The 57,671-nt window shown below is 60.9% G+C and carries 44 protein-coding genes, 1 tRNA gene and 1 pseudogene (1 of these 46 running past the window's edge); 27 read left to right on the top strand and 19 right to left on the bottom strand.

What is annotated here, in order from left to right:
* Positions 1-9: the 5' portion of a winged helix-turn-helix transcriptional regulator gene (locus AC07FD_RS13260; RefSeq protein ID WP_478350243.1), read on the bottom strand. Its footprint begins 411 nt before the window's first position; the window shows 9 of its 420 coding nt (coding positions 1-9); its start codon is at positions 7-9; its stop codon lies beyond the left edge, outside the window.
* Between the two features lie 89 nt (positions 10-98).
* On the opposite strand from AC07FD_RS13260, the gene AC07FD_RS13255 reads away from it, so the two are divergent.
* The gene (locus AC07FD_RS13255) at positions 99-1,025 is read left to right on the top strand and encodes an NADP-dependent oxidoreductase (RefSeq protein WP_478350242.1); all 927 of its coding nucleotides are present in this window, start codon (positions 99-101) and stop codon (positions 1,023-1,025) included.
* 135 nt (positions 1,026-1,160) lie between these two features.
* Here the strand turns inward: AC07FD_RS13255 and sciP are convergent, their stop codons facing one another.
* Positions 1,161-1,436, bottom strand: a complete 276-nt coding sequence (sciP, locus tag AC07FD_RS13250) for a CtrA inhibitor SciP (protein ID WP_006203587.1) — start codon at positions 1,434-1,436, stop codon at positions 1,161-1,163.
* Between the two features lie 290 nt (positions 1,437-1,726).
* Here sciP and mnmA point away from each other — a divergent pair, with 290 nt between their 5' ends.
* A complete protein-coding gene (mnmA, locus tag AC07FD_RS13245; protein ID WP_477228265.1) occupies positions 1,727-2,917 on the top strand; it encodes a tRNA 2-thiouridine(34) synthase MnmA in 1,191 nt (396 codons plus the stop codon).
* Between the two features lie 65 nt (positions 2,918-2,982).
* On the opposite strand, the gene AC07FD_RS13240 is transcribed toward mnmA, so the two are convergent.
* Positions 2,983-3,948, bottom strand: a complete 966-nt coding sequence (locus AC07FD_RS13240) for a Gfo/Idh/MocA family protein (RefSeq protein WP_095081773.1) — start codon at positions 3,946-3,948, stop codon at positions 2,983-2,985.
* A gap of 239 nt (positions 3,949-4,187) precedes the next feature.
* Here AC07FD_RS13240 and AC07FD_RS13235 point away from each other — a divergent pair.
* Positions 4,188-4,264 (top strand) — tRNA-Met (locus tag AC07FD_RS13235).
* Between the two features lie 405 nt (positions 4,265-4,669).
* Here AC07FD_RS13235 and AC07FD_RS13230 read toward each other — a convergent pair.
* Positions 4,670-5,119 (bottom strand): hypothetical protein, encoded by a 450-nt coding sequence (locus tag AC07FD_RS13230; RefSeq protein WP_478350241.1) that lies wholly within the window; start codon positions 5,117-5,119, stop codon positions 4,670-4,672.
* Between AC07FD_RS13230 and AC07FD_RS13225 the strand changes: the two genes are divergently transcribed.
* Both AC07FD_RS13225 and AC07FD_RS13220 read left to right on the top strand, forming a co-directional pair.
* Positions 5,091-5,480, top strand: a complete 390-nt coding sequence (locus tag AC07FD_RS13225) for a hypothetical protein (RefSeq protein WP_478350240.1) — start codon at positions 5,091-5,093, stop codon at positions 5,478-5,480. The genes AC07FD_RS13230 and AC07FD_RS13225 overlap by 29 nt on opposite strands.
* Positions 5,481-5,546: 66 nt before the next feature.
* Positions 5,547-7,238, top strand: coding sequence for an ABC transporter ATP-binding protein/permease (locus AC07FD_RS13220; protein WP_478350239.1), 1,692 nt, complete (start codon positions 5,547-5,549; stop codon positions 7,236-7,238).
* 60 nt (positions 7,239-7,298) lie between these two features.
* Here the strand turns inward: AC07FD_RS13220 and AC07FD_RS13215 are convergent, their stop codons facing one another.
* The 3 genes and pseudogenes from AC07FD_RS13215 to AC07FD_RS13205 all read right to left on the bottom strand — a co-directional run bounded on the left by AC07FD_RS13215 (position 7,299) and on the right by AC07FD_RS13205 (position 13,072).
* Positions 7,299-11,168 (bottom strand): GH36-type glycosyl hydrolase domain-containing protein, encoded by a 3,870-nt coding sequence (locus AC07FD_RS13215; RefSeq protein WP_478350238.1) that lies wholly within the window; start codon positions 11,166-11,168, stop codon positions 7,299-7,301.
* A gap of 206 nt (positions 11,169-11,374) precedes the next feature.
* Positions 11,375-11,943: pseudogene (locus tag AC07FD_RS13210) on the bottom strand (histidine phosphatase family protein).
* A 112-nt stretch (positions 11,944-12,055) separates the two neighbouring features.
* A complete protein-coding gene (locus AC07FD_RS13205) occupies positions 12,056-13,072 on the bottom strand; it encodes a class I fructose-bisphosphate aldolase (RefSeq protein ID WP_478350237.1) in 1,017 nt (338 codons plus the stop codon).
* 530 nt (positions 13,073-13,602) lie between these two features.
* Between AC07FD_RS13205 and gltS the strand changes: the two genes are divergently transcribed.
* The 4 genes from gltS to AC07FD_RS13185 all read left to right on the top strand — a co-directional run bounded on the left by gltS (position 13,603) and on the right by AC07FD_RS13185 (position 17,281).
* A complete protein-coding gene (gene gltS, locus AC07FD_RS13200; protein WP_478350236.1) occupies positions 13,603-14,817 on the top strand; it encodes a sodium/glutamate symporter in 1,215 nt (404 codons plus the stop codon).
* A 297-nt stretch (positions 14,818-15,114) separates the two neighbouring features.
* On the top strand, positions 15,115-15,438 hold the full coding sequence (locus tag AC07FD_RS13195; protein ID WP_478350235.1) for a hypothetical protein: 324 nt from the start codon (positions 15,115-15,117) through the stop codon (positions 15,436-15,438).
* Between the two features lie 54 nt (positions 15,439-15,492).
* Positions 15,493-16,515 (top strand): alcohol dehydrogenase AdhP, encoded by a 1,023-nt coding sequence (gene adhP / locus AC07FD_RS13190; RefSeq protein ID WP_478350234.1) that lies wholly within the window; start codon positions 15,493-15,495, stop codon positions 16,513-16,515.
* A gap of 103 nt (positions 16,516-16,618) precedes the next feature.
* On the top strand, positions 16,619-17,281 hold the full coding sequence (locus AC07FD_RS13185; RefSeq protein ID WP_478350305.1) for a CBS domain-containing protein: 663 nt from the start codon (positions 16,619-16,621) through the stop codon (positions 17,279-17,281).
* A gap of 145 nt (positions 17,282-17,426) precedes the next feature.
* On the opposite strand, the gene fabI is transcribed toward AC07FD_RS13185, so the two are convergent.
* The 3 genes from fabI to AC07FD_RS13170 are packed head-to-tail and all read right to left on the bottom strand — an operon-like array spanning position 17,427 to position 20,392.
* Positions 17,427-18,209 (bottom strand): enoyl-ACP reductase FabI, encoded by a 783-nt coding sequence (gene fabI / locus AC07FD_RS13180; protein WP_478350233.1) that lies wholly within the window; start codon positions 18,207-18,209, stop codon positions 17,427-17,429.
* A 39-nt stretch (positions 18,210-18,248) separates the two neighbouring features.
* Positions 18,249-19,433: an acetate/propionate family kinase gene (locus AC07FD_RS13175; protein WP_478350232.1), complete on the bottom strand. Its 1,185-nt coding sequence runs from the start codon at positions 19,431-19,433 to the stop codon at positions 18,249-18,251.
* A gap of 5 nt (positions 19,434-19,438) precedes the next feature.
* On the bottom strand, positions 19,439-20,392 hold the full coding sequence (locus AC07FD_RS13170) for a phosphate acetyltransferase (RefSeq protein WP_478350231.1): 954 nt from the start codon (positions 20,390-20,392) through the stop codon (positions 19,439-19,441).
* A gap of 585 nt (positions 20,393-20,977) precedes the next feature.
* On the opposite strand from AC07FD_RS13170, the gene AC07FD_RS13165 reads away from it, so the two are divergent.
* Together AC07FD_RS13165 and AC07FD_RS13160 are read left to right on the top strand one after the other, a co-directional pair.
* Entirely contained in the window at positions 20,978-23,443 is a 2,466-nt protein-coding gene (locus AC07FD_RS13165) for a phosphoketolase family protein (protein ID WP_478350230.1), read from the top strand.
* Between the two features lie 54 nt (positions 23,444-23,497).
* Positions 23,498-24,817 carry a glucoamylase family protein gene (locus tag AC07FD_RS13160; RefSeq protein WP_478350229.1) on the top strand — a complete coding sequence of 440 codons (1,320 nt, stop codon included), beginning with the start codon at positions 23,498-23,500 and terminating at the stop codon, positions 24,815-24,817.
* Positions 24,818-25,400: 583 nt separating this feature from the next.
* Here the strand turns inward: AC07FD_RS13160 and AC07FD_RS13155 are convergent.
* On the bottom strand, positions 25,401-25,544 hold the full coding sequence (locus AC07FD_RS13155; RefSeq protein WP_478350228.1) for a hypothetical protein: 144 nt from the start codon (positions 25,542-25,544) through the stop codon (positions 25,401-25,403).
* 144 nt (positions 25,545-25,688) lie between these two features.
* On the opposite strand from AC07FD_RS13155, the gene AC07FD_RS13150 reads away from it, so the two are divergent.
* The 8 genes from AC07FD_RS13150 (at position 25,689) to AC07FD_RS13115 (ending at position 40,526) form a co-directional block, all read left to right on the top strand.
* Positions 25,689-26,836, top strand: a protein-coding gene (locus AC07FD_RS13150; RefSeq protein WP_478350227.1) for an IS3 family transposase whose coding sequence is annotated in 2 segments (ribosomal slippage) — positions 25,689-25,938 and positions 25,938-26,836 — 1,149 coding nt in all. Because the reading frame shifts where the segments join, the coding sequence is not laid out codon by codon here.
* A 533-nt stretch (positions 26,837-27,369) separates the two neighbouring features.
* Complete coding sequence (locus tag AC07FD_RS13145; RefSeq protein WP_478350226.1) at positions 27,370-30,699, top strand: AAA family ATPase; 3,330 nt, start codon at positions 27,370-27,372, stop codon at positions 30,697-30,699.
* 396 nt (positions 30,700-31,095) lie between these two features.
* Complete coding sequence (locus tag AC07FD_RS13140) at positions 31,096-31,731, top strand: recombinase family protein (RefSeq protein ID WP_478350225.1); 636 nt, start codon at positions 31,096-31,098, stop codon at positions 31,729-31,731.
* A gap of 564 nt (positions 31,732-32,295) precedes the next feature.
* On the top strand, positions 32,296-32,508 hold the full coding sequence (locus AC07FD_RS13135; RefSeq protein ID WP_478350224.1) for a hypothetical protein: 213 nt from the start codon (positions 32,296-32,298) through the stop codon (positions 32,506-32,508).
* Positions 32,509-32,731: 223 nt separating this feature from the next.
* Positions 32,732-33,349, top strand: coding sequence for a WD40 repeat domain-containing protein (locus tag AC07FD_RS13130; protein ID WP_478350223.1), 618 nt, complete (start codon positions 32,732-32,734; stop codon positions 33,347-33,349).
* Between the two features lie 357 nt (positions 33,350-33,706).
* Complete coding sequence (locus AC07FD_RS13125) at positions 33,707-38,890, top strand: GAF domain-containing protein (RefSeq protein ID WP_478350222.1); 5,184 nt, start codon at positions 33,707-33,709, stop codon at positions 38,888-38,890.
* A complete protein-coding gene (locus AC07FD_RS13120) occupies positions 38,887-39,276 on the top strand; it encodes a response regulator (protein WP_478350221.1) in 390 nt (129 codons plus the stop codon). Before AC07FD_RS13125 ends, AC07FD_RS13120 begins: the two co-directional genes overlap by 4 nt.
* Positions 39,273-40,526, top strand: coding sequence for an adenylate/guanylate cyclase domain-containing protein (locus AC07FD_RS13115; protein ID WP_478350220.1), 1,254 nt, complete (start codon positions 39,273-39,275; stop codon positions 40,524-40,526). The genes AC07FD_RS13120 and AC07FD_RS13115 overlap by 4 nt, the downstream gene beginning before the upstream one ends.
* Positions 40,527-41,171: 645 nt before the next feature.
* On the opposite strand, the gene AC07FD_RS13110 is transcribed toward AC07FD_RS13115, so the two are convergent.
* A complete protein-coding gene (locus AC07FD_RS13110) occupies positions 41,172-42,488 on the bottom strand; it encodes an adenylate/guanylate cyclase domain-containing protein (RefSeq protein ID WP_478350219.1) in 1,317 nt (438 codons plus the stop codon).
* Positions 42,489-44,007: 1,519 nt separating this feature from the next.
* Here AC07FD_RS13110 and AC07FD_RS13105 point away from each other — a divergent pair.
* The 3 genes from AC07FD_RS13105 to AC07FD_RS13095 all read left to right on the top strand — a co-directional run bounded on the left by AC07FD_RS13105 (position 44,008) and on the right by AC07FD_RS13095 (position 46,293).
* Positions 44,008-44,904: an SAM-dependent methyltransferase gene (locus AC07FD_RS13105; RefSeq protein ID WP_478350218.1), complete on the top strand. Its 897-nt coding sequence runs from the start codon at positions 44,008-44,010 to the stop codon at positions 44,902-44,904.
* Positions 44,905-45,026: 122 nt separating this feature from the next.
* On the top strand, positions 45,027-45,173 hold the full coding sequence (locus AC07FD_RS13100) for a hypothetical protein (RefSeq protein ID WP_478350217.1): 147 nt from the start codon (positions 45,027-45,029) through the stop codon (positions 45,171-45,173).
* Positions 45,174-45,240: 67 nt separating this feature from the next.
* Positions 45,241-46,293 carry an AraC family transcriptional regulator gene (locus tag AC07FD_RS13095; RefSeq protein ID WP_478350216.1) on the top strand — a complete coding sequence of 351 codons (1,053 nt, stop codon included), beginning with the start codon at positions 45,241-45,243 and terminating at the stop codon, positions 46,291-46,293.
* A 46-nt stretch (positions 46,294-46,339) separates the two neighbouring features.
* Here AC07FD_RS13095 and AC07FD_RS13090 read toward each other — a convergent pair whose 3' ends face one another.
* From AC07FD_RS13090 to AC07FD_RS13060, 7 genes are all read right to left on the bottom strand, one after another.
* Positions 46,340-47,830, bottom strand: coding sequence for a calcium-binding protein (locus AC07FD_RS13090; RefSeq protein WP_478350215.1), 1,491 nt, complete (start codon positions 47,828-47,830; stop codon positions 46,340-46,342).
* A gap of 437 nt (positions 47,831-48,267) precedes the next feature.
* Positions 48,268-48,486, bottom strand: a complete 219-nt coding sequence (locus AC07FD_RS13085) for a hypothetical protein (protein WP_478350214.1) — start codon at positions 48,484-48,486, stop codon at positions 48,268-48,270.
* A 78-nt stretch (positions 48,487-48,564) separates the two neighbouring features.
* Positions 48,565-49,878, bottom strand: a complete 1,314-nt coding sequence (locus AC07FD_RS13080) for an HlyD family type I secretion periplasmic adaptor subunit (protein ID WP_478350213.1) — start codon at positions 49,876-49,878, stop codon at positions 48,565-48,567.
* Positions 49,878-51,659: a type I secretion system permease/ATPase gene (locus AC07FD_RS13075; protein ID WP_478350212.1), complete on the bottom strand. Its 1,782-nt coding sequence runs from the start codon at positions 51,657-51,659 to the stop codon at positions 49,878-49,880. Before AC07FD_RS13075 ends, AC07FD_RS13080 begins: the two co-directional genes overlap by 1 nt.
* Positions 51,660-52,251: 592 nt before the next feature.
* Positions 52,252-52,668, bottom strand: a complete 417-nt coding sequence (locus AC07FD_RS13070) for a hypothetical protein (RefSeq protein ID WP_478350211.1) — start codon at positions 52,666-52,668, stop codon at positions 52,252-52,254.
* Complete coding sequence (locus AC07FD_RS13065; protein ID WP_478350210.1) at positions 52,668-53,828, bottom strand: recombinase family protein; 1,161 nt, start codon at positions 53,826-53,828, stop codon at positions 52,668-52,670. The genes AC07FD_RS13070 and AC07FD_RS13065 overlap by 1 nt, the downstream gene beginning before the upstream one ends.
* Before the next feature lie 171 nt (positions 53,829-53,999).
* Complete coding sequence (locus AC07FD_RS13060; RefSeq protein WP_478350209.1) at positions 54,000-54,437, bottom strand: DUF2924 domain-containing protein; 438 nt, start codon at positions 54,435-54,437, stop codon at positions 54,000-54,002.
* Positions 54,438-54,860: 423 nt separating this feature from the next.
* On the opposite strand from AC07FD_RS13060, the gene AC07FD_RS13055 reads away from it, so the two are divergent.
* The 5 genes from AC07FD_RS13055 to AC07FD_RS13035 form a co-directional block, all read left to right on the top strand.
* Complete coding sequence (locus AC07FD_RS13055) at positions 54,861-56,000, top strand: hypothetical protein (RefSeq protein ID WP_478350208.1); 1,140 nt, start codon at positions 54,861-54,863, stop codon at positions 55,998-56,000.
* On the top strand, positions 55,993-56,919 hold the full coding sequence (locus AC07FD_RS13050; RefSeq protein ID WP_478350207.1) for a hypothetical protein: 927 nt from the start codon (positions 55,993-55,995) through the stop codon (positions 56,917-56,919). The genes AC07FD_RS13055 and AC07FD_RS13050 overlap by 8 nt, the downstream gene beginning before the upstream one ends.
* A 114-nt stretch (positions 56,920-57,033) precedes the next feature.
* Positions 57,034-57,240 (top strand): DNA-binding protein, encoded by a 207-nt coding sequence (locus AC07FD_RS13045; RefSeq protein ID WP_478350206.1) that lies wholly within the window; start codon positions 57,034-57,036, stop codon positions 57,238-57,240.
* Positions 57,241-57,243: 3 nt separating this feature from the next.
* Entirely contained in the window at positions 57,244-57,450 is a 207-nt protein-coding gene (locus AC07FD_RS13040) for a hypothetical protein (RefSeq protein WP_478350205.1), read from the top strand.
* Positions 57,447-57,671, top strand: a 225-nt coding sequence (locus AC07FD_RS13035; protein ID WP_478350204.1) for a hypothetical protein, incomplete at its 3' end; no start/stop codon positions are given. The genes AC07FD_RS13040 and AC07FD_RS13035, both read left to right, overlap by 4 nt.

The following is a 57,671-nucleotide window of genomic DNA, read 5'->3' as shown; positions in this document are numbered from 1 at the left end:
ACTATCCATGGGGTACCTATATATCACGAAGGTACATACTGGACAAGAGACTATTACTATCCAAATGATAGTGTCACCCACCAAGCAGGAGACATCCCATGCGTGCCGTTATCCAGAATTCCGTCGGCGGACCCGACGTCCTTGTCATTGCCGATCGGCCCGACCCTACGCCAAAAGCGGGCGAGGTGCTGGTCCGTGTCAAGGCAGCCGGCATCAATCCGGTCGATGGCGCCGTTCGCGCCGGCCATTATCCCCTGCTCGGCGAGCCGCCCTTCATCCTGGGCTGGGATATCTCGGGAACCGTCGAGGCGCTGGGCGCCAGCGCCACCGGTTTCAAGGTCGGCGACGAGGTGTTCGGCATGCCGCGCTTCCCCAAGCAGGCCGCCGCTTACGCCGAACTGGCGGCTGTGCCAGACGATGAGATCGCGCTGAAGCCGAAGGGCGCCGACCACATCGAGGCTGGCGCATTGCCGCTGGCCGGCCTCACCGCCTGGCAAGGCCTGGTCCGCCATGGCGGGCTGAAATCAGGCCAGCGCGTGCTGATCCACGCGGCAGCCGGCGGCGTTGGCCATCTGGCGGTGCAGATCGCCAAGGCGCGAGGCGCCTACGTCATCGCCACCGCCAGCCCGCAAAAGCTCGATTTCGTCCGCTCGCTCGGCGCCGATGAGGTTCTCGATTATACCAAGGGCGATTTCGCCGACACGGTTGGCGACATTGATCTCGTGCTGGAGCCGATTGGCGGCGACCATGCCGATCGTTCGCTGAAGGTGGTCAGGAACGGCGGCGTGCTGGTGTCTTTGCTGAACGTGAATGACGCCACCAGGGCGCAGGCCAGCGCGCGCGACATAAGGGTCGAGCGCATGTCGGTGGTGCCTGACCGCCAAGGCCTGCTGGAACTTGCCCGGTTGATCGATGCCAAAAAGCTCGCCGTCCATGTGGCGAAAAGCTTCCCGCTCGAGCAGGCAGGTGCGGCGCACGCCTTTCTTGCCACCAAGCCGATCGGCAAAGTGGTGCTGACGGCCTGAGCGCCAAAAAGACTCGCTTTAAAACAAAAGGGCGCGGAGTGCCGCGCCCTTTGATCTTTTGTTCTGACCGGCTCGATCTCAGTGTTTGAGCAGGATCTTTTCCGAAAACCGGATTCCACTTTTCGGGATGATGCCCTAATGCCGGTATTGCTGGATGCGCGTGGTGCGCAGACCGGCAAGGCCATATTCGTCGATCGACGCCTGCCAGGACAGGAATTCCTCGGTGGTGAGCTTGTAGCGCTGGCATGCCTCTTCAAGGCTCAAAAGCCCGCCGCGCACCGCCGCAACCACTTCCGCCTTACGCCGGATAACCCAGCGACGTGTATTCGTCGGCGGCAGATCGGCAATCGTAAGAGGGCTGCCGTCAGGCCCGATAACATACTTGACTCTCGGTCTAACCAGATCGGTCATCGTACTCTCTACAAAAAACTCAAAGACCCAATCCCCGCCACGTTACCGCCACAGCTTTAAAAATTGCCTAAGCAGACCCTAATGACTAGGTAAGGATCATGAACGCCGCGTTAGTCTTTTCGCCGGCATTTGAAACATCAGCAGGGAAGCGCAGCAGCGGCGCGGAAAAATCTCTCAATTCGCCGGAACCGGTCGCTGCCTGTCGATCGGCCCTGCAAGCTGGCGTAGCCGGAAAGCTTGACCTATATTCGCGTCATTGGCATTCAGGCGCCGCGCAGAACGAAAGAACCATGAACAGCCTCGATCTTCCCGGACGTCCCGAAAACACCCGCATCGTCGTCGCCATGTCGGGCGGTGTTGATTCATCGGTCGTCGCCGGCCTGTTGAAGCGGGAGGGCTATGACGTCGTCGGCGTCACCTTGCAGCTCTACGACCATGGCGCGGCAACCCACCGGGCCGGTTCATGCTGCGCCGGGCAGGACATCGACGATGCGCGCCGAGTGTCGGAGACTCTCGGCATTCCCCACTATGTGCTCGACTACGAGGAACGCTTCCGCAAGGCGGTCATCGATCCCTTTGCTGAAAGCTACGTCGCCGGCGAGACGCCGATCCCTTGCGTTTCCTGCAACCAGACGGTGAAGTTCGCCGATCTTCTGGCCACCGCCAAGGAGCTTGGCGCCGACGCGCTGGCCACCGGCCATTATATCCGCTCCGGCGCCAATGGCGCCCACCGCGCGCTTTTCCGGCCGGTCGACGCCGACCGCGACCAGAGCTATTTCCTGTTCGCCACCACACAGGCGCAGATCGACTATCTGCGCTTCCCGCTCGGTGGCCTGTCGAAGCCGCAGGTTCGCGCCATCGCCGAGGAGATGGGGCTGACGGTTGCCGCCAAGCAGGACAGCCAGGACATCTGCTTCGTGCCGCAGGGCAAATATTCCGACATCATCGCCAAGCTGAAGCCGGCTGCTGCCAATCCGGGCGACATCGTCCACATCGACGGCCGCGTGCTCGGCCGCCACGAGGGCATCCTGCGCTACACGATCGGCCAGCGCCGCGGCATCGGCATCGCTTCCGGCGAGCCGCTTTACGTCGTCCATCTCGACGCCGACCGCGCCCGCGTCGTGGTCGGCCCGCGCGAGGCGCTTGAGACGCACAAGATCTATCTGCGCAACATGAACTGGCTGGGCGACGGGCCGCTGGCCGATGTCCCCGCCGGTGGCCTGGAGCTGTTCGCCAAGGTCCGTTCGACCCGCCCGCCCCGCCCTGCCGTGCTGCATCACCGCGCTGGCGCCACATGGGTGGAACTGGTCGACGGCGAGTCCGGCATCGCGCCCGGACAGGCCTGTGTGCTCTATTCCGATGACGGCAACGAGGCGCGTGTGTTCGGCGGCGGCTTCATCGAGCGTTCGGAGCGTGGCGCCGAGGCCGAGGCCATGCTGACGCGGCTTTCCGCCAGGCCGGCGCAGATCCCCGCCGAGTAATCCGCTACCCGCTCAGAGACTGTTTCGAAATTCGCGCCGGCGAGTGACAGAGTCCAAACGGTCTCTCAGGAATTGGGCGTGGTATGCGTGACCGTCCCCGCGGTCAGGATGCGCAGCACCCTGATCGCTTCCTCGCCGCTGGTGCGCGGCTCGGCCCGTGTTTCGATGCACTGGATGAAATGCTCCAGCTCACGCGTCAGCGGCATGCCCTGGGCAACCGCGACATAGGACGGCTCATTGGTGGTGAAGGCCCATTGGCCGCTGTCCTGCCACACAGCGTGGCGGTAGACGGCAAGCTTGCGTTCCCATGGTTCGACGTCGTCGAACACCGCCATCGCCTTGGTGCCGACCACGGTCAGCCGCCGCTCGCGGTAGGGATTGAGCCGCGAGGTGAAGAGATGGCTGCGCAGGCCGTTGGGAAAGCGCATGTGCAGATGCGCGAAGTCGCTGAGATTGTCGAGCAGTGCGGCGCCCTCGCCGCGCACCTCGATCGGCTCGGTGCCGGTGATCGCCAGGATCATCGACAAATCGTGCGGCGCCAGGTCCCACAGCGCGTCGTTCTCGGTGTGGAACTTGCCGAGGCCGAGCCGATGCGAATGGATGTAGCGGACTTCGCCGAGTTCGCCCTTGTCGATCAGCCCCTTCAGCGTCTCGAAGGCGGGATGAAAACGCAAGACATGGCCGACCATGAAGACGCGGCCATTGTCCTTGGCCGCCTGCACCGCGCGCTCGGCGTCCGGCACCGTCAGCGCGATCGGCTTCTCCACCAGCACGTCCTTGCCGCTCTCGGAGGCGCGCACCGCGAGGTCGGCATGGAATTGCGGCGGCAACGCCATGACGATGGCGTCGATATCGTCACGGACGAACAGCTGGTCGGGCTCGATCGCCAGGCAATCCTGCTCGCTGGCGAAGCCTTCGGCGCGAGCCCGGTTGGCGTCGGACACCGCGTGCAACGCGCCGAGCGCCTTGAGGGTGCGGATGTGGTTGCTGCCCCAGTATCCGCAACCGAGGACTGCAATGCGCGGTTTCATCTGTTTCAACTCTTAAAACTCGTGGCCGAGACATAGCGACGTGCCCCTACGAACTCAACCCCGGCGGCAGCAACCAAATGTCTGCGCGGCAAAGCTTTTCGACAATGACAATAAGCCGGCGCGCCGGTTGCTTCGAAGCTTGACAGGCTCGCCCTCCCAACCTTATATCCGCGCGACCTTGGCGAACGCCCCCGACATGCCTTTCGATTTAAGGCGGATTTCGGGCCTTTCGCCGCCCTGGCGGGGTAGCTCAGTTGGTTAGAGCACGGGAATCATAATCCTGGGGTCGGGGGTTCAAGTCCCTCTCCCGCTACCATCACTTTCAATAGCGAAATCAAAAGCTTGATCTTGGCCGGCTTGGCCATATGCCGGTTGTTTATGTCGCGCCATGTTGCAAACCGCTACCGTTGATTTCCAAGGGTTTCCTGCGACTATCGGCAGGTCCACGCGACATGAACGCGACATGCGGGTAGGAACAGCAATGGAGCGGACCTCGAGCCATCGACCGGCGCCGAGGGTTGGCGCACGTGGCCCGACCGGCTGAAAAGGCTAGTCACTGCAACCGCAGTCGCTCGCACCAGGGCATCAGGATCATCGGCGGGACGTCTGCGCCGGATCCGCTTCAATGTCTGCGCCGCCCACATCCGACGAGGCGATGTAGCGGTGCAATGGCAGCCAGAAAACCCGGTTTGGCCGAGCGGCTAAGGCACCGGTCATGAAATTAGAATCGGTCTGCCCTTAACTGCTTGATGCTAAGCGAAATGTTCGTAGGAAAGGCTGCTTTTTCGGCATTATTTCGGCATTGGCCGTGGAAATCATGCCTAACGTAAGGATGGGCGGCCGAGTGGTTTAAGGCTCTGGTCTTGAAAACGTATGCCTGTTGGCGATTAATGCCTTGCGACACAAGGGTCATCGCTGAAAATGAGGACGAAATCTGCGCCAAATCTGCGCCCGTTCGGCAAGCGCTGGCGCAGATAACGGTGGAAGGGTGGCCGAGCGGTTTAAGGCAATGGTCTTGAAAACCATCGAAGGCGAAGTCTTTGGTGACAGCCAAGTCCTGGCCTGGTCCTGCGCTCGGGCGGGTGCGGTCCCGATTGCCGCGTTCGGCGCACAGGTTGGCGCGCCGATCACCGAAGCCGTGCGTGCGCAGATCGACGATCCAGACGCGCAACGCAGCCTATCGGATCATCGAAGGAAAGGGTTCCACCTATTACGGCATCGCGGCAGGCCTCGCTCGCGTTGTCGGCGCGATCAGGCAAAATGAGCAGGCCGTGTTGACGGTGTCGATGGTGACCGCCGAGGTGGAGGGCGTGAAGAACGTGGCGCTTTCCCTGCCACGCGTCGTTGGACGCGAGGGCGTCACCGCCGAGCTGTTCCCTGACCTCGACTACCCAAGCGAGCACGCTGCGCTCGAGCGAAGCGCCTCACACTTGCGGGGCTGTTCGATTCGGTGTCCTTCTGACCCATGCGAGGGATCGGCCATGCCGGGTGGCGCGGCGGAATTGCTCAATTCAGAAAAAGGTCCAAGCTAGTCCTTCATTATGCGGGCTGTGGTTCATTTGCCAACTGGAACTCGCTAAGCTGCGAAAGGGACTGACATGGATCAGCAGCAACTTCCGCTCAAGGAAACTGCGCTTCGCTTCGTTCGCGCCGTCAGTATCTTTGCTGGGTCCGAGGTCGGCAGCAGGGCCAAATTCCTGTTCGTCGGCCTTATCGCGCTGTTATGTGGCCTAAGCGGCCTCAATGTCCTCAACAACTACGTCGGTCGAAACTTCATGACCGCGATTGCCGAGCGTCAGTCCGCCGAATTCATCCGGCAGGCCGTCCTCTACATCGGCGTCTTTGCTGCACTCACCGTCGTTGGTGTCATTGCACGATTTGCCGAAGAAAGAGTGGCGCTGCTTTGGCGCGAATTTCTAACCCGCCGCTCAGTCGACCTCTATCTCGATGAGGGGACCTATTACCGCCTGAACGCCTCTGGGCAGCTCACCCACCCGGACCAGCGCATAGCGGATGATATCCGGGAGTTCACCGTAACCACGCTCTCCTTCGTTATCATGCTGTTCAGCAGCAGCCTCACCGTGGTGACCTTTTCCGGCGTGTTATGGTCAATCAATCCATACCTTTTCGGCGTGGCGGTGCTCTACGCCGCCTGCGGCTCCTATTTCACGTTTGCTTTTGGGCGACCCCTCATCACTCTGAATTACGACCGGCTCGATAGGGAGGCCAGCTTCCGGTCGAGCCTCATCCACGTTCGCGAAAACGCGGAGTCGGTCTTGTTGACCCGTAATGAAGAACGCCAAAAGGCGCGGCTGCTGCACAGGATTGACGATCTGGTCGCGAATTTGAGCCGGATTGTTGCTGTCAATCGCAACCTGGGCTTCTTTACCAGCGGCTACAACTGGATGATCCAGATTGTTCCGGATCTGATCATTGCTCCGGCCTTCATCAGAGGCGATATCGAATTCGGGGTCGTCACCCAGTCCGGCGCCGCCTTCGCCATGCTTGTGGGTGCGTTCTCGCTGGTTGTGAGACAATTCAACTCGATCTCGAATTTTGCAGTAGTGGTCTCCCGCCTGAGCTCGTTGCAGGAGGCCATTGAAAAGGCGCACGCTATCAAATCCCCCATTGAAATAGTCGACCAGGAAGGGCCTTTGACCTACGACAGGGTGTCGCTTACAGCGTCAAATAGCGCGCCGCTCCTTACGGATTTGTCGGTATCAATCCCGTTTGGGACCAGGGTCCTGGTCGCTGGACACGCTCACGCCGCGGGGGCGGCCTTGTTCAGGGCGACAGCCGGCATCCCGACTCCTGGCAGTGGTCGCATCGTCCGCCCCTCCAACATCCTGTTTCTGCCCCAGCGGCCTTATCTGCCGTCAGGTCCGCTTCGGCAACTGCTGGTTGGTCCAGGGCAGGAAAGCGAAACCCCGGACGACCGAATCCTCGTTGTGTTGCGTGAACTCGGCCTCGAAAAGGTCGTCGGTCAGATCGGTGGGCTAGACGGTGAGGCAGACTGGGAGAAGGCCTTGTCGCTCAGTGAGCAGCAACTCGTGGCCATTGCGAGTGTACTTCTCGCCGCGCCGAGATGTGTACTCCTCGACTGGGTTGAAATGACGTTGGACTCGGAGCAGATCAAAAAGGTGCTAGAGCTGCTGACCGCGCGTTCTATCACCGGCATCAACTTCGGCAAGGCTGAGAACGAACGCGAATTTTATCAGGCAGTGCTCGAGACTGGCGAGGGCGGCAGTTGGACTTGGACCGTCAATCCTCAGCCTTTGTCGTCACAATGAAATTGCAGCGACACTTGTGCCGGCGCTTAGATGGCCTGACGCCGACCGGTACATCCATGATCACGCGCCTATCGCCACCAGGACCTCGTGTGCCAGGCCGTCGTCGCTAAGGAGAACTCTGCGATCGGGTTGCACATTGCCGTCGAGGACGACTGAACTCACGCCTCGCCCGGCTCGTTTTGCATTGTCGAAGCTGATCCGGTAGACCGAGTTCCCAAACCTGTAGGTCACTGTGAAGCCGGGCCAAGTCGCTGGAATACAGGGCTCAAATTGAAGCAACGAACCACGGCGCTGAAAGCCGAGGATCGCTTCCAGCGCGGCCCGATAGAGCCAGCTGGCCGAGCCGGTGTACCATGTCCAACCGCCGCGACCAGTATGCGGCGGAGCACCATAAACGTCGGCCGTCACGACATACGGCTCCACCTTATAGCGCTCGATCTCCTCCTTCGTCGCGCCATGGGAGATCGGGTTGATCAGGTTCCACAACTCGAAGGCTCGGTCCCCGTCGCCCAGCAAAGCGGTCGCCCAGACAACCCAACTGGCCGCATGCGTATACTGCCCTCCATTTTCGCGAATGCCCGGGACGTAGCCCTTGATGTAGCCAGGTTGCAGCACGCCTTTGTCAAAGGGTGGGTCGAAGAGCTTGATCAGTCCGTCCTGCGGCCGCACAAGCTGCTCGTAGACAGATTGCATCGCCCTCGCTGCCCGTTTCTTGTCGGCCCTGCCGGAGATCACGGCCCAGGCTTGGGGAATGGCGTCGATCCGGCATTCGTCATTCAGCGAAGAGCCGAGTGGCGTGCCATCATCGAAGTACGCCCGCCGATACCAGGCGCCATCCCAGGCATTCGCCTCCAGAGCCTGGCGAAGTTTTTCGGCTCTTTGCCGGCACCATTCGGCATGCCCTTCATTGCCGCGCAACTCCGAGATGTTTGCAAACAACTCTAGCACCGTGAGGAAGAACCAGCCGTTCCAGACGCTTTCTCCCTTTCCTCCGGCGCCGACCTTGTTCATGCCGTCGTTCCAGTCGCCCGTTCCCATGAGCGGCAGGCCGTGGCGACCCAGCCGAAATCCATGCTCGAGCGCGCGCGCACAATGCTCATAGATGGTCGCCGTGTCCTGGGTGGTGTCAGGCTTGTTAAAGGCTTCGTCCTGTCCCTCGCTCAAGACGGGCGACCGGACGAACGGCACCTGCTCATCGAGCAAGTGGAAATCGCCGGTCGTCGCCACATAGTGATGAACGACGAACGGCAGGAAATACAGGTCGTCGGTCATGCGCGTGCGCACGCCGACCCCTGATGGCGGATGCCACCAGTGTTGCACATCGCCTTCCTCGAACTGGCGCGCCGCGGCTCGCAGGATTTGGGCGCGCACCTCACCCGGCGCGCAGTGGACCAGCGCCATCACATCCTGCAGCTGGTCCCTGAACCCATACGCCCCTCCCGATTGATAGTTGGACGTGCGCGCCCATACGCGACAGGAGAGGACCTGGTATGGCAGCCAGCGGTTCAGCATGAGGTTCAAGGGCTCATCAGGCGTTGCGACCTGAATTGTGGTCAGCAGGTCCTCCCAATGCCGAGTTACGGCGGCTAGGTCTTCGGACGTGCGCTCGCGGTTGGTGTGTCCGCGAACCAGCCGTCGGGCCTCGTCCAGACTGGTCGCCTCCCCAAGCACGAAGAGAACCTCCTGGCTCTCGCCGGGCGCCAGGGAGAGGTTCACCATCAGCGCAGCGCATGGGTCAAGCGACGAGCCGAAGCCCCCGGGCAAACGTTTTCTCTTAAGAGCTGCCGGCCGTGAGACCGATCGGTGCCGGCCCAGAAAGGAGGTGCGATCGGAAGTGGCTGAGCTTGCCGCCGGACTGGATGCCGCGAACACCACCCTTGCGCCAAAATCGTCGGTCCACTTTTTCCGTGCCAGGATAGCCCCGGACTCGGCGTCGCGTGCACAGACGAGCTGCATCGGCGCTTCGTCCCGGTGAGATCCGAGCACAAGCTCTGCGAAATATGTCGCAGACAGGTGCCGTGTGTGCGTCCCTTCGTTGGTGAGTCGAAGCCGCATGATTTTGACTGGGCTTTCAAGCGGCACAAACACCGTCAATGCCTGAGCCAATTGCCGGCTATGACTCTCGTAAACGCTATAGCCTTGGCCGTGTCGGATGGTCACAGCACCGTCCCCTCCAAGGGGCAACGGTGTTGGCGTCCAGACTTCCCCGGTTTCGTCGTCCCGTAGGTAAATGACCTCACTGGGGGTATCTGAAACAGGGTCGTTCGACCAAGGCGTCAGCCGATTCATCTGGCTGTTGCCAGACCAGGTGTAACCCAGACCGGATTCGGTGGTCAGGCAGCCGAAACCTGGATTTGCGATCACGTTGGTCCAAGGGGCGGGAGGCAGGGCAGGCGCATGAGGGCCGGCTCCGTCCACCTCCACGATATATTCGCGTCCGTCGGGAGAAAATCCGCCAAATCCATTCCAGTAGAGCAGAGGTCTGTTTGCAACTTGCGCCTGGCGCACCACGTGTTCGCGCTTTTTGTAGGCCGATAATGGCATAGGCGCGGATTGGTGCCCGAGCACAAGCTGATCTGAGATGGCCCTCGCTCTTGCCGAGAGGACGACGCGCGCGGCAGCCGAGATCGCGGAGATACTGCCTTTCGAGGCGGTCTCAGGAGACAGGAGGTGGATCCTTCCCGGTCTCCCCAGCCGGTCGGGGCCAAGGTCCGCCTTCAGCCTCTGTGTCAGGCTCTTTGTGCTCTTGGCTCCCCGCTCGTCGAGGAGAACCAGGTCAAACTGCAAACCGCGGCGAAAACAGAACTCGTGCGCCCTTGTGAGCTCGCGAATGAATCGTTCAGGCCGATTGTCATCCAAGCGAGCCAGCAAAATCGGGATGTCACCGGAAATACCGTGGGACCAAAGCGCCGAACGATCGAATTGCCGGCTTCTCGGAGTATTCCCCTTCCGCAGTGTTCGGCCCGCGAACACAAGGCTTCCAGCGAGGCGGTACAGATCCGACACCTCGCCGTCCGCAATCTTCAGGTCCTCGCGCTCCGATCGATCGTAGGAGGACGCTCGAGATAGGGCTTCATCGATAGCATTGATGTCAGAGAACCGTTCGGCGATTGCCTGAACAGCCGCCCGGCTGTCGCCCGCACCCGTCGCAAAGGCCAGCCGAGCTTTCTCACCGGGTTTGAGGACGAGCCTGCGTCTGAGCGCGAAGATCGGATCGAGCACCGCGCCGATGGTCCCGGAAAGCGGAGTGTGGGCCTCGAGCACAACGGGATTCTCTACAGTACGGCCACGTCCGAGGAACCGAAGTCGATCGGTCTCGTGCTCGACGGGCTGGTGATTTGGCTGGCTCGATGCTGAGACGTGGACCGCAAAGAGGGGGATTTCGCTCGCCTCACGCGGCCTGCGCCGCGCAATCAGAGCGCCTGTCGCTGTGTCGAACTCCGTTTCAACGAAGAGCTTCGCAAACGCCGGATGGGCACGGTCAGCACGTCTATTGTTCAGGCACACTTCAGAATAGCTGGTGAACTCGATAGTTCGTTCCCTGCTGCCCTGGTTGACGATGGTCACGATCCGCACTTCGGCGTCGGCATCTGGCGCGACACAAACTGCCCAAGAGATCTCGATGTCTTCGGCGCGACAGAGGAAATCGGCCCGGTCCCCATGAAAGGCGTGCTCGTAGATATTTGCCGGTCGGAGAAGCGGTTGCTTTCCGATGGACCATAGCGTGTTGTCGGCGGTGTCCCGGACGTAGCAGAACTGCCCCCAACAGTCGCGTGTGACGTCCGCGCGCCACCGAGTAACGTCAAGGTCGCGCCAAGTCCCCCAGCCCGCACCCGCAGCGGTGACCAGGACGTGATAGCGACCGTTCGAGAGCAAAGCGACCGTGGGATCCGGATCCATCGACTTGGGGGCGTTATTCTGTCTGTTCATTGCCTCGTTCTCTCCACTCTTGCCAGTCTCGTACTCCGGCTGACCAAGGGGGCGGCCTAAGCCTCGGCCGTGCCGGATCGCTTGCTAAGCCTGAGCCAGAGCGGCGCGTACGTCGTGCTCGCCAGCCCGATCGGTGCAGCGCACTGACGCCAAGCGTGCGCAAACGGCATCGAGGGCTCCAGAAACGCCCCGAGCTCGACGGGACGCTAGCCCGCTAGGTGTCCATTGCAGATCCTCACCGCCGGTTTCTCGTGGTAGTAAGCGAGAATGCTCAAAGTGCCCGTATTGAGGAGAAAGTGCCGTCCGGCACGCGGTGGCAACCCAATCCATCGCGCCGCAAGCACGCGCAGCACGTGCCCATGCGAAAACAAAGCAACGTCGCCATCTGCCCCCGCACCCGGGCCACCACCTGATCCACACGAGCACCAAACTGCCTCGGCGTTTCGCCGCGTGGGCATCCGTCTCTGAAAATCAACCAATCCGGCCTTTTCGCCTGGATCTGTCGGGGCGTCAGCCCCTCATATTCACCGTAATTCCACTCCTTCAAGCCTGGATCGACGATGGCCCCGCCGCCCAGACCCGCTAAGTCACAAGTCTCCCGTGCCCGCTGCAGCGGGCTTACGAGAACGAGCGCGAATGTCTGCCCAGCCAGCACCGGCCGCATGCGTTCGGCCAGTTGTCGTCCATTGTCGGTTAGGGGGATTTCGGTTGTCCCGGTGTGCTGCCCGCTCAGGCTCCACTCGGTTTCCCCATGCCTGACTGCAAATACGTTCACGTCCAGCCCTCCTGGCTTTGACGTTCAGTTGCGGATCCTATTGGCGCCAAGACGCGCCGGCGTACTTGTCGGGATTCAGTCGACTAGCGGCGGTGGGCTGATCACCAGCCCGCTATGCGGCCTCCATGTCATCCGTGTAAGTCCCGAGAGCCGCCGCACCGTTACAGCGAGCCCGGTGGTGAAGCGCTTGTTGACCCATCTCCAGGTTCGTATCGCGCCCATGCCACGCCTTCAGCGCCGGATCCTGGAGCGCCCGCCCATAGGAGAAGCTGATTTTCCAGGGCTTAGGCCCGGACAGTTGGTTAATCGCGTTGAGGTGGGCGGTGGCCACCCGTTCGCTTTGGCCGCCTGACAGGAACACGATGCCGGGCACCGCCGCGGGCACATGTCGGCGCAAGCAACGGAGCGTGGCGATGGCGACATCCTGGAAGGGAGCCTGACGAGGGCACTCCTCTCCTGCGATCACCATGTTGGGCTTGAGCAGCATCGACTCCAGCGCGACACGCTGCTCGAAAAGGGCACAGAATACGGCATGAAGGACGACGCCAGTGACCTCCTCGCAGCGCTCGATCGTGTGCGATCCGTCCCTCAATACTTCCGGTTCGACGATCGGCACGAGATCCTGCTCCTGACAGAGCGCGGCGTACCGTCCGAGGGCGTGTGCATTGGCACTCACGCACGCGGCACTCGGCAGGCCGTCTGCAATACGAATGACCGCGCGCCACTTGGCGAAGCGGGCGCCCATGCGGCGGTACTCGGACAGGCGATCCCGGAGCCCGTCAAGCCCTTCGGTGACGTTCTCGTCGGCAGCGCCGGCGAGAGGCTTTGCGCCAGTGTCGACCTTGATGCCGGGTAGGATTCCTTGGTTCGACAAGACCTCGGCGAACGGACTCGCGCCGGAGCTCTTCTGGCGGATGGTCTCGTCTTGCATGATGACGCCGCTGATGAACTCGGCCGCGCCGGCGGCGGTGAAGAGCATTTCACGGTACGTGCACCGGCTTTGCTCAGTGGACTGGACTCCGAGCGCGTCGAACCGCTTGGTTAAAGTGCGAACGGTCTCGTCCGCCGCGAGAATTCCCTTCCCGTTTTCGACTAGCGCCACGGCAATGCTACCCAGATCGTGGTTCATCATCGGACCTCCTTGGGATCTCCGCTCATCGGTGTGCCGCCTGCCCTTCATCAGCAGTTCGCCCTTAGCCCTCTTGGGATCAGTTGAACGGTCTTGGGGCCGTCCCTGGTTGTGGGGCTAACTCGACGCCGTAGCAGTTACCAGGACGCTGTAGCGACCGTTGGAGCAAGGTGAGCGCGGGCTCGGATAGCTCGATGCCGAGCGCCTTTGCGACGCTGCCTCAGCTCGCCAGCGGAATTCGCAATCGGAATTCCCGGTGTGTCACCTGATGGTCATACGGCGACGCTGGTTTTCTGCCTCCGGCGTAGCCTGAAGATTAGTCCGACTTCGACCACTATGCACGCAAAATCTTGTAAGCTTGGCGCTGGAAATCGCGACTGTTGATGCAGGCTGCAGGGCGACATTGCAGGCCGTGAGCACCCGCTTCCCAATTCCAGCCCTGATCTCATCTTGCGGCCGCTCTTTGCTTCCTGGGCCGTCCCAGTCAAACAGAGGCTCGCCGCGGGCGAGGGAATTGGTTACAAGCTGGCATGCCCGAGACCACAGCGAATTTCGTCGCACCGGACTTCCTGGCCCTCACGGTCGGCATCGTCGTCTTCTTCGTCGGCGTACTGATCACGCAGCAAGTATCGTTCCTCCGCACCTACAACATTCCCGAACCGGTCACTGGCGGCTTTGTCGCAGCCTTGGCTTTCTGGGCGGTCTACGAGGTCTTCGGCCTGGAGATCGGCTTTGAGATGGAGACCCGCGACCGACTGCTGGTGATCTTTTTCGCCACCGTCGGGGTGAACGCGCGCTTGGCCGATTTGGCTGCCGGGGGTCGGGCGCTAGCCATGCTCTGCCTGATCACCGTCGCGTTTGTCATCTTGCAGGACGGCGTCGGTACGATAGGGGCGGTGGCGTTCGGTCTGCCGGCGTCGGCGGGGGTGGTGATCGGCTCGGTTGCCCTTGTCGGGGGACACGGCACCGCAATCGCTTGGGGGCCTGCGATCGCTGCCGATCACGGATTTCCCGCCGCGCTCGAAATGGGCATCGCCGTCGCAACGCTCGGACTGATCATCGCCAGCCTGCTCGGAGGGCCGATCGCAAAGTTCCTGATAGAGCGCAACGGTCTTGCTCCGCCGCCCGAAGATTCACCGCGCGGGGACCTGCCTCCGGAGGCTGACACGGCGCCGATCGATAAGATGGGGATCATGCGCGCGATGCTCGTTGTCAATGTCGCGGTTATTCTCGGTTATCTGGTTCACAACTGGATCTCGAGCCTGGGCTCGATCAAGCTGCCGCTATTTGTGCCCTGCATGATCATGGGCATCGTGCTGTCGAACACGATTCCTTTCCTCTTCCCGCGCCTCAACTGGCCGGCGCGGACCGCCTCCCTTGAGCTGATTTCCAGTTACGCGCTGTCGATCTTTCTCGCGATGTCGCTAATGAGCATGCAGCTTTGGACGCTGGCCGACGTCGCTGGCCCGCTGCTCGTCATCGTGGCCGTGCAGACACTTGTGGCAGCGGCCTACATCTTTCTGGTCGTCTTCCCGACCCTCGGCCGCGACTATCAGGCAGCGGTCCTGTCTGGCGGGTTCACCGGGCTGTCGCTCGGCTCGACGCCTACCGCGATCGCGTCCATGTCGGCTATCACGCGGCATTACGGGCCGGCGCCGAACGCCTTCATAATCCTGCCACTGGTTTCCGCCTTCTTCGTTGATTTGGTCAACATGGCAGCAATCACCCTCTTTCTGCGCCTCTGATCCTAATCGAGAGTCGCATTGGTTCGCTCGATCAGGACCGTACCGATTAGAGTGCGATCGAGTCGAAGAGCCACTTAGAAGCGACGCGCTCCTGTGCAGAGCCATACGCTCCTGCGCGTCGAGGTCGGGGAACAGGTCGGCGGTGACGCCGTTTCGCCCTACGACGCGTGGCAGGGAAAGCGCACGTCCTTCACGCCCTCCACCTAAGGTGCCGGATTGACGTGGTCCTGAGATCGTTGCAATTTCGAAATCCCTTGTCGCGTTGTTTTGGCAAGGGCTCGACGAAAGAACCGCGACATGGCCAGACAAACCGCCCTCGTTGCCGTGATTGTTTTTCAGTTTGGAGAAGTGTTCAGCTTTCAAACACGCGCTGCTAGCGAGCCCTCGTTCACCGACTTTCCGTTCGTGGTGCACTGCGAACTCAGCGGCGTTGATCGCGCATTCTACTTGGCGAAGATCGATCCGGACGGCGTTGCCGTATACATTTCGCCAGATAGACAGGCTGGTACTGTGACGATTCACGGACCCGCCGAATCGGTGGGCGGCGACTGGTCGGGGAGTTGCGCCGGAAAGACGCTTCAGCAGTTGAGGGATGCCGGCCAAGCATTCGATTTGCACTAGCCGCGGAGTGCAATCGGATCAAATTCTGTTTCACTATTAGCAGGGGAGAGCTCAATGGCGAACATGATGAAAGCGGCTGTGGTGCGCGAGTTCAAGAGGCCGCTGTCGATTGATGAGGTTCCAGTTCCTGAGGTCGGATCGGGCCAGATATTGGTCAAGATCGAGGCATGCGGTGTATGCCACACGGACCTGCATGCTGCCGACGGAGATTGGCCTGTCAAGCCGAGCCCACCTTTCATTCCTGGCCATGAAGGCGTTGGCTCCGTTGCCGCGGTGGGCAGCGGAGTCACTGCGGTAAAGGAGGGCGATCGCGTAGGTGTCCCTTGGCTGTACACAGCCTGCGGGCATTGCCGGCATTGTCTGGGCGGCTGGGAAACCCTGTGTGACCTGCAGAAGAACACCGGCTATTCCGTCAATGGCGGTTTCGCAGAATACGTCCTAGCGGATCCCGACTATGTCGGCCATCTGCCGGCCGGCCTGGGATGGGAGGAAGCCGCGCCGATCCTGTGTGCCGGCGTTACCGTCTACAAGGGGCTGAAGGAAACTGACACAAAACCGGGCGACACGGTCGTGATCTCCGGCATCGGCGGCCTCGGCCACGTTGCGGTGCAGTATGCGAAGGCGATGGGTCTCGACGTCATCGCTGTCGACATAACCGATGAAAAGCTCAAACTGGCCAAGACAATGGGCGCGAGCGCCGTCATCAACGCCAAGACAGCCGACCCGGTCGCCGAGGTTCGCAAGCTTTGCGGTGGGGCCCAGGGAGTGCTTGTCACAGCGGTCTCGCCGGCGGCCTTCCAGCAAGGCCTTGGCATGCTTGCGAAGCGCGGCACAATGTCCCTCGTCGGATTGCCGCCAGGCTCATTCGAACTCGACATCTTCGACACGGTCCTGACCCGCAAGACCATCAGGGGGTCGATCGTCGGCACCCGGCTGGACCTGGCCGAATGCCTCCAGTTTGCCGGCGAAGGCAAGGTAAAGGTGCACTATTCTGTCGAGCGACTGGAGGACATCAACGACATCTTTGGCCGAATGCGACAAAACAAGATTGACGGCCGCGTGGTCATGAAGGTTTGACAGCAAGGCTGCCAGAAAAGTTCGTGGGTCCTTCTGGGAAAAAGGCGTCGGCAGTCTGCATTGAAACCGCCAATTGGAGGTCGCGTTGAACGTCAAAGATGTGATGATGACCAATGTCACCACGGTCTCACCTGACAACAGTGTCAGGCAGGCGGCCAGGGTCATGCTGGCAAAGCATGTCAGTGGCCTTCCGGTGACCAATGACGAGGGACACCTTGTAGGTATGATCAGCGAAGGTGACTTCTTGCGTAGGACGGAACTCGGTTTTGGGTCCGTCGCAACCGGCAGTGATCCGCTTCCTTCGCAAGACGAGCGGGCTCGTGTGTACGTGAAGAGCCACGCATGGAGAGTGGCCGATGTAATGAGCCGCGATCTGATCGTCGTAGATGAGAACGCGCCGTTGTCGCGCGTCGCCGCCCTGATGGAAGAACACGGAATCAAGCGCGTCCCCGTCGTGAGAGGGAACTCGCTGGTCGGCATCGTGAGTCGTGCTGATCTCCTTCATGTAATCGTTTCGGCCGGGCCGGATGGAGCGGCCTCCGGAGACGAAGCAATTTGCCTCAGCGTGACGACTCGTCTCGCCGACAATATTGGCCTGGAGGGAACGAACGTGACGGTGACAGTCCTCGATGGTCTGGTTCACCTCTGGGGCAACGTCGAGACAGAAAATTGCCGCAATGCGGCGCGCGTCGCGGCGGAAAGTGTGCGGGGCGTACGAGGTGTCGTCGAACATTTTCCAGAGGAAGAGCCCTCGACGCACGAATGACGGATTTCAAGTGCTTTAGGGCGCTCAGTGACTTCTGGTGGATCATTTTGTCTAGGAGCCCGGAGCGATGGGATCGGCCGTATAGATGTGGTCGGACTATTGGCGGGAGAGCTTCGCCGGCTACCCGGGCATGATACTAAAAAAATTAGTCGATGATGTGGTAGCCGCCGTCGACGTAGAGGGTTTGGCCGGTTATGAGGCGCGCCGCGTCATGCGCGAGGAAGGCTGTCGCCATCCCGACGTCGTCGATGCCAACGAGACTGCGAGCGGGCGCCTTGGCCTTCGCTTTGTCGAGCAGATCGTCAAATTCAGGGATGCCGGAGGCAGCGCGCGTCGCCTGCGGCCCGGGAGAGATGGCGTGGACACGAATGCCCTTGGGACCGAGTTCGGCTGCGAGATAGCGCACCGCGCTTTCGAGCGCTGCCTTAGCGACCCCCATGATATTGTAGTTCTCTACGACCATCTGGCTGCCATAGTAGGTCATTGTGAACAGCGTCCCGCCTTGTGCCATAAGGGGCTCCGCCAAGTGCGCCATGCGTATGAACGACCAGCAGGACACATCCATGGTCGTCAGGAACCCGTCCCGCGGTGCATCGACCACGCGGCCCTGCAGCGTCTCCTTGGGTGAAAACGCAATGGAGTGAACGAGAAAATCGAGCCGGCCCCAGTCTTTGGCGATCTGCTCGAAGACCGCTTCCATCTGGCCCTGCGTGCCGACGTCGAGCGGCATCAAGATAGGTGCCTCGAGCTCGTCCGCGAGCGGCTCGACATATTTCCTGGCTTTCTCGTTCAGGTAAGTCACGGCAAGCTCCGCGCCAAGCGCACGAAATGCCCTGGCGCAGCCCCAGGCGATCGATTGATCGTTGGCGATCCCCACGACGAGGCCCTTCTTGCCTTCAAGCAGTTGCGCCTTCAAGACAGGAATCATTTGACAACCCTCTTATTCGGAGCGATCCCGGCAGGATGCTCAGCGTCCTACCCCGACCAGTTCCAGCGTGTGTCGCGCGATCATCAATTCTTCGTCGGTTGGCAGCACGAGCAGAGCTACACGGCTTGCAGCGCTCGATACCAGGAGCTTTCGCGACTCATTGGCGACGGGATCAAGCTCGGCACCGAGCCAAGCAAGCTTCTCAGCGATGCGGGCCCGGACGATGGTCGAATTTTCACCGATCCCCGCAGTGAATACAAATGCGTCAAGCCCGCCCAAGGCTGCCGCCATCGTTCCCGCATATAGACCGGCGCGGTAGACGAAATAGTCCAACGCGAAGGCGGCTCGGGGGTCATCGCTCTCCAGCAGTTCGCGAACATCGTTGCTGATACCCGAGAGCCCCTTCAGACCGGATTCGCGGTAGAGCAGATCCTGCACCTCGCTCGCCGTCATGCCTTTTTCGGCAATGAGGTAGAGGATCACACCTGGGTCGATCTGACCGCACCGTGTTCCCATCGGCAGGCCGTCGAGCGCCGTAAAACCGAAGGTGCTTTCGATGCTGCGGCTTCCCGACAGAGCGCACATCGAGGCCCCGCTTCCCAAATGCGCGACGATCACGCGTCTGCTTGCGATGTCGGGCGCGACCTCCGGTAGGCGCTGCGAGATATACTCGTAGGAGAGGCCGTGAAATCCGTACCGTCGCACCCCCTCCGCATGGAAGTGCTGCGGGATCGCGTAGTGATCCACCACCGCGCTGTGGCCCCGATGGAATGCCGTGTCGAAGCAAGCGACCTGCGGCAGGTCCGGACGCCGTTCGAGAAGCGTACGGATCGGCGCCAGGTTATTGGGTTGGTGGAGCGGAGCGAGCGGGATGTAGCGTTCAAGATATTCCAAGACGTCCCCATCTACTCGCACTGGCTGAGCGTAGTCCGGCCCGCCATGGACGACGCGGTGCCCGACGGCAGTGAGGCTAAATTCCTGCAACTCGCGCAGCCAGGTTCCCGCGAGTTGAGTTGCAGCCGGGAGATCCGCGACATCGCCTAGCGGGTAAGTCCGATCGACCAGCTGCTTGTCATCGGCCGCCACAGCGCGCAGACGCGGCGAAGTGCCCACTCCATCTATCTGGCCCTTGATTATTCGCTGCAAAGAACGCGTTCCGTCAATGCCGAACACCTGAAACTTCAGGCTCGATGAACCGGCATTGAGGACCAGGATCGTGTCCATTACGGCTACGCCATTGCACGACGCCGCGCGTCGGCAAGGAGCACCGCCACTGCGCATGAGGCCAGTCGCGAACGCACGGAATCGGCGCGCGACGTCAAAATAATCGGCACGCGGGCTCCCAGGACGATCCCTGCGGCATCCGCCTTGGCCAGGAATGTCAGATTCTTGGCGAGCATGTTGCCGGCCTCAAGATCGGGAACGACGAGGATCTGGGCACGCCCGGCGACCGCGGATTCGATGCCTTTGATCCGCGCCGCTTCCGGATCGATTGCGTTGTCGAACGCCAGCGGCCCATCGAGCAGGCCACCGGTGATCTGGCCACGCTCGGCCATTTTGCACAATGCTGCGGCCTCGATCGTTGATGGTATCTTCGAGGTGACGGTCTCTACGGCGGAAAGGATCGCGACGCGCGGCTCGCCGAGACCTACCTGATTGAAGAGATCGATTGCGTTCTGGACGATGTCGCGCTTGGCGTCGAGGTCAGGAAAGATGTTAATCGCGGCGTCGGTAATAAACAAGGTTTCGGGGTATGTCGGCACGTCCATAACGAAGACGTGGCTGATCCGCCGCGCGGTGCGCAGACCCGTGGCCGCCGCTGCCACCGCTCGCATCAGTTCGTCGGTGTGCAGGCTGCCCTTCATCAGCAACTCGCCCTTGCCCGCGTGGATCAGTTCGACGGCCTTCGCCGCTGCTGCCTCGCTGTGCGCCACGTCTACGATTTCGAAGCGGCCCACGTCGACATTATGCTCTTCCGCGACGGCGCGAATTCTGCGGCTTGGCCCCACCAGGATCGGAAGTATCAGGCCCTCTTCGGCTGCTTCGCTTGCGCCACGCAACGAAGCCTCGTCGCAGGGATGCACAACGATGGTCGGCGCTGCGGGCGACCGTTTTGCGCGCTCGATCAAGCGCTCGTATTTCGCATGGGCGGTTGGCTGAGCGGTCTCTGGAATCGTTGTCATCGAAATTGCTTTGCTGGTGTGTCGTTACTGCGCCGAGCGACAGTCTTGGGCTCCTTGGATGGCTCCTGATCCTCGGTTTTCGGCCAGTCGCGTTGATAAAGGAAACTCACGGCGCCCAATCCTCCAAGTTTCGTTCGAACTTTGCAACCTGTTAAGCCAATGGCTTGGATTGCCCGCATTTAGCGACGCTCGCCCGAGCCAAGGTTCTGTCCTGCGGCGGTCTCTTTTCTGTGCGGTCCCACAACGACTTTCGCAGGCAAAATTCAATGACTGGCCTGCTGCACAAGTCGCCGGATGTCTTATGCACGAACATCGTCGCGCACCTTCAGGAGCAGGAGAGCCGCCGCATCCCGGCCGTTTGGGTTCGCAAGTCATCACATCGCGAAAGATCCTGCTGGCGCGGCATTGGCACACATTACGCGAAACTGCGGTCTCTCCGGTAAAATTTGGACTAAACTGTCGTCTAGGGTGTACCATGAGGCGCGACAGATCATACGCGAGGCAGTCTGTTGCACTGACCGGGAAGCCAACTTGGCCAGACCGCATCAACCATGAACGGTTTCCATCCCGACACAGGAGTGACCCATGGCATCGATCAAAACCTCCACGGACAAGAAACATGTCGCCAGCACGCAATCCACAGCCGAGGGTCCCCTCTCAGCCGGGGAACTGATGACAATGGACGCTTACTGGCGGGCATCCAACTATCTCTCGGTCGGCCAGATCTACCTCCTCGATAACCCGTTATTGAGGGAGCCGCTGAAGCGCGAGCACATCAAGCCGCGCCTGCTCGGTCACTGGGGAACATCGCCGGGCTTGAATATGCTTTACGTCCATCTCAACCGGGTCATCAGGCGCGACGACCTCGACATGATCTACATCATCGGCCCGGGGCATGGCGGACCGTCACTGGTTGCTCACGCTTATTTGGAAGGCACTTACAGCGAGATGTACCCAAATATCGGCCAAGACGTGGAAGGCATGAAGAGGCTGTTCAAACAGTTCAGCTTCCCGGGTGGCATCCCCAGTCACGTTGCCCCGGAAACGCCGGGCAGCATTCACGAAGGCGGGGAACTCGGCTATGCGTTGAGTCATGCTTTTGGCGCTGCCTTTGACAACCCGAACCTCATTGTCGCCTGTATCGTTGGCGACGGTGAAGCCGAGACTGGGCCTCTCGCGACCGGCTGGCACGGCAACAAATTCCTCAATCCAGCCCGCGACGGCTGTGTGCTCCCCATCCTTCACCTCAACGGGTACAAAATTGCGAACCCGTGCTTTCTTGCCCGTATTCCCAAGGACGAGTTGCAGAAGTTCTTCGAGGGCATGGGCTACACACCGTACTTCGTCGAAGGGAGCGATCCGGAAAACGTCCACCAGCAGCTGGCCGACGTGCTCGACACAGCGGTGGCGGAAATCAAGCAGATTTGGAACGATGCCCGAAACAACGGCAACCTGAAACGGCCCGCCTGGCCGATGATTATCTTCCGCACGCCAAAAGGCTGGACCTGCCCACCGGTAATCGACGGCAAGAAATGTGAGGACTACTGGCGTTCGCATCAGGTTCCCATGGGCGAGATGGACAAGCCAGAGCACATCCGAATTCTCGAAGAGTGGATGAGAAGTTACCGGCCAGACGACTTGTTCGATGCTCACGGTCGACTGAATTCCGAGTTGGCGTCGCTGGCTCCAACAGGTCATCGCCGGATGAGCGACAATCCGTACGCCAACGGCGGGTTGCTGTTGCGGGACCTCAAGATGCCGGACTACCGCGACTATGCGGTGAATGTGCCTCGTCCGGGCGAAACCACGGCCGAGTCTGCACGGCAGATGGGCAAGTTTCTCCGGGACGTCATGAAATTGAATCTGGAAAGCCAGAACTTCCGCCTGTTCAGCCCGGACGAAAACAATTCCAATCGCTGGCAGGACGTGCTGGAGGTGACGAACCGATGCTATATGGCGGAAATCTACCCGGAAGACGACCACCTCTCGCCGGATGGCCGTGTGATGGAAGTGCTGAGCGAGCATCAATGCCAGGGCTGGCTGGAGGGTTACCTGCTAACCGGCCGCCACGGCTTCTTCTCCTGCTATGAAGCCTTCATTCACATTATCGATTCGATGTTCAACCAGCACGCCAAATGGCTGAAAGTGTGCAACGATATCCCGTGGCGGCGCCCGATTGCCTCGCTCAACTATTTTCTCAGTTCCCACGTGTGGCGGCAGGATCACAATGGATTCAGTCATCAGGATCCGGGATTCCTCGATCACGTTGCGAACAAGAAAGCGGAGGTGATCCGGATCTACCTGCCACCTGACGCCAACACACTGCTTTCGGTGACCGACCACTGCCTGCGCAGCCGCAATTACGTCAACGTCGTGGTCGCCGGAAAGCAACCGGCTCCGCAATGGCTCACGATGGATCAAGCCATCAAACACTGCGCCGAAGGTCTCGGCATCTGGAAGTGGGCCAGCAACGACGAAGGTCACGAGCCTGATGTAGTGATGGCGTGTTGCGGCGACGTTCCAACGCTCGAGACGCTGGCTGCGGTTCAGTTGCTACGCGAGCACTTGCCGGAATTGAAAGTGCGCGTGGTGAATGTGGTGAACCTGATGAAACTGCAGCCATCGAGCGAACATCCGCACGGCCTCTCCGATCCTGATTTCGATGCGCTGTTCACGAAAGACAGGCCGATTATTTTCGCCTTCCATGGCTACCCGTGGCTTATCCACCGGCTGACCTACCGCCGGACGAACCACCACAACCTGCACGTCCGTGGTTACAAGGAGGAAGGAACCACATCGACCCCGTTCGACATGGTGGTGCTGAACGACCTCGACCGGTTCCACCTAGCTGAGGACGTGATTGACCGCCTCCCTGAACTGGGAGCGCGCGCCGCATACTTCAAGCAAGCCATCCATGAGAAGCTGATCGAACACAGGCAGTACATCGAGATGTACGGTGATGACATGCCGACAATCAGCGGCTGGAAGTGGGGATTGAAAGGCAAGGCCAGCGCCTCTCAGAAAACTACAACTGAAGGGGACAACATTTGAGGCAAGAATGCACGACGTCCGAGTGACGTTGGCTTGACCGGACACATTCGCGTCATGCCTGAAACGCTTTCTATCGACGCAGACCTCGACCGGCAGCCGACCGACCAGGACCTGGGGCGGCTGCAGTTTACGACATTGCTGTACTATCTGCACGAGACCAATCCGGACAACGGCCTGGTTCGAGACAAGACAGACCCGAATGCCCCGGCAAGCATCGCGGCAATCGGCATGGCGCTCGCGACGATTCCCGTCATTGTAGAACGCGGCGTCATCATCCGGCAATTCGCGGCGAAGATAACCCGCAAGCGACTGCGGTTCCTGATGGAATGTCCTCAGGGACCAGAGCCGGATACGTCCGGCTACAAAGGCTTTTTCTACCATTTTCTGGATATCGAGACGGGTCGGCGGGTCTGGCAATGTGAGTTGTCGACTATCGATTCAGCCTTTCTGTTCGCCGGCGCCCTGACGGTCGCCACCTACTTCGACCGCGACACCGCCGATGAGACGGAAATCCGCCAGCTTGCCACGGCGCTTTATGAACGGGCCGACTGGAACTGGGCCTGCGATGGCGGCCTCTCGCTGACGCATGGCTGGCGCCCGGAAAGCGGGTTCATCCCGTATCGGTGGCAAGGGTATGATGAGGGCTTGCTGCTCTACATCCTCGGCCTTGGTTCACCGACCCACCCGCTGCCGCGGCAGAGCTATGCGGCCTACACCGCAACCTACGAATGGAAGAAGATCTACGGGCGCGAGTTGCTTCATTCGGGGCCGCTCTTTACGCACCAATTGTCGCACATGTGGGTGGACTTTCGAGGCATCCGCGACGAATTCATGCGGGAGCACGACAGCGATTATTTTGAGAACAGCCGGCAAGCGACGTTCGTGCAGCAGGAGTATGCGATCCGCAATCCGATGAATTTCGTCGGCTACGGGCAATACTGTTGGGGCTTCACCGCATGCGACGGGCCCGGTTGGGCTACCCGAGTGGTCAATGGGGTCGAGCGGCAGTTCTTCGACTACAACGCCCGCGGCGCTCCGTTCGGTCCCGACGACGGGACGGTCGCGCCATGGGTTGTCATTGCCTCGCTGCCATTTGCGCCAGAGATAGTGGTCCCGACGGCCCGCAACTTTGCCCGGATGAACCTCGGCATGACACGACTCTACGGGTTCAAACCGTCGTTCAACCAGTCGTACGCGATGGACGATAGTGCCACCGGCTTCTGGATAACCCCTTGTCACTTTGGCATAGACCAAGGGCCTGTCGTGTTGATGATCGAAAATTTCCGAACCGGTTTGCTCTGGAACATCATGCGCCGTTGTCCGCCGATAGTGGCGGGCTTGCGCCGAGCGGGTTTTTCAGGGGGGTGGCTCTGAGTTCAAGGGGCGAGGATCGCCATTGGCCAGCCTTAGCGTTCTGACGCGCCAAGACTCGCGCGTTATCGGTTCGTCGAGGGTGAATTTCTGCTCGGTTTTCGGTCATGCGGATATGCTTCGGTTGGCACGACTGGCGAATGCCGTCCAACCCTTCTGCGAGCCATCAGGGGATCCGAGCGGATCGCCGCCACGCCGTCGTCCACCGAGCGCGGCGATGACGTCAAGTCCGCGCGCACGCAACTTCTCGACCAGCACGAGTCCGCTGCAGCGTCGTTCCAGCTTCGATGTCGCCAAAAACGACCAGAATGCTCAACGATGACATGAGGGCGGCGTCTGACATGCGTCTCTCCCGGACATCCCGCCGGGCAAATCGCCATCGGCGCTAGGTATAGGCACCGCATTGAGCTTAGTACTTAAAAATCCCAGTTCCAACAGTTCCAGTTCATGAAGGGAGGTTCGAGATGCGATTGGCGGACGGATGCGGGTCGAGCACCCCGCCGGCAAACAGGCCCACGCCGGCAAAAAAAGCCACCTTCATCAAGCTGACGACGTATCGCATATGCGTGCCGCTCCGCGGACGGGCTTACTTCGGAAGGCATTCCACATTAAAGGCAATGATGATCTGCGCCGGGTCAGCCCCACCTACGCTCTTCAAGTCTTCTAAACCACTTTTTAGCTTGTCTCCCGCCTCCTTTAATCTGCCCTCAAGTTTCGTCTTGGCCGCCATGCATCGCTCTTCATTCGAGAATTCCTGGAACACCACGGTGGGGAGGAGCCTCCATTCCGCCCTGTCGTTTGTTGCGGTAGGATTGGCCTGCTGCCGGTTTCGTGGACACCGAGATAAGGTGTTTAACGGAACTGGAGAGTCGGAATGCAAAGACGGAAGTTCAGCCGCGAGTTCAAGCTTGAGGCGGTGAGATTGATCAAGGATCGGGGCGTTGCGGTGGCCCAGGCTGCCCGCGACCTCGATCTCCACGAGAATGTGCTGCGCAAATGGGTGCGCGAGCTGTCGACCGATCCGCAGCATGCGTTTCCCGGCCATGGGCAGATGAAGCCTGAGCAGCAGGAGATTGACCGGCTGCGCAAGGAAGTGGCGAAGCTGAAGGCGGAGCGCGACATCCTAAAAAAGGCCGCAGCCTACTTCGCGAGGGAAGTGACATGAGGTTCGCTTTCATCGCGAGGCACCGGAATATATGGCCGGTGGCATGGCTGTGCAGTGCGCTGGATGTGTCCCGCTCAGGCTTCCATGCCTGGCTCAACCGCAGTCCCAGCGCCCGCTCCCGCCATGACGAGATCCTCGTTTCCAGGATCGACCGCAGCTTCAAGAGCAGCGATCGCACCTATGGTTCTCGTCGCGTGTGGCATGACGTGCTGGCCGAGGGGCTTTCCTGCGGCCTGCATCGTATCGAACGTCTGATGCGGGAGAACGGTTTGCGGGCCCGGCCTCGGCGCCGCGGACTGCCGAAGGATACGGGCGAGCGAGCAACAGTGTCGGACAACCTCCTCGATCGCGCCTTCGAGGCATCGGCACCGAACCAGAAATGGATCGCCGACTTCACCTACATCTGGACCGCAGAAGGTTGGCCCTACGTTGCCGCCGTGGTCGACCTCTTCTCCCGGCGGGTCGTCGGCTGGGCGATGAAGGCCGAGATGACAGCCCAACTCGTCACCGATGCGCTCATCATGGCGATCTGGCGCCGGGGCAAGCCCGACAGCCTGCTGCATCATTCCGACCAGGGATCGCAATACACGAGCGAGCAGTTCCAGCGCCTGATGGCCGACCACGGCATCACTTGTTCAATGAGCCGGTCGGGCAACGTCTGGGACAATGCTGCGATGGAGAGCTTCTTCCCGTCGTTGAAAACCGAACGCACAGCCCGCAAGGTCTACAGGACGAGAGATGCAGCCAGGGCAGATGTGTTCGACTACATCGAGCGCTTCTACAATCCTCGGCGGCGGCACTCGACACTCGGCTATCTCAGCCCCGTGGAGTTCGAGGAACAAGCTATGTTAGCTTAACCTCGTGTCCGAAAAACCGGCAGCAGGCCAACCCGAGCTCCTGGCGCAGGATCCTCCGACCAGCGTTGCTCTGCAGCTTGATCGAATATGCGTGCGAGTGCTTCAGCCGAGGACTTCGACTGGTTCCTGCCCTCCTCTATAGCGTTCGCCGCGAGCAGGTTCTTCGCCGCGCGGCGAAGCTCTATCCTTTTCTCCGAGCTCAGTCCTTCAGCCTTCAGCGCGGCTCTCGATAGCCAGTGCAATCTTTTGCTGAGGAGTCATACGGGGCATCGGTTCAAAATGTCCTGAATTGGGTCTGCTCGTTGCCCCATCTCTCCCTGATGGTCGAACGAAGATGACGGCCAGAGGCAACACCTGGTGCCCTCAGGGGTGATCGTCAATATATCACAACGCCTCTTAACCATGTCGGACTCCAAGGCCCCGATTCTTCGGGAGGGACCTCCAGCTTCGCCAGAAATCCGAGCTACAGCATTTTTCTGACATCTGAGCTAATATTGCGGCTGAGGGACCGAACTCAGCCTTGGGAGAGCTGTGTGGACGTTGCCGCTTGGTTGCGAGGCCTGGGCCTCCAGCAATACGAGCAGGCATTTCGCGACAACGCGATCGACGCGGAAGTCCTGCTGGAGTTGACCGATGCCGACCTCGAGAAGCTCGGTATGCTCCTCGGTCATCGCAAGCGTTTCCGCAAGGCGGTAGTGAGGCTGGGGCCGTCGTCTAGCCATCCCGACGCGAGCACTGATGACATCTCGGCTCAGAGCCGCACCCGAGAGCTAAGCGCGGAGCGTCGACAGCTGACCGTCATGTTCGTGGATCTCGTCGGCTCGACGGCTCTGGCGACGCGTCTGGATCCCGAGGACCTGCGTGAGATCATCGGAGCGTATCACCGGTGTGTTGCCGATACGGTCGCTCACTTCGGCGGCTTTGTCGCCAAATATATGGGCGACGGAGTTTTGGTGTATTTCGGCTACCCGCAAGCGCACGAGAACGCCGCCGAGCAGGCGGTGCGCGCTGGCCTTGCTCTCGTCGATGCCGTCAGGCGACTCCCAGAGCCCGAGCCATTGCGGGTTCGTATCGGCATCGGCACCGGACAGGTCGTCGTTGGCGATCTGATCACCGCCGGCGAAGGGCAAGAGCGTGGCGTCGTGGGCGAGACGCCGAACCTCGCCGCCCGCCTGCAAGCTCTCGCAGAACCCGGAGCGGTCGTGATCGGGCCGCAAACGCGGCGGCTGGTCGGCGATCTTTTCGAATATCGCGATCTTGGCGCCCTCGAGGTGAAAGGCTTTCCGGAGCCGATTCATCCCTATCAAGTGGTTCGTGAGAGTGCTGTCGAAAGCCGGTTCGAGGCAATGCATGGGACGACGCCGACGCCGCTGGTCGGGCGTGAGGAGGAGGTCGACCTGCTGCAGCGCCACTGGCAGCGTGCGAAAAGTGGTGAAGGTCGTGTGGTGCTGCTCTCAGGGGAGCCCGGCATCGGAAAGTCGCGCCTCACCCTCACCTTGCAGGAGCGGATCCAGAATGAGCCACACACCCGCTTGCGCTATTTCTGTTCGCCGCACCATCAAGACAGCGCGCTCCACCCGACCATTGCGCAGCTAGAACGTGCCGCCGGGTTGGAGCGCGACGACCCGCCTGAGAGAAAGCTGGATAAGCTTGGCGCCCTGCTTGCCCCGGCCTCGTCGGAGGACGGGGCGCTGCTGGCGGAGCTGCTGTCGTTGCCGACCGACGGCCGTTTCCCGCCTCTCCAACTGGCGCCGCAGCGTAAGAAAGAGAAAACCTTCGATGCGCTGCTCAGGCAGCTCGAAGATCTGGCGCGACAAGGTCCGGTGCTGATGCTCTTCGAGGATCTGCACTGGATCGACCCCAGCTCGCGCGAGCTGCTCGACCTAGTCATCGAGCGGGTGCCGCGCCTGCCGGTTCTGCTTCTCCTCACCTTCCGCCCCGAGTTTCAACCACCGTGGACCGGGCAGTCGCACGTCACGGTTATGGTCCTCAATCGGCTCGATCGTCGTGAAGGTGCCGCGCTGGTCCAGCGGGTCGTCGGCACCGGAGAGCTGCCGAGGGACGTGATCGCGGAGATCATCGGGCGCACGGATGGGGTGCCACTGTTCGTCGAGGAGCTGACCAAGGCGGTGTTGGAGAGCGGCAACGCAAGGACGGTGCTCTCACGAGCTGCCGCGACGGCGTTGAACGTTCCCGCCACGCTGCATGCCTCGTTGATGGCGCGGCTCGATTGCCTCGGCTCAGCCGTTAAGGAGGTCGCGCAGTTCGGCGCGGTTCTCGGTCGGGAGTTCTCCTACGAATTGCTGGCAGCAATCGCACAGCGAAATGCCGCTGAGCTAAATGACGGACTGGATCAACTCGTCGGCGCCGGTCTGGTGTTCTGCCGCGGGACGCGGCCACTGGCCACTTACCTCTTCAAACATGCGCTCGTTCAGGACGCAGCCTATGGCACGCTGCTGCGCGCTAAGCGCCAGGAGCTACATAAGCGTGTCGCAGATGTGTTGGAGGAGAAGTGGACCGAAATCACTGAAGCGCAACCCGAACTCCTCGCGCACCACTTTCAGGAAGCTGGGGATTGGGCAGGCGCGCTCGATTACTGGCAAAAGGCGGGAGTGGCCGCCGTGGCCAGAGCTGCCATCAGGGAAGCCGTATCGCACTTTGCCAGTGCTATTGACTGCAGCAGGAGAGTTGGCGATGTGTTCGGCGGCGCCGAACGGATGACACGTCTCCACCTTGCGATGGCCAATGCCTTGATGCAGGTTGAAGGGTATCGTTCTGAGCGCCTTGGGAAGACGCTTGAAGATGCACGTCTTGCTGCCGCGAACACTGCATCGGTCGAATTGCAATGTGACGTTGCGCTTTCATCCGCTCCATTTTTTTATGCCACTGGGCGCAATCACGATTACCTGATCCTGGCGGAAAAGCAGCTCGCAGACTGTGCCGATCTCCTTCCACCGGCCTATCTAAGCGGTCTTTGGGCAACCAAGGGGATGGCTCATTATAGCCGGGGAGAACAACCGCAGGCAGCTGAAGCTTTGCGGAATGGCTTAGATTTGATTGATCATGTTGACCCAAATCGGGGTATCTTGTTCGATCAACTCCGTGTCGCTGCCGAGGAATATTTTAGCGCATCGCTGATTATATTGGGTTTCTTTGATGATGCCGTCGAAGAGAAAGAGCGCCTAATTCGAAATTTTGACCAGGTCGATAAGCCCTTCGAATTCGCGTGGCGTCTTCTCGGGCATTGCGAATTGTGCGCGCTACTTGGTCAGTACAAGGAACTCCTTGAGAACGCTAAGAAGATTGTCGAGATTTGCGAACTGCATGGCTATACGGCGCGTCGAAGCAGCGGCATCAGGTGGCGTGGCCATGCACGCTCGCATTTAGGTGAACTGGATGCCGGCATCGCTGACGTCCGGGAAAGTTTGGTTGTTTGGCGTGGGCACGGCGTGGTATTTCATACCCCTGAGAAAGCATGCGAACTTTGTGATCTTCTCCTGCGGGCTGGTCACATCGAAGACGCATCGCAAATGCTTGATGATGTCGATACCCTCGTTTTCGACACGGACGAGGCGTGCCATCTAGCAGAATGTATTCGCCTTCGTGGCCAAATCGCCGCGGGCCGAGGTGACCTGACGGGTGCCGCGCACCTATTCGAAACAGCAATTGCCACTGCCCGTCGGCAGCAAGCGAGACTCTTCGAGCTTCGCGCCACAACACAACTAGCATCAGTTCTGGCACGTCAAGGTCGTGTGCATGAGGCCGCGACGCGGCTGCAAGCGGTGGTCCACACATTTAACACTAAGTATCCAATCGTGGACCTCATCGCCGCACAGAGGACGCTGGAGACACTGCGCCCTTGAGGTCGCACCATCTGCGTCGGTTCCGACAGCGTAGTTTGCGTCGATTTGATACAAGCTTGGCTCATTGCGCACCCGAGACGTCGAACGTCATGGCCGAAAGCCGCCGATTGGGTAGGATGCGCCGCTCTGGTCTTTCGGGGAGCGCACCGCGATCTCCTCATAAAGGTAGCGAGCAAACATCGAGCCCGGGCCGACCACCACCCATAGCGGCGCCGCAATGGCATCCCATCCCAGCAAGAGGTCAGTAGCAGAACCGTCCCACAGGCGATACTCGTCCGTTAGGCCATAGCCTAACGGTCAGGTGGAATGGCTCCGGGAAGGGTGCCCGTTAGGATTGACTTGGATCAACGGACAGGATAGTCAACGGACATAACCCTTTCGGATAGGAGCCGACCTGTGCCCAAGACCATCCTCTATGCCCGTGTCTCTACTGCCGACCAGACGCTTCAGCATCAGCGCAAGCAGGCCGAGGCAGCCGGCTTCAAGATCGATCAAGAAGTTGCCGACCATGGTGTATCCGGCATCTCGACCAAGCTGGCAGAGCGACCTGAAGGAAAGCGGTTGTTCGACATCCTCCGCCCCGGTGACACGCTTGTGGTGCGCTGGGTCGACCGGCTGGGTCGCGACTATCGGGACGTTTCGGACAGCATCCGGCATTTCATGCGTGACGGCGTGGTCATCAAGACCGTCATCAATGCCATGGTGTTCGACGGAGCAACCAAAGACCCCATCCAGCAGGCCGTTAGGGACGCGCTGATAGCCTTCATGGCCGCAACGGCTGAAGCACAGGCCGTCGCCACCAAGGAAGCCCAGAAGGCGGGCATTGAGGACGCCAAGTCTGACCCCAGGTCGTACCGTGGCAGGAAGCCGAGCTACGACCGTGAGGCGTTCGACACGGTGGTTACAATGCTGGGCACAGGGGCTGGTGCATCGGCCATTGCCAAGGTCACGGGCTTGACGCGGCAGGCGGTCCTCAGAATCAGGGACGACCAGATTGGAGCGGAGAAGGCACTGGCAATGTGGACGCTCTAGGCGTGGTCGGTGGCAAAGTCACTCGGCCCGTCCTCACCTAGGCAGACGAACGCACTGCCAAACCTTCTGATCCAGCACCTCGCTAACATCACCGCCATCGGCAAGGAGAGAGCCGCAGCTTCGGTCGTCGTTGCAACGGTCAGTCCCTTCGGCCCCCGGTGGGCGAGAACACGGTACCAACTTCAATTCCAGCGTCGCGGCAGACGCCAGCTCGTTGAGGCGCCTTCGCTCGACGCCCAAGGTCTGCCTCGGCATCTCACCTTGGCTCGATGCTTTCGGGCGTATTGAATCCGACCAGCTGGGTCCCTCAACGGACACCGCTGAGAGCCACGCCCCGAGTAGCCGCCGCTGCCACTGCTGCGCGAAATGAATAGGCTCTCGCGCGTTCGGGTCTGGGCTTTCTTCCAGATTTTGGTAGAAGGTCGACCAGCGCGACGTGCGTCAGGTGTTCTGGCACGAGAAGCCGGGACACGAGCCCTTGGAGCCAGAGACAGACGCAAGTATTCTCCTTTTTCGAAGCGAACACCGAAATGACGCCTTGCGACTTTGGGAGGAAGCAAGCCTATGGCGAAGGAAGCTGACTATCAGGATGAAGATGTGGTGGTCATTTCGCGCAATCCGCTGAGAGGCACGTTACTGCTGGTGACGGAAGACGACGAGGAGATCGAGCTTCATCTTGAGAAAGACAGCGCCGAGGCATTGATGAGCGCACTGGGCGCCTTCCTGATGGAAGGCGAAGGCGACGACATGCCGAGGATCAGCCTCGGGCCAAGGTGATCTGGGGCTTCTACGCCGCGATGGCAAATCGCTTGTTTCCGCATCGATCAACGGTACCGCGCAGCTATGGGACGCGGCGACCGGCACCGAGCTGGCCGTCATCAATACAAGCAGCAGTCTGCCGCAGGCCATTCTTAGCCCCGACGGACGTCTGATCCTCGCGGCCAGGGAAGACAATGCGGGCCACCTCCTGAAGGCGGGCGGGGCTGAGCTTAAGGCTCTTGTGGGGCATCAGGGTCGCATCACGGCAGCAGCCTTCAACTCGGACGGTCAACTGGTCGCCACGGGCTCAATCGACCACACGGCCCGAATTTGGTCGACCACGGACGGAGCAAACGTCGTAACGCTAGAGGGACATACCGGCGAGGTAACGGTAGTCGCCTTCAGCCCCGACGGTCAGTCGCTGCTGACTGCCTCGCGCGACGGAACCGTCCGGATATGGAGCGTCGCTGGCGGACTGGAAAGGGCCGTTCTTAGGGGCCACAGCGGCGCCGTCGACAGCGCCCAGGTCAGTCCCAGTGGTTTGTACGTCGTGACCGCGTCGTCCGAAGATCGCACGGTCCGGCTATGGGCGACACAATCGGGGCGCCAGATTGCCGTCCTTGGCAGCCAGGACGAAGCGACCGTTCGACCGGGCCTTACACGCGCAGCTTTCAGTTCCGACGGCACCCAGGTCGCAATTGTTTCCGGCGAGGAAAGGGTCCGCATCGTTCGCGTCTTCCAGACACCCAAGGACCTCATTGACTTCGCCCGGCGCACCGTGCCTCGCGAACTCACTCCTTGCGAGCGGCGAAGCTTCTTCCTTCCTGAAGATTCTGCAACCGGTACTTGTCCGGGCTGATGTCGACAACAGGTCAGATTTTGCCCCTTGAACCGGCTGCTGGTACGGGCAACTTAGCCATGAGCGGCCCCCTTAGGGACAAGGCATCGAATGACCGCTGTTGGCCGGAAGCTGACCGCCTGGTTTTAGGTCAAGGCGCGAAGAAGCGGACACTCCGCCTACGACCCCATCTCTCGGACGTATTCCCTATCTGCAATAGCTCCGAACGCCGACGCTCAGGTGCATCACCAAAGCGGCCGCGCTGCGTCACAAACGGACGTTGCAGGTCACCAACCTTGACGCTGGGTTGGCCAAAGCCGACACTGAGCAGAGAAAAACAGGAGCACCTCAGTGGGAGGGCCCGACTCCGACTCTGAGATGACGATCAGCTCGCTCCGATCCGAGTTGACAGCGGCGCGCGAAGAAAATCAGGTACGCACCGCGGAGGTCGCCAATCTCCTTGAACAGCAGACTGCGACGAGTGCGATCCTCAGGGTGATCGCCGCATCGCCGACCGACATCCAACCCGTCCTGCAGGTCGTGGCGGAGAGTGCTGCGCGCTTCTGCGACACCTACGACGCCGGCATTTTCCTGGCGCGAGACGGGACACTATTCCCCAAAGCGCACTACGGCCCCATCGCCTTCGACTTCGAACCGATGCCGGTCGCACGCGATTGGGTCTGCGGTCGCGCCTTCGCCGACTGCAAGACTGTGCATGTCAACGACATAGCGGTTGCAGGTGCGGAGTTTCCTGTCAGCCAAACACTTGCCGAAAGGCTTGGCCACCGCACGATGCTCGCAACACCTCTCATGCGTGACACCGAGGCGATCGGCGTGCTCGTCATCAGGCGCATCGAGGTCAAGCCTTTCAACGAGAAGCAGATCAAGCTGCTCAAGATTTTCGCCGACCAAGCGGTCATCGCCATCGAGAACGTGCGACTGTTCGACGAGGTGCAGGCGCGTACACGCGACCTCGGCGAGGCGTTGGAGCAGCAGACCGCGACCGCCGATGTGCTCAAGGCAATCAGCCGGTCGGCCTTCGATCTCCAACCGGTACTGCAGACGCTGGTCGACTCGGCAATACGCCTAGCCGGGGCGGACATGGGCGCAATCACGTTGCGCGTTGGCGATACGTTGCGTTTCATGGCAGGCGGCGGGCAGGCTGCTGAGCTGCATGCATACGAACGAGCCAATCCACATATCGTGGGACGAGGGACGTTCCAGGGCCGCGCCGCGCTGGAGGGATTGACGATCCACGTGGCGGACGCGCTTGAAGACCCGGAATACGAAAGGCCGGAAGCGGCAATCATGGGCAGTTTCCGCGGAGTACTTTCTGTTCCGCTGAAGCGGGGTCAGGAGACCATCGGCGTATTCGGCATGGCGCGGCGGGCGATCGGGCTATTTTCACCGCGTCAAGTCGAACTGGTCGAGAGCTTCGCCGACCAGGCGGTGATCGCCATCGAGAATGTCCGCCTGTTCGACGAGGTGCAGGCGCGCAACCGTGAGGTGACTGAAGCGCTGGAACAGCAGACGGCGACGGCCGAAGTGTTGAAGACGATCAGCAGTTCGGCGTTCGATCTCGATTCCGTGCTGCATACGCTTGTGAAGTCCGCGTCCGACCTCTGTCATTCCGGGATGGGCTACATCTATCTGCGCCAGGGCGACGTGTTGCAGCCGACGGTACAGATCGGATGGAGCCAAGAATTCCAGGACCACATGAACAACCTCCCGGTCACGCCAGGCCGGGGCAGCATCGCCGCCCGCGTTGCCCAGAGCGGGTCCGTGGAGCAGATTGCCGACGTTCTCGACGATCCGGAGTATACCAACATCGAAGGCCAGCGGCTCGGCGGCTTCCGCACCCTGCTGGGCGTTCCGCTGATGCGTGACGGCGCCGTGACCGGCGTGTTCGTCCTCGCCCGCTCGTCGGTCTCGCCGTTCAGTACGCGCGAAATCGAACTAGTGCAGACATTTTCGGATCAGGCGGTCATCGCGATCGAGAACGTGCGGCTGTTCGAAGAGGTCGGGTCGCGTGGCCGTGACCTGACCGACGCGCTAGAGAAGCAGACAGCGACCGGCGCAATATTGCAAGTGATTGCCGGGTCTCCTACGGACATTCAGCCTGTGCTGGACGCCGTCGCTGAAAGTGCCGCTCGGCTCTGCGACGCCTATGACGCAACGATCTATCTACTGCGCTCCGACAGGCTGGCTGTGGGAGCGCATCACGGACCGATTCCGATTGACGGTGCTGGCTTGCCGGTCGCGCGCGACATCGTTACCGGCCGCGCCGTATTGGATCGGGTGCCGGTCCACGTTCACGACTTGACCATCGCTGGAGAGGAGTTTGCAACTGGCCGAATGATGGCTCAACGCCTTGGTTTTCGCGCAATTCTCGCCACTCCACTGTTGCAGGAAGGAAAAGCAATCGGAGCGCTTATGATCCGGCGCATCGAGGCGCGGCCCTTTAGCGACAGCCAAATTGGCCTTCTCAAAACTTTCGCCAACCAGGCCGTCATCGCGATCGGCAATGTGCGGCTCTTCGAAGAGGTGCAGGCTCGCACCGCCGAGCTTGGCGAAGCATTACAGCAGCAGACCGCGACCGCGGATGTGCTCAAGGTCATAAGCCGCTCCGCATTCGACCTGCAGAGCGTCCTGCAGACACTTATCGATTCTGCTGTGAGGCTCTGCGGTGCGAAAACGTCTGGCATCTTTATGCGGGACGGCGATGTCTTCCGGCTTGCGGCAGGCTACGACCAAACCCCGGAGTATCGCGCGTATGAAGAGGCGAATCCGAGTCCGATCAGCCGACAATCCTGGGTCGGCCGAACAGCACTCGACAAGGCAGTCGTCCACATTCCGGATGTTACCAAGGACACCGAACATGGCCTTCCCGAAGCTCCGCGACTCGGAGGTTATTCGGCTGTGCTCTGTGTACCGCTCATGCGCGAAGGATCGGTAATTGGCGTCTTCGCAATGACGCGACCCGAACCCGGGCCCTTCACCGATAGCCAGATCGAACTTGTCCAGACCTTTGCCGACCAGGCCGTAATTGCGCTCGAGAACGTCCGCCTTTTCGAGGAGGTGCAGCAGCGGACACGGGAGGCCACAGAGGCACTGGAGTACCAGACGGCGACCAGCGATGTGCTTAGCGTCATCAGCCGCTCGCCCACCGATGGGCAGCCAGTGTTTAATATGATCGCGCAAAGCGCCGCCCGTCTATGCGAAGCGCAGTTCTGCTTTGTCTACAGATTTGACGGCGAGCTTCTGCATTTCGTCGCGCATCACGGCATCACCGAAGAAAGCGTTGAGATCGTGCGTAACACCTTTCCCGTGGCACCTACTCGCGGCAGCGCTGCCGAACGGGCAATTCTATATCTTGACGTGGCGCAGATCCCGGACCTCACCTTGGATAGTGAATTCACGCATCGCGCCGCGGCGGCTTTTTCGGGCCTGCGCAGTGCTGTCGCCGTGCCGATGCTGCGTGACGGCCTGCCCATCGGTTGCATAGCAGTCGGGCGTGCTGAGACGGGCTTTCTTGCCGCTAAGCAAGTCGAACTTCTGAAGACCTTCGCCGACCAGGCCGTGATCGCCATCGAAAATGTCCGCCTGTTTGATGAGGTCAAGGCGCGGACCGCGGAGCTAAGCGAGTCGCTTCAGCAGCAGACAGCGACAGCAGACGTGCTCAAGGTCATCAGCCGGTCGGCCTTCGACCTGCAGAACGTCCTTGACACCCTGGCAGAGTCCGCCGCGCACCTCTGCGACGCGGACATTGCCGATTTCTATCGTCTGGTCGACGACGGATTTCAGTGGACCACGACCTTCAGCCGAGATCCGGAAGCGGCCCCTGCCCATACCAAGATCATGCGCCAGCCGGGGCGCGGATCGGTGTCGGGGCGCGTTCTGCTGGAACAGAAAACCGTTCACGTCCCGGATTTCGAAGCCGATCCCGAGTTCACCTTCACCGACGTGGCGCGGCAGCGCGGCGTTCGCTGCATCCTCGGCGTTCCGCTCCTGCGCGGCACGGAGCTGATGGGGTTGCTTCTGGTCATGCGCAAGGCGCCCGGGCCGTTCTCGCCAAAGCAGATCGAGCTGGTCGAGACTTTCGCCGATCAGGCTGTCATCGCCATCGAGAACGCGCGGTTGTTTGAGGAGGTGCAGACGCGCACAGCCGAGCTAAGCGAGTCGCTGCAGCAGCAGACGGCGACGGCCGACGTGCTGAAGGCGATCAGCCGCTCTACGTTCGACCTGCAGACGGTTCTCGACACGCTGGTGGAATCAGCGGCCAAGCTGTGCGACGCGGACACGAGCGTCATCTTCAAGCGCGACGGCGATCTCTACCGGTGGTCGGCCGAGTACGGCAATTTGCCTGAAGCCGCGGTTTTCGCCAAAGCCAATCCCTTCGCCGCCAGTCGCGACAGCGTCACCGGACGGGTGGCCCTCGAAGCCCGCGCCGTCCACGTTTCGGACGTGCTCGCCGACCCGGACTACGGGGCAACGCAGCTTCAGAAGCTCGGCGGCTACCGGACCATTCTATGCGTTCCGATCTTGCGCGAAGGCGCGCCGGTAGGCGTGTTCGCGCTGACGCGGTCACAGGTGCGGGACTTCACGCCGAGGCAGATCGAGCTCGTCGAGACATTTGCCGACCAGTCCGGCATAGCGATCGAGAACGTCCGGCTGTTCGACGAGGTGCAGGCGCGTACCCGCGAATTGTCACGCTCGCTCGAAGATCTGAGGACCGCGCAGGACCGCCTCGTGCAAACGGAGAAGCTCGCCTCACTCGGCCAGTTGACCGCCGGTATCGCCCACGAGATCAAGAACCCGCTCAACTTCGTCAACAACTTCTCAGCGCTCTCCGGCGAACTCATCGATGATTTGAGCAGTGTGCTGGCCGGAGCGCCTTTGGAGGCATCCGTGCGCGAAGAGGTCGCCGAGCTGACAGGCGTGCTCAAGAGCAATCTCGACAAAGTGGTCCAGCACGGCAAGCGGGCCGATTCCATCGTCAGGAACATGCTGCTGCATTCGCGCGCGGGTTCTGGAGAGCATCGTCCGATCGACATCAATGCCGTCGTGGAGGAGAGCCTGAACCTTGCCTATCACGGGGCGCGCGCCGAAAAGCCGGGATTCAACGTCACGCTGACGCGGAATTTCGACCCGCAGGCGGGGGATGTCGATCTCTACCCGCAGGAGATCACGCGGGTGCTTCTCAACCTCATCTCCAACGGCTTTTATGCAACGGCCAAGCGCAGCGCCGCAGCGAATGGCGCGGGCTATGAGCCGAAGCTCTCCGCCACCACCAGGAGTCTCGGCGACCGTGTCGAAATCAGGATCCGCGACAACGGCACCGGCATTCCGCCGGAGGTGAAGGAGAAGATGTTCAATCCATTCTTCACGACCAAGCCAGCCGGCGAGGGCACCGGGCTCGGCCTGTCGCTCAGCCACGACATCGTCGTCAAACAGCATGCCGGCTCGATCGACGTCGACAGCCAGCCAGGCGAGTTCACCGAGTTCCGGATTGTGCTGCCGCGCGCGGCGGCCTCGCTCGCAAAATCGGGAGGTGAAGCATGAGCCTCCTCATCCTGGTCGTCGACGACGAGCCCGACGTCGAGCCGCTGTTTCGCCAGCAGTTCCGCCGCGACATCCGAGCCAGCCGCTTCATCATGGAGTTCGCGCAATCGGCGGTCGATGCGTTGGAGCAGATCGACCGCGCCGAAGGGATGACACTGATCCTGGTGCTGTCCGACATCAACATGCCCGGCATGAGCGGGCTCGAGCTGCTGCCGAAGATCAAGGTGCTGCGGCCCGACGTCCCGGTCATCATGATCACCGCCTATGGCGACGCCGGAACCAAGAGCAAGGCGTTGGAGAACGGTGCCGAAGCGCTGCTGACCAAGCCGATCGACTTTTCGGCGCTCAGGCAACAGATCGAAACCCGACTGGGAATGGTGGCGTGACGGCGCGCATCCTCGTGGTCGACGACGAGCCCGATCTTGAGGTCTTGATCGTCCAGAAGTTCCGGCGTCAGATCCGCGACGGCGCGGTCATTTTCCTGTTTGCCAGCGATGGTGTGGACGCCCTGTCCGTCATCGACGGCAACAGCGACATCGACATGGTGCTGTGCGACATCAACATGCCCCGTATGGACGGCCTGTCGCTGCTGGAGAAGCTGCAGCAGGCCGAGGGGCAGCAGCTTTCGACGGTCATCGTCTCCGCTTACGGTGACATGGCCAACATCCGCACTGCGATGAACCGCGGCGCCTTCGACTTCATCACTAAACCGATCGACTTTGCCGACCTGGAGACCACGATCGCCAAGACCTTGAAGCATCGCGAGGTGCTGCACGAGGCGCATCGGCGGCAAGCGGTCGCGGAGCGTGCGCATGCATCGCTGTCGCGCTACTTCTCGCCCAATCTGGCCGAGCGGCTGGCCGGCGACGCCGACGGGTTGGCGCTAGCCGGGCAGTGGCGCGAGGTCGCCTCGCTGTTCACCGACATTACCAGCTTCACCACGCTGGTGGAAACGATCGACCCTGCCACGCTAGGCGCGCTCCTCAACGACTATTTGGCCGGCATGACCGACGTCGTGTTCGCGCATGAAGGCACCGTCGCCAAGATCGTCGGCGATGCGCTGCATGTGCTGTTCGGCGCGCCTGGCGAGCAGCAGGACCATGCGGCGCGCGCGGTTGCCTGCGCGCTCGAGCTCGACGCGCTGTCGCAATCGTTCCGCGATAGCTGGCGCGACAAGGGCATCGCGGTCGGTACGACCCGCATCGGCGTCCATGCAGGTCCGGCGCTGGTCGGAAATTTCGGCGGAGGCCGCTTCTTCGACTACACGGCCTATGGCGACACCATCAATATCGCGGCGCGGCTGGAAAGCGCCAACAAGCAGCTGGGCACGCGTATCTGCGTCAGCGGGAGCGCGGCTGCAAGGGTCGACAGCTTCCGCGGACGGCCGGTCGGCGATCTGATGCTGCGCGGCAGGGCCGAGGCGCTGCGCGCGTTCGAGCCTTTGTCGTCAAAGCAGTATGATGATCCTTCGACGGCGAGCTATCTCGAAGCCTTCGGCAGATTGGAGGCCGGCGATGCAAACGCGCTTACGGCTTTCGCCGCGCAGATCGGCAAATGTCCGGACGACCAACTCGCCAGCTTCCATCTCAAGCGGCTGCTCAACGGCGCCAAGGGAACGAGGATCAGCCTCGACTGATCTTCGCGCCTGTCGCTACCGCGACCGTCAAGCCTCGTCGCCGGCAATGTCTGCTTTCACGAGGTGGCAAAGGTGCCCTCGACGGCCGACAACAGGCGCGAAGCTGCCGTTCACATTGAGGCCGAGGAAATCGGCTTGGCCAGAGAAGGTTAGTTTTCATCGCCCTTCCCTCTACCACCCTCAAATAGCAAACAATTCTCCGCTGGGACTATGGTGTCGCAAAAGCCCAGCGTTTGCGCGGTGTGCGGCCGAAAGCTGGGGAGCGCGTCAACAGCCATTCGGCGCAAATCGCTCTCCGAGTGCCCGATATTCTCCGAAGCTGGGGAGTAGCGCAAAAAATCCCCAGCTTTCGCTGTCAGATATTTCAAGGGGTTAGCCCTGGCCAGTCCGCGGCGAGTTTCGATATATCCCGCCCACCAAAGGGCTCTCAAAACCTGCTCCTTATGGTGGATGCCGAGCCCACTTCGCTTGGGTCGATTTTCTGGCGGATAAGATTGCTGATGATGCCGTTTGGCAGCAACTGGGATCTTTCGGGGGATAACGCCGAAAGCGTCGACTTGCCTCGTTTTCACGCGCTCGACCGGGATGAGAATTCCATTTGCTGAAGGTCGGGCTCGTCATCCGACACAACGTTCAGCGACCGAACTACTCCATTGCGGCGTAGAGCGTCCAATTCTCGTCAATGCCCTTGAGATGATAGTCCCCGCGTTCTTCGAGTCTTAGTCCCGACCCGGCGACCAAGTCCTTCACAGTACGCGACACCCAGATCTCACCGGAATCAGCGCGCTCCGATATACGCGCGCAAATGTGGACGCCAATGCCGGCAATATCGGCGCCCCGCAATTCAATCTCCGCGGTATGCGCGCCGCAGCGTACGTCGAGGTCCGACACACGGGCGATGTCTCGAATAGCGCAGCCGCAGCGGACGGCTCGGGCAGGTCCGTCGAAGGTTGCAACCAGGCCGTCGCCTGTCGTGTTGATGTGACGGCCGCCGTAGCGTTCGACCTGCTCGGCGGCGGCACCATGGAAGCCGCTCAAAGCAATGGCCCACTTCCAATCGCCAAGCGCGATCGCCCTGCGGGTCGAGCCGACGATATCGACGAAGAGAATGGTCGCCAGCATGCGATTGCCGGGATGTACGGGCCGATGCCCCGTCACGAAGCCCTCGACCGGATCGAGAATCTGATCAGGATCGGCCCCGACGAAGTGATCTTGTCCAGCGAGTTCGATGAATTGTGCACCGTTGATGTGGTCTGCGATGTATCGCCCCTCTTCGATTTGTGAATCCCGGTCATCGCGGCGGTGTAGCACAAGGGTCGGCACGCGAACGGCGGACAAGACGTCGCGAACATCAACAAGCGAGTTCATCTCAACCAGCGCCCGCGCCGCACCGGGGCTGGCCGCGGCGCGGGCCCGCTGGCGCCACCACTGAGCCAGGGTCGCATCGGCGCTGGGGTAAATCTGGCGCATGTCCGCTTCCCAGCCCCAGTCGCTCTCCACCTGGTCAGCGTACGCGGCGCGCGCCTCCGGCGTCTTGCCCCACGGATAATCGCTGCTGTAAAGGCGGCGGGAAAAGGACCCATATAGGACCAAGGCCGCGGTACGCTCCGGATAGGTAGCCGCAAAGAGGATTGCCATCGGGCCACCTTCCGAGTAGCCGAACAAGATCGCGCGTTTGCTGCCGACCGCGTCCATGACAGCGCGTACGTCATCCATGCGCGTCTCAAGATCGGGAAGTCCACCCGGGCGGTCCGAGAGTCCTGTGCCCCTTTTGTCGAAGCGGATCAGACGGGAAAAGGAACCGAGCCGCTCCAGAAAGAAGGCATGCCGCGGTTCGGCCCAATCGAGATCGAGGTGAGAGACGAAGCCGGAAATCAGCACGAGATCGCGCGGGCCGCTCCCCGTCACCTGATAAGCTATGTTCAGCGTACCACTCTTGGCATAGTGAACGGGCTGGCGCATGCTGAGGGTATCCCTCCAAGTGCGGCGCACTCCCGGCGATCATGACCCACTGAGATCGCGAACCGCGATCTAGCCGGATTTGCCGACGCTGTCTTGGTTGCGACTATGATAGCATGAATATCTGTTTGCCAGATGCGGCTTTGGGCCAGGGCCTGCCTTGGACCTCATCGAAGCAAGGTCCGGGGAGATTCAGTTCTCCCTGTGATTGGAGGGCGTGGCGATGATGGGCGAGCGGACGGTGAGGCAGGACACCAGACACAGCGACCGCCGACGACCTACGTCGGTTCCAGATCGCCCAGCAGGAAGACGGCGTTCCCGTGCCGACGATGAACAGCATCGTGTCGGCGCTACGCTTCTTCTTCACCCAAACGCTCGACCGCCCGGACCTGGCGCGCCGGCTCGTCCGGCTGTCGCATCCGCGCAACCTGCGCGTGGTGCTCAGTCGTGACGAGGTCGCCCGCTGCTCAACGCCACCACCTGCTTTAAGCACCAGGCCGCACTGTCGGTTCTGCCAAGCTCGTGGTCGAGTGCACGGCTGGCGGCCTGCTACGCCCAGCTCGAACGGACCGAAGCGGCACAGGCAGCAGTGGCGGAGGTCCTGCGGTTGCAGCCTGATTTCTCTACGGCTGAGTACATGCGCCAGAGTGTCCTCCTTGAACAAGCCGAAGACCGGGAGCTTCTCCGCGAAGGGCTAATAAAGGCTGGGTTGCCGGCGTGAGTTGGCCGTCCGCCGGAGCAGTTTGCACTGCGTAAGCAGAGCCGCGCCGATTTGCCTCTGTCGTCCGGCCCGCTGGATTTATGGGTTCACTGCCTAGAATCGGCAGCTGGCCAATGCGAGAATTGAGAGGCCAACTAAGATCTACAGGCGCGGCGTAATTGCTGGTCGGGTAGTAATGATGGTCGACCTTTCTTCTCTCACGGAGTTAAAGCGTGCCGCTGATCCCACGAAGGCGACGTTGAACCCAGAATGCCCCAGAACGCGCTCCCACATCTCCCTGAAAACGGAAGCTTGGCAAGAATCGGGTGGCGGAGCGCTGAGAGATATGTCGGAATTCCCCACCATACCCAGCGGGGGAGGCCTTCCCATGCGCACGGCAGCAGCACTTCGGCTTCGATCGATCCGACAACTGCTGTTGCCACTGATGGGATTTACCGACTGGCACGAAAGCGTCAACGCGGCGGGCACGCCCGTTTGGCGACGCTATATCGCGAGAGCGGACTCAGGGGAGCTCCGCCCGATGACGCGGGAAGAGGAAGCCAAATCTCTCGAGTGGTATTATCCACCGTATATGATGTAGGGCCACATAGAGCCCGCTTTTGAATGGACGTTTGGCCGCGTCCCGCGTCAGCTTCGCCGCGCTCGAATTGTTCTTTCCCGACTCGACGCAAAGTCACCGGGAAGGATGCTCCCTTCATCATGAGCCGCGACCGGCCGTTTCCGGACCTGGGCTACTTTACAGGTTCGTTCAGACCAAGCATCCTGAGGGCCCGGATTTCGGTCGGGGTTAGGGATGGGCCAATGAGTTTTGAATCGCTCCTGGCTAAGTGTTCCGAATTGCTTGGTGCGGTTGAGACGCTGGCTGCAGTGGCAGCCAGACTGCGGCTCGCGCACGACGGGATTTCGGCGGATCCTCGACTGCAATCGCAGCTCGACCGGATTGTGGACCTAGTTGAACCTAATCTTCTCGAAGGCCTTGACCATGCCCAGCAGGCGGTCGTTCTGGCCGACATTGGTACCACAATCCGTCAATCGCTCGACTTCCTCGAAAATCCCCCCCGTCCTCTGGGATGGCACCATGACGATCCGGCCGTCTTGGATTCTCAGGGCAGGGCGTCGAAACATATCATTAGCAGGATTCAGGCCATAGCCACCAAACGTGCTCGTCTGGCTGAGTTGCTGAGGCAACCAGGTGCCTTTCTCGATATCGGGACGGGCGTTGGCTGGATCGCCATTGAAGCAGCCCGAGTTTGGCCCAACTTGCGCGTCATCGGTATCGACATCTGGGAGCCTTCGCTGGCGCTTGCCCACCGCAACATTGCCGACAGCGGCATGACGGAGAGAGTATCCGTCCGCAACGAGAATCTCGAAAACTTGCGCGAAGTGGCCCGCTACAATCTGGTGTGGCTGCCCTCGCTTTTCATGCCGGAAGAGGTCATTCTGCGCTCCCTGGCGCCCGTCTTCCAGGCTCTCGCCCCAGGTGGCACATTGATCTTTGCACTATTGGAGGCTTCATCCGAGCCGCTACGGCAGGCTCTCGCTTCGCTCGGCGTTGTAAGAATGGGCGGTCATCCCTGGCAACGCGACGAGGTTGAACCGCTGCTCAATGCCACCGGCTTCACCGAGGTCGAAGCATTTAGTTTCCCGGAAGTGGAGTTGACCCTAGTTGCCGGATGCAAACCGACCAGTTTCAGTTAGGCCGGCTCGCTAGCGCGCGTTCCGGTTGGCCGCTCTCCTACACCGCCGAAGCGCCGCGCGCCTCCTGGCGGGCGCTTGTGCCAGCGCTGAGCACCGACTACTGATCCACAACGGCAACCTTGGTGATGCCTTCCGCAGCGGCACGCTCGGATGAGTCCCTGATCGAGGATGTCATTGTTGGCCGCACCTTCAATGCCGAGCGCGCCACCTTCGTCGTCGTTGAACTCGGCGCGCGGACTATCAGCATTGTGGGGCCGCCGGCCGAGTGACAATGATTTGCGCTGAGCCGCCAACGGTTCATAATACGAAGGATATCATGTCCGAAGATGGACGACCATGGCCGAACAGAACGAGACTGTCGTCCGAAGACTGGCCGCGGTGCCGACTGCGGGAGGTCTGGCCACGCGCCTCGCTGTAGCCGAGCTCAGTCGTCGCGGCATCGATCCTGGTCCCTTGCTTGCCCGAGCCGGGTTGTCGGCCATCGCCCTCGATCGCGGCGGTCGGGTCGACTCGAGGCGTCAGATCCAGTTCCTTGGGTTGGTTTCACAGAGGGTCGGGGACGGGTTCATAGGCCTGACGATGGCCGAGAATTTCGACCTGCGCGAGCTTGGGATGCTTTACTACGTCGCTGTGTCGTCGAATTGCCTCGGCGATGCCTTGCACCGCCTCGAGCGGTACGCCCGACTGGGAAACGAAGCGCTGACCTTGCGGATAAGCAGGGGGCCGACCTGCAGGGTCGCACTTTCATATGCAGGCGTGCCGCGGCACCTCGACCAGCATCAGATGGAGTGCTTCGCGCTCACGCTCGTCCGGCTCATTCGGCAACTCGTTGGCCACAAGATATCTCCGCTCGAAGCGAATTTCGTTCATCACCGCTCGGGCGATTTGCGCCGCGCACGGAACCTGCTGGGCTGCGACGTCAACTTTGGCGCCGACGCGGACGAGTTGAGATACGACTTGGCGCTGCTGGACCGGAGGCTGATCACCGATGACCTGTTCCTGAACCGCCTGATGATCGAGAATTGCGAGCAGGCGTTGGCGGCCCGGCCCACCAACGAGAGCCCGTTCCGCACCGTGGTCGAGAACACCATCGCGCCGCTCCTGCCCCACGCCGAGGCGAGCGCGAAGAAGGTGGCAGGGTGCCTTGGGCTCAGCGAAAGGACGTTTGCTCGCCGCCTCGCAGCTGAAGGGCTCAGCTTCGGGACGATTTTGGATGGGCTCCGGCGCGACCTTGCCATTCGCTACCTGGAGGAAAACGGGCTGCAAATCTCACAAATAGCGTGGCTGTTGGGTTTCCACCAGCCCAGCGCTTTTAGCCATGCATGCCGGCGCTGGACCGGCATGAGCCCTTTGAAATTCCGGCGCGGTTCTCAACTAACACACGCCTGACGGCTGCGACATAAGCTGAGGGCGCGCGCAGGTGCTACGTCGACTGCTAGATCACAAAGAAGTCCGCGTGGGTGAGCGCCAGGTTGGCGGCAAGCGTGGCGAAGTGTGTGGAACCGCCCGCCGCACTGCCGTTGCTGTCATAGGTGAGCCAGCCCGTATCTGTCTCATAGATGATGTGATCGTTGCCGTCGCCGGCAAGCCCGGTCGTGTTTTTGACGAACTGGTCCGCCGTCAGCGTGCCGTTGCCGCCAAGCGCTGCGAAGATGGCGTTGTCGACCTGGATGGTGTCGTCGACCACCGAGAAGTCGGTGATGCGGTCGACATTGGTCGAGGCATTGAGCGCGGTGGTGAAAACGAAGGTGTCATGCCCGGTGCTGCCGCTCAGCGTGTCGTTGCCGAGCAGGCCGTTGATGACATTCGCACCCGAATTGCCGGTGATGACATTGGCAATGGAGTTGCCGGTGCCGTTGATGGAAGCCGCGCTGCGCAGTGCCAAGTTCTCCAGCTCCTGACCCGACAGGTTGAAGGAGACGTAGGCCTGCACATTGTCGGTGCCCTGGCCGTTGGCCTCGATGACGTGGTCTCCGGCATTGTCGACATAGTAGGTGTCGTTGCCGATACCGCCTTGCATGGTGTCGGCACCTTCCTTGCCGTCCAGCGTATCGTTGCCGCCCAGGCCGCTCAGCGTGTTGACGCCAGAATTGCCGGTGATGACGTTGGCGATGGAGTTGCCGGTGCCATTGGTCGAGGCGGCGCCTCTCAGCGCCAGGTTCTCCAGCTCCTGTCCCGACAGGTTGAACGAGACATAGCTCTGCACATTGTCGGTGCCCTGGCCATTGACCTCGATGACATGATCGCCGGCATTGTCGACCCAGTAAGTGTCGTTGCCGAGACCGCCCTGCATGGTGTCGGCGCCACCCTTGCCATCCAGCACGTTGTCCCCTCCGTCGCCAACCAGCACGTCAGCGTACGCTGAACCGATCAGACCTTCGATGTTCTGCAGGACATCGCCCGCGGCCTCGCCGGTGTAACCGCTACCAGTATCGAGCCTTACGTAGACACCGCTTGATGCAAAGTCGTAACGCGCAAGGTCGATGCCCGATCCGCCGTCGATGAAGTCTGCACCCTCGCCGCCCCAGATGTGATCATTACCGCCTCGCGCATAGATGGTATCGTTTCCGCCATAGGAGACTGCAAGGTCGTCGTAGTTTGACAGATCCAAATAGTCGTTTCCGCCCAAAGCAATTTTGAAGAGCCCTGGAAGATCGTTCGATTGAACATAATAGGCGGCGAGTGGAGCGCTCACCGACAAGCCGGTAATCGAGCCTTGCAGCGAGCCCATATAATACTGGGAGAACCCTGTCAGCGTTCCGCCAACCAAATTCGACCCGGAATATGCGAAGCCGTAGCCGCTATAGTAAGCGGTGGTGTAGTTGTCGGTAATGGTGATGTTGGTGCTGGTAGCGCTGGTGAGGTACCCATACCATGTCTGCGCGTTTAGCATGTTGATGGGCGAGTAGGCGTCGACGTAGGCCATCCAAGGCGTTCCTTGTTAGTTGAGCGTTGTGTGTAGCGCTGAGGCTGGTTCGAGTTCAGCACCGATGCGACGTGCCGGACAGGATCCTTCTGGTGCAAATCTCACTCGCCACTCGGCGCAAGTTGATCCGCGCAGAGGATCGTCCGTCCATTTTCGGGTGATCAATTGGAACCCCAAAGGGAGCCTTCCGTACGTAGTCAAGTCTCTACGAGCCTGCAAGCGCGGCCATTTGCGATTACACGCCAAAAAGTTGTTTTAAGTCGCTTGTAAATCTCGAAAGTGCCTTTCAGGCACCGTTTCAGGTATGCCGTCGATAAATTCTTGCACACTCTTGTTCGAGCCTCCTTGAGAGCCACGCATTCGGCGCGACTCATCGACTATCCATTCCACTAGGAACGGCCAGAAGGCCGCTCCCGTTGTTAAGGTTGCAGTACAGATTACATCCAGAAATCGTATGCGAGGCTCGCGGTGATGGTCGTACCGTCGCCGACCTGACCGCTGACGGCGACGTCAAACGAGACGATATGATCGGCAAACCCAGTTGGGATAACGGCAGAGAAACCCGACTGTGACACATTGGCAGGCTCTGAACCACTTCCGTTCAATGTGCCAGAGATGACCAGAAGGCCCATCGGCCGTGCCGTTGACGTCTTCAAGCTCACCACCGGCGACCTGGACTGTGGGTCGTAGCCTGTCGTTCTTCGTAGTTGGGTTACCGAACCTATCTGCGTCGGCTACTCCCTGAACGCTCTGTTCATCTGGTCTGACAGCGGTTTCATGAAGTAGGACAAGACGTTGCGCTCGCCAGTCTGGATGTGAACTTCGGCCGGCATCCCGGGCTGCAAGTGTCTGGCATCCTTGAGGCAGGCGTCGCGGTCGTCGAGGGTGGCCCTGGCGACGAAATAGGAGACCGGCCGCTGCGGATCCTTGATGAGGTCGGCCGAAACCCGCTGCACAGTGCCCTTGCACTCGGGCGTCGTCGCTCTGTCGAAGGCTGGGAAGCGGATCGAAACCGGCTGCCCTTGCTTGACATCGTCGATGTTGGCGGGCGCAACCATGGCATCGACGACGAGCCTGTCCTGCTCGGGAACGATCAGCATTAGCGTGTCGCCAGGCGCGATGACGCCGCCGACGGTGTGGACCGCAAGCTCCTGCACGAAGCCCGACTGCGGCGCGCGGATCTCGGTGCGGGCAAGTTGATCCTCGGCCACCACCTTGCGCTCGATCAGTTCGACCTCCTTACCATCGAGCTCGCGAAGTTCCTCGTTGACGTCCTTGCGCATGTCCTCGTCGACCTGGATGGCCTGCAGTTTCGTCTCGCTGATCTTGCCCTCCGTCTCGGCGATCGCTGCGATAATCCGGCCGGATTCGCCGTGCAGTCGGGACAGTTCGAGTTGCAGTTCACTCACCCGCTGCAGTGGGATCAGTTTCTTGTCGTAGAGGCTCTGAAGGCTATTGTAATCCCGCTCGACCAGCGCAGCCGCCTCGCCGGTCGCCTTCTGCTGGGCGGTGAGGCCCTCGATCTGCTTTTTGAGCTGGCCCGAGCGGGCTTCGAGCTGCGACTTCAGGCCAGACAGTGCATTGGTGCGGCTTTCGAACAGGGCCTTCTCGCCGGCGATTACCGCCGCAAGATCGGGATCGGTCGCGCGCTGCGTGAGGTTCTGGGGAAACTTGATCTCTTGCAGCCCAAGCCGCTCCGCCTGCAGCCGCGCCTGTCGCGCGACCGTGCGGTCGTATTGCTGGGCGATGATCTGCAAATTGGCGCGGGTCATCGTCTCGTCCAGTCGGACGATCACGTCTCCGGCCGACACGCGATCGCCCTCCTTGACCAGGATTTCTCCGACGATGCCACCGGTCTGGTGTTGCACCTTCTTCGAGTTGGTCTCGACGACCACGTTGCCCGAAGCGATGACGGCCCCTGCCAGTGAAGTCGTTGTCGCCCACGCGCCGACGCCGCCGAGGAGCAGGATCGATACGGCCAGGCCGAACAGGATGTTGGCCCGAATTCCGTCGCCGGAGCCGACGCGTTTTTCTGAAGCGGAAGACATTAGGATACCTTTCGATCATGGAGAGGGACGACAGTAGAGATCTGCGACGGCGACGCTTGAGCCAATGACTGTTGCGCATAGGCCGCCGAGCGGGTGATGCTGGCCAGCACTTCATCTTTCGGGCCGAAGGCCTGTACTGCCCCGCCCGCCATCACCAGCAGCTGGTCGAGATTGGCCAGTGCCGACGGGCGGTGGGCGACCACGATGACGATGCCGCCCCTTTTGCGGACGCCGTGGATGGCCGTCGCCAGGGCTGTGTCGCCGTCGGCGTCGAGATTGGAATTGGGCTCGTCGAGCACCACCAGGAACGGCTCGCCGTAGAGCGCTCGCGCCAGCCCGACCAGCTGCCGCTGCCCGCCGGAAAGTGCCGCGCCGCCGTCGCCGACCCGCGTCTGGAAGCCGTCCGACAGCCTGAGGATCATCTCATCGACACCTGCCGCCTGCGCGGCTGCGAGGATGTCCTGCGCCTTGGCGTCCGGGGCGAAGCGGGCTATGTTTTCGGCTACAGTGCCGTCAAATAGCTCGATGTCCTGCGGCAGGTAGCCGATGTCGCAGCCCAGAGCCTCGACATCCCACTGCTCGAGTGCAGCCTGGTCAAGACGGACTACGCCGCGTAGTGCTGGCCAGGCGCCTACCAGGGCACGCGACAGCGTCGACTTGCCGGACGCGCTCGGTCCGATCACGCCCAGCCCCGCGCCCGCATTGAGTGCGAAGGTGATGTTGTGGATCAGCGGCCTCTGCTGGCCGGGTCCGGCGACCGTCAGCGCCTCGACTGACAGAGTGCGCTTCGGCCGTGGCAGCGCCATCGGCTGGCCCCGGTTGGCAAAGGCCATCAGCGTCTTTGACAGCTGCGCATAGCTCTGCCTCGCCGACGTGAAGCCGCGCCAATTGGCAATGGCGATATCGACGGGGGCGAGCGCCCTGGCCAACATGATCGAGGAGGCGATCATGACGCCTGACGATGCCTCGCCGGACATTACCAGCCAGGCGCCAAGCCCGAGCATCAGCGACTGCAGCATCATCCTGAGCGTCCGTGACAAGGTGCCGGCCGCACCGACGACGTCGGAGACACGGCGCTGGTCCGAAAGGAAGCGCAAGCTCTGCTCGCTCCACAGTCGGCCGAACCGGCCGCCAAGGCCCATCGCCCGGATCACCTCGGCGTTACGGCGACCCGCCTCGGCAGAGGCGGTGCGAGTTATCATTGATTCCGTGGCGCGCCTTGCGGAGGCACGACCAAGCCTCTCGGCCGCCAGCGTCAACAGCACACTGACAACGGCGCCCGCCGTCGCCAGGAGGCCCAGCAACGGGTGCAGCAGGTAGATGATGATGAGGTAGAACGGCATCCAGGGCATGTCGAAGAAGGCGGTCGGCCCGGTGCCGGAGACGAAGCTCCTGATCTGGTCGAGGTCGCGGATCGGCTGCACGCGCGATCCCTCATGGCCCGCCCGCACGGGCAAAAGCAGTGAGGCGGCGAAGGCCTTCGCATGCAGCCGGCGATCGAGCGCGTTGCCGATACGGACCAACAGGCGCAGGCGCACGAAGTCGAGCAGACCGTAGACGGTGTAGAGCCAGACCATGACTATGGTGATGCCGACCAGCGTCGGCACGCTCTGCGACGGCAGGACGCGGTCGTAGACCTGCAGCATGTAAAGCGAGCCGGTCAGGCCAAGGAGGTTGACCACGGCGGAGAACAGGCCGACGCCGAACAGCGCCCCGGCAGACTGCCGGAATGCAGATATCAGCTCATTGCCTGACGCTGTTTGCGAAACCGGCTCAGCCATAGTTTGTCCTCGATCCTTTGCCTAAGACTAGCGATAGTCGTGAATTATCAGTGGCCTGGACGCACAATCGGCGGCAGGGTTTCCCTGCCGCCGCTTGTGCTGACCTTGGGTGAACCAGGCCGAGGACTTGCTCTTGGACGCCAATACCTTGCATCCCGGAGCCAGCTGATTGATCCCGTATATGGAAGACGGGGGGAAACCCGAGTAGGCATCCTTCGGGCAAGCACCGGAAAGCAGCCACGATCGCGCAACCGCACGATTCTGGGAAGCAGGATCGTGGCAATGCACTGGTCCGTGGGTTGCCGCACGGATATACATACAGAAAGGCCGGCCCCAACTATGGTCGGAGCCGCCTGTCATCAAGAGCGCGAGGGGTACTCCCTCGCCTTGATTCTGTCAGATCAGATGACCCATTCCTAGAGTGACACGTGGTCGACGGCGAAGCCAGCGTAACCGTGCCTGACGCCGTGCACCGAGTTTGAGCAATGGCCGGTGATGGCGCAAGCCCGCCCTCCATCGTCGTCAACGCGAAGGCAAAGTTTGCCTGTAGGGCCGACATGAGGCGCAAGCTGACGTCCACATACCGGACGCCTCAAGAGGCGTCACTCGGAGCAATCTCGGCGCACCGTTGCCTCTGCCACTCGACCGGTAATCCACGCACCAGCGACTGTAGCTGCATCGTTGGAGCTTGGCTTCCGTCGAGAATGGCTTCGACCAGATCGGGCGCCAACAGCGTCAGCCGAAGCATGTGGGATATGAAAGACCGATCGAGTTTCTTGGCTGCGGCGAGTTCGGAGATCGTGACGAACTGACCTGTTTCCAGCTGATGCTTCCAGGCAAAGGCCTGGACGACAGCACGGAGCAACGTGTTGTCGATGCGCGGCCGTTTCGGCGTCCATGCCACTGAGCTCGGCGAGACCACGAGTTTGCGGCCGCCTTGCTTGCGAATGGTCATCGGAATTTGAACGGTGAGGATCTTGCCGTCCTGGCTCAGCCCGGTGTCGGCCATCAGGCAGCTCGCCCAAGGTGAGTTCGCGCACGCATCTCCGCGACTAGAATCGTCATGCCCTCAGTCCGAAGGCGGATGGAGATGCCACCGATACCGACGTCGATGCGTTCGACCAGGAGCTGAACGATGCGAGCCTGCTCCGTTGGAAACAGTTCGTCCCAAAGACCCTCGAACTCAACAAGGCGGTTGCGGACCTCGGACTCGGTTATGTCCCCGTCCTCAGCCCGTGCAGCTGCCCAGGTCTTCACAATCATCTCGGGTTGGCAGAGCAGCTTTCGAACCTGGTCGATGACAGCTGCCTCGATCTCGGCGGCGGGCAGCCGTTTCACCGGGCAGGTTTCGGGGCCGAGCTTCTGTACGCTGGTAGTGACGTAGTAGCGGTAGAGACGCCCTTTCTTCCTGGTATGGGCTGGCGTCATGGCATAGCCATTCGGTGCGAAGATGAGACCCCTCAGCCGTGCCGGCGTTTGCCGGCGGCAATGTCCCGCGCGCTTACGCGGATCCTCGGCGATGATCGAGCGAACCTTATCCCAGAGATCCCGACTGATGATGGCCTTGTGCTCGCCGGGATAGCTTGCGCCCTTGTGGACGGCCTCACCCACATAGACCCGGTTGCTCAGCAGCTTGTAGAGGTAGCCCTTGTCGATTGGTCTTCCGCCGCGGCTGGTGATGCCCTCGGCATTGAGGGTTCGTGCTAGCGTCGTCGCCGAGCCGACGGAAAGAAACCGCTCGAAGATCATGCGGACTGTTTCGGCTTCGTCGTCGTGGATAATGAGCTTGCGGTTTTCGACCCGGTAGCCGAGCGGGACGTTGCCGCCCATCCACATGCCCTTGCGCCGCGAGGCGGCGAACTTGTCGCGAATACGCTCGCCGATCACCTCGCGCTCGAACTGCGCGAACGACAGCAGGATGTTGAGTGTCAGCCGGCCCATCGAGGTTGTGGTGTTGAACGACTGGGTAATCGACACGAAGGTGACGTCGTTGGCCTCGAAGACCTCGACCAGTTTGGAGAAGTCGGTCAGCGAGCGGGAGAGCCGATCGATCTTGTAGACGACGACCACGTCGACCAATCCGGACTCGACATCGCGCAGCAGTCGCCTCAGCGCTGGCCGCTCCAGCGTCCCGCCTGAGATACCACCGTCGTCGTAGCGGTCGGGCACGAGTAACCCAACCTTCCGCCCGCTGGCTGGCCACGTACGCCTCACAGGACTCCCTCTGCGCATCGAGGGAGTTGAACTCCATGTCGAGCCCCTCCTCGGAGGACTTGCGCGTGTAGACCGCGCAGCGGAGCTTTCGGATCACCGGCTTTGGGGGTGAAGGCGCCATCTTCATCACCCATTCCCCTTCTGGCTTCGCAGTCCGAAGAACAGCCAGCCGTTCCAGCGCGTTCCGGTGATCGCCCGCGCGATTGCGGAGAGCGACTTGTAGGGGCGGCCATCGTATTCGAAGCCCTCGGCCAACACCGTGGCGATGTGCTGCACGTCCTGCCATTCACGCAGCAACCGCGTGCCAGACACGGGCATATTGCCCTGGCGTCCGCGTGTGCCGCGAGGTTCGAGTTCTTCGGCCAAGGCTGCGAGCCGCTTCACCGTCTCCGGCTTCAGCCCACCGAAGGCGAGTTCCTGAACCCGATATGCGAGCCGGCTCTCCAGGAACTTCCTGTTGTAGGGGGGCGGCTCCGTAGCAAACAGCTCGCGCCACGTAGATTTGAGCGCGACAATATCCATCGTCTTCAGCTCGGCCAGGCGGGCCAGCACGTTGTCGGTCATTGGCAATTCTCCGTCGGTGAAGTTTCGACGGCACCACCGCTCTGGTCGGCGGTGAAGTCCACGCAACTATTCTCTAACTCCGCAGATAGTCTCCTTGACTGTCGAGCGCGAAGTCGCATGAGGCCGGCGGCGGCCAGTGTGGCCACCTCGGAGATACGTTCTGAAGTATTCATCCGACATGGCTGGAGAGGGTTGGGGCTGCGGCACATCGTTCGAATCCGGTTGATCTTGGTGAGCAAGATTTAACCTTCAAAATGAACCACTCCAGCACCCAGCGAATTGCTGTGGAATGCCGCGAAAAGAATTGTGATCGTGCGTACTGGGCGGGGACCGATCCTCGCCAAAAAAGAAGCCCATTCGAAAGGGCCTCGGGGGAGACCAATGCCAACTCTACATTCATTCGTCTCACACTTGCCCGAAAATTTGCTCACCGACTTCCTTGAACAACGCGGGATTCGACTTCTGAAGCAAGAATTGCAGGGCAAGCATCGCGAAATCGCCGACGCGATCAGACGTGAGCTCGCCCGACTGCCTTATGGGGCGCTGGGCAACTTTGATCAGGACCTGGCGCGGATCGAACTTTTGAGCACTGAAGCTGGCGAAATCGCCATTCGATCAGTGACGGTTCACGATCATCTATCCGAGATGCAATCCCGCCATGCTCGGGCGCTGTGGGTCTATTTGAATGACGAGGACGGCTTTCGTCGCGCCGAAGAGTCGCGCCTGAGCGACGTAAAGCGCGGTGGTCGTGAATGGACCGCTTTCGTGGGCAAGAAGCACTGTCATGTCGCAACCGACGAAGTGGCCCTCAACAGTTTCAAGGACGCCCTCCGCCTTCTGTTCGAGTGCAACCATGTGCATGTCGAGATGTTTCAGCGCAGCCGCCCTGAGTTTTGCGCGGACATCGGGGGAACCAAAGATGCGCATCTCACTCAGATAACGATCTATCGAGACTCGCCACCCAACTCGGAATTGGCATTTTCGTCGGAAGGCGAACTCGGGACCGAAATCAGACGCACCGTCGTCGAAGCTTCGGTTACCTGCGATGAAGCCAGTGGAAAAATCGAATGCGTTTCCAAGCAATCCGACAATCGACAGAACATCGCGAGCCTTGTTTCCACGAAGCTCTTGGGCTGCCCGCCCGACTTCGAACCGGTGCCTGCCCGGGCATATGACCTGACCCCACTTCGGCAGAAGTTGGTGTTCGAAACTGAGCCGGTCGATCAAATTGAGGGCGTTCGCGTCGCGAGCTTGCGGCTCAGCCCCGTTGACACATTGCTGGAGCAGGTCACAGTCGAAAGCCGTCCGACAAATCTCCGCGACATCTGGGCAGTCGCCGAGGAGCGGCTTGGTCAGTACGCGCTTCAGTCAGCCTACGAAATTATTCAAGCGAAAATCGTTGTGCGCTACCGAAGCGCCGACAGCAATCGCGTTCGATCTTTGCCGATCGTCATAGGCCATCCGAACAAGTCAAATCTCAGAGAACATTTGCCCATCGAGCGTGTGCTTGCCAACAAATACCTGCCACGCTGGGGCCTGGTTGTTGCGCTGCGCGATGGCTAATGAAGACTGGCTCGGAGTGCTGCTCGAACTGCTAGAGGCGCCCAGGCTTGTCTACACGCGGTCGACTGTCGCAAATCATACGGCGGCCGGAAAACATCTGATCGACTCCGGGATGCTGGTCCACGCCGACTATCAATCGGTCGTTCAGGACGAAAACGGCGAAACCGTTGAGGTGGACTACGACACCCACCATCAGGGTCTCGGCTATCACGATCGGCACAGGGGGTGGATCGCTGTCAAGCAAAGCGACCTCGAGCGGTTCAGGCCGGACTTTTGCTCCATGTTTGGGATCTTGCTGGAAGGATTTCTCAGACCCCTCCCCAAGGGGCCAAAAGAGGTCGTCCCGGATCAAGCCTGGATTGTTGGCTCAACCATACCCGCTGGCCATCGTGGTACCGAAGTTTGGTTCGTTCGCAATCTGTGGAAGCCGGAGGGATCACAGCGAGTGCGCGAGGTGTTGGATCGACATGCCTCAGAAACGCTCCGCTTGCTCCTGACCAGCACACCGAGCAACCGCATCACAAATGGCCATCTGTTGCCAGCAAGAATTGTCGCGATTGCCGAGGTTGTATCGCACTACCAACCAAACAAAATTGATTTTGAAACTTTGACGGCCACCTTTCACGGATACCGGGCTCCCGCAGTCAACGCCCTCATTCACTTTTCTACGCAGACCGGCATCTTACAGGTTCACGGAAAGCTAATTGTGAAGGTCAAGACGGACCGCCATCGACGTCTCTTGGAACTGATGGTTGAGGCCCACTACAAGGCCGGCGTTGTTGACCGAGAGCAGGTGCTCCGGAAGGCAACCTCGCAGGCGCGCTCCTTCGACCAAGCGTTTGGTAGGCGGCATTGGCCAGCATTAAACTCCGTCTTCAAATATGACGGTGGTGATGGCGTCTGGCGGTTTGTCATCTGATAATCGGGTCGCTGCAAAAATCTGGCATCTTCTCTGGCAGACCGCCGGTATCGCGTCTGGCAAATCCCTTCGATCCTCTGCGTTATCCGAAGCAGACGACCGAAGAGGTTCGCAATGACTCCCGTCTATCTCAATCAACAGGAACTTGCCGCACGCTGGCGCATCAGCGCAAGGACACTTGAGCGCTGGCGCTGGCTTAAGCTCGGACCAAGCTTTTTCAAGATTTCCGGAAAAGTCACTTACGCACTGGACGACGTCGAATCTTTCGAGCGCCGCCGCCGCGCTGAAACCCACTCCTCGATCCTCGGTTCGTGGGAGTGAGAGATGGAGATCAAAAAAGAAGACCCGGCAGCGCTTGCAGGCGCTAACCGGGCGGATGTCACGATGCCGGTGAGCAAAGATGACTGTGAAACCAATAGGCCAACTTATATCGACCTGCAAGTTCGCCGGCTCGTCGCCCGCTACATGCTGTCGGTGCCGTTGGCCGTCGTGATTGCCGAACTGGCCTTCCCTGCTGGGAGGGCGAAATGACGCTTCACCAAGCCAGTCCCGCAACAAGAGTAACGCGCCATCAACAGGGAGATGACGACCTGGACCAGGAGGGCTGCCTGATGGCCTCCCGGCAAATCATCTTGCCCGAACATCTCGCCGAACAAGATCTTGACTGGCTCGTGAGCGCAGGCGTGCTGATACCGACGATCGTGCGACCGAGCATGATCATGGTGGCGACCGGGGCCAGAGCTCGTGACGGG

It is taken from the genome of Mesorhizobium waitakense, assembly GCF_056431085.1.
This window is presented reverse-complemented; position numbering and strand designations above follow the sequence as displayed.

Coding starts and splice junctions, on each gene's coding strand:
- AC07FD_RS13185 (WP_478350305.1), top strand. CDS start 16,619: ATGATGACCAATGTCACCACGGTCTCACCTGACAACAGTGTCAGGCAG.
- fabI (WP_478350233.1), bottom strand. CDS start 18,209: ATGATTCCTGTCTTGAAGGCGCAACTGCTTGAAGGCAAGAAGGGCCTC.
- AC07FD_RS13170 (WP_478350231.1), bottom strand. CDS start 20,392: ATGACAACGATTCCAGAGACCGCTCAGCCAACCGCCCATGCGAAATAC.
- AC07FD_RS13205 (WP_478350237.1), bottom strand. CDS start 13,072: ATGAACCACGATCTGGGTAGCATTGCCGTGGCGCTAGTCGAAAACGGG.
- AC07FD_RS13215 (WP_478350238.1), bottom strand. CDS start 11,168: ATGAACAGACAGAATAACGCCCCCAAGTCGATGGATCCGGATCCCACG.
- gltS (WP_478350236.1), top strand. CDS start 13,603: ATGCCCGAGACCACAGCGAATTTCGTCGCACCGGACTTCCTGGCCCTC.
- AC07FD_RS13095 (WP_478350216.1), top strand. CDS start 45,241: ATGGCCGAACAGAACGAGACTGTCGTCCGAAGACTGGCCGCGGTGCCG.
- AC07FD_RS13160 (WP_478350229.1), top strand. CDS start 23,498: ATGCCTGAAACGCTTTCTATCGACGCAGACCTCGACCGGCAGCCGACC.
- AC07FD_RS13220 (WP_478350239.1), top strand. CDS start 5,547: ATGGATCAGCAGCAACTTCCGCTCAAGGAAACTGCGCTTCGCTTCGTT.
- AC07FD_RS13125 (WP_478350222.1), top strand. CDS start 33,707: ATGACGATCAGCTCGCTCCGATCCGAGTTGACAGCGGCGCGCGAAGAA.
- AC07FD_RS13060 (WP_478350209.1), bottom strand. CDS start 54,437: ATGACCGACAACGTGCTGGCCCGCCTGGCCGAGCTGAAGACGATGGAT.
- AC07FD_RS13105 (WP_478350218.1), top strand. CDS start 44,008: ATGAGTTTTGAATCGCTCCTGGCTAAGTGTTCCGAATTGCTTGGTGCG.
- AC07FD_RS13045 (WP_478350206.1), top strand. CDS start 57,034: ATGACTCCCGTCTATCTCAATCAACAGGAACTTGCCGCACGCTGGCGC.
- AC07FD_RS13110 (WP_478350219.1), bottom strand. CDS start 42,488: ATGCGCCAGCCCGTTCACTATGCCAAGAGTGGTACGCTGAACATAGCT.
- mnmA (WP_477228265.1), top strand. CDS start 1,727: ATGAACAGCCTCGATCTTCCCGGACGTCCCGAAAACACCCGCATCGTC.
- AC07FD_RS13080 (WP_478350213.1), bottom strand. CDS start 49,878: ATGTCTTCCGCTTCAGAAAAACGCGTCGGCTCCGGCGACGGAATTCGG.
- AC07FD_RS13165 (WP_478350230.1), top strand. CDS start 20,978: ATGGCATCGATCAAAACCTCCACGGACAAGAAACATGTCGCCAGCACG.
- AC07FD_RS13090 (WP_478350215.1), bottom strand. CDS start 47,830: ATGGCCTACGTCGACGCCTACTCGCCCATCAACATGCTAAACGCGCAG.
- AC07FD_RS13175 (WP_478350232.1), bottom strand. CDS start 19,433: ATGGACACGATCCTGGTCCTCAATGCCGGTTCATCGAGCCTGAAGTTT.
- AC07FD_RS13075 (WP_478350212.1), bottom strand. CDS start 51,659: ATGGCTGAGCCGGTTTCGCAAACAGCGTCAGGCAATGAGCTGATATCT.
- AC07FD_RS13135 (WP_478350224.1), top strand. CDS start 32,296: ATGGCGAAGGAAGCTGACTATCAGGATGAAGATGTGGTGGTCATTTCG.
- AC07FD_RS13255 (WP_478350242.1), top strand. CDS start 99: ATGCGTGCCGTTATCCAGAATTCCGTCGGCGGACCCGACGTCCTTGTC.
- adhP (WP_478350234.1), top strand. CDS start 15,493: ATGGCGAACATGATGAAAGCGGCTGTGGTGCGCGAGTTCAAGAGGCCG.
- AC07FD_RS13040 (WP_478350205.1), top strand. CDS start 57,244: ATGGAGATCAAAAAAGAAGACCCGGCAGCGCTTGCAGGCGCTAACCGG.
- AC07FD_RS13195 (WP_478350235.1), top strand. CDS start 15,115: ATGGCCAGACAAACCGCCCTCGTTGCCGTGATTGTTTTTCAGTTTGGA.
- AC07FD_RS13070 (WP_478350211.1), bottom strand. CDS start 52,668: ATGGCCGACACCGGGCTGAGCCAGGACGGCAAGATCCTCACCGTTCAA.
- sciP (WP_006203587.1), bottom strand. CDS start 1,436: ATGACCGATCTGGTTAGACCGAGAGTCAAGTATGTTATCGGGCCTGAC.
- AC07FD_RS13120 (WP_478350221.1), top strand. CDS start 38,887: ATGAGCCTCCTCATCCTGGTCGTCGACGACGAGCCCGACGTCGAGCCG.
- AC07FD_RS13155 (WP_478350228.1), bottom strand. CDS start 25,544: ATGGCGGCCAAGACGAAACTTGAGGGCAGATTAAAGGAGGCGGGAGAC.
- AC07FD_RS13050 (WP_478350207.1), top strand. CDS start 55,993: ATGGCTAATGAAGACTGGCTCGGAGTGCTGCTCGAACTGCTAGAGGCG.
- AC07FD_RS13240 (WP_095081773.1), bottom strand. CDS start 3,948: ATGAAACCGCGCATTGCAGTCCTCGGTTGCGGATACTGGGGCAGCAAC.